47 protein-coding genes (2 of these 47 running past the window's edge) are annotated in these 57,671 nt (G+C 39.5%); 21 read left to right on the top strand and 26 right to left on the bottom strand.

Annotated features, from left to right (window positions below; translation table 11 throughout):
* Positions 1-1,450: the beginning of an efflux RND transporter permease subunit gene (locus QJV27_RS04560; RefSeq protein ID WP_281447790.1), read on the bottom strand. 1,709 nt of this gene lie to the left of the window's left edge; only the first 1,450 of its 3,159 coding nucleotides appear in the window; its start codon is at positions 1,448-1,450; its stop codon lies beyond the left edge, outside the window.
* Between the two features lie 39 nt (positions 1,451-1,489).
* Positions 1,490-2,698 carry an efflux RND transporter periplasmic adaptor subunit gene (locus QJV27_RS04555; RefSeq protein WP_281447789.1) on the bottom strand — a complete coding sequence of 403 codons (1,209 nt, stop codon included), beginning with the start codon at positions 2,696-2,698 and terminating at the stop codon, positions 1,490-1,492.
* A gap of 302 nt (positions 2,699-3,000) precedes the next feature.
* Here QJV27_RS04555 and QJV27_RS04550 point away from each other — a divergent pair, with 302 nt between their 5' ends.
* The 3 genes from QJV27_RS04550 to QJV27_RS04540 all read left to right on the top strand — a co-directional run bounded on the left by QJV27_RS04550 (position 3,001) and on the right by QJV27_RS04540 (position 5,286).
* Positions 3,001-3,399, top strand: coding sequence for a DUF883 family protein (locus QJV27_RS04550; protein ID WP_281449014.1), 399 nt, complete (start codon positions 3,001-3,003; stop codon positions 3,397-3,399).
* 157 nt (positions 3,400-3,556) lie between these two features.
* Positions 3,557-4,189, top strand: a complete 633-nt coding sequence (locus QJV27_RS04545; RefSeq protein ID WP_281447788.1) for a ribonuclease HII — start codon at positions 3,557-3,559, stop codon at positions 4,187-4,189.
* Positions 4,186-5,286, top strand: coding sequence for a site-specific DNA-methyltransferase (locus tag QJV27_RS04540; RefSeq protein WP_281447787.1), 1,101 nt, complete (start codon positions 4,186-4,188; stop codon positions 5,284-5,286). The genes QJV27_RS04545 and QJV27_RS04540 overlap by 4 nt, the downstream gene beginning before the upstream one ends.
* Positions 5,287-5,299: 13 nt before the next feature.
* Here the strand turns inward: QJV27_RS04540 and QJV27_RS04535 are convergent, their stop codons facing one another.
* From QJV27_RS04535 to QJV27_RS04515, 5 genes are all read right to left on the bottom strand, one after another.
* On the bottom strand, positions 5,300-5,896 hold the full coding sequence (locus tag QJV27_RS04535) for an ankyrin repeat domain-containing protein (protein ID WP_281447786.1): 597 nt from the start codon (positions 5,894-5,896) through the stop codon (positions 5,300-5,302).
* Between the two features lie 90 nt (positions 5,897-5,986).
* Positions 5,987-8,095, bottom strand: a complete 2,109-nt coding sequence (locus QJV27_RS04530; RefSeq protein ID WP_281447785.1) for a VWA domain-containing protein — start codon at positions 8,093-8,095, stop codon at positions 5,987-5,989.
* Positions 8,095-10,857, bottom strand: a complete 2,763-nt coding sequence (locus QJV27_RS04525) for a DUF4159 domain-containing protein (RefSeq protein WP_281447784.1) — start codon at positions 10,855-10,857, stop codon at positions 8,095-8,097. The genes QJV27_RS04530 and QJV27_RS04525 overlap by 1 nt, the downstream gene beginning before the upstream one ends.
* A complete protein-coding gene (locus tag QJV27_RS04520; protein ID WP_281447783.1) occupies positions 10,854-11,831 on the bottom strand; it encodes a DUF58 domain-containing protein in 978 nt (325 codons plus the stop codon). Before QJV27_RS04520 ends, QJV27_RS04525 begins: the two co-directional genes overlap by 4 nt.
* A gap of 6 nt (positions 11,832-11,837) precedes the next feature.
* Positions 11,838-12,845: an AAA family ATPase gene (locus tag QJV27_RS04515; protein WP_281447782.1), complete on the bottom strand. Its 1,008-nt coding sequence runs from the start codon at positions 12,843-12,845 to the stop codon at positions 11,838-11,840.
* A gap of 197 nt (positions 12,846-13,042) precedes the next feature.
* On the opposite strand from QJV27_RS04515, the gene QJV27_RS04510 reads away from it, so the two are divergent.
* The 4 genes from QJV27_RS04510 to QJV27_RS04495 all read left to right on the top strand — a co-directional run bounded on the left by QJV27_RS04510 (position 13,043) and on the right by QJV27_RS04495 (position 18,877).
* Positions 13,043-14,236, top strand: coding sequence for a CCA tRNA nucleotidyltransferase (locus QJV27_RS04510; protein WP_281447781.1), 1,194 nt, complete (start codon positions 13,043-13,045; stop codon positions 14,234-14,236).
* Between the two features lie 189 nt (positions 14,237-14,425).
* On the top strand, positions 14,426-16,138 hold the full coding sequence (locus QJV27_RS04505) for an ABC transporter ATP-binding protein (protein WP_281448971.1): 1,713 nt from the start codon (positions 14,426-14,428) through the stop codon (positions 16,136-16,138).
* Between the two features lie 49 nt (positions 16,139-16,187).
* Positions 16,188-17,297 (top strand): HlyD family secretion protein, encoded by a 1,110-nt coding sequence (locus QJV27_RS04500; protein ID WP_281447780.1) that lies wholly within the window; start codon positions 16,188-16,190, stop codon positions 17,295-17,297.
* Positions 17,294-18,877, top strand: coding sequence for a DHA2 family efflux MFS transporter permease subunit (locus QJV27_RS04495; protein ID WP_281447779.1), 1,584 nt, complete (start codon positions 17,294-17,296; stop codon positions 18,875-18,877). The genes QJV27_RS04500 and QJV27_RS04495 overlap by 4 nt, the downstream gene beginning before the upstream one ends.
* A gap of 1 nt (position 18,878) precedes the next feature.
* On the opposite strand, the gene QJV27_RS04490 is transcribed toward QJV27_RS04495, so the two are convergent.
* The 4 genes from QJV27_RS04490 to gpmI all read right to left on the bottom strand — a co-directional run bounded on the left by QJV27_RS04490 (position 18,879) and on the right by gpmI (position 23,904).
* Positions 18,879-19,355 carry an RNA pyrophosphohydrolase gene (locus tag QJV27_RS04490; RefSeq protein WP_281447778.1) on the bottom strand — a complete coding sequence of 159 codons (477 nt, stop codon included), beginning with the start codon at positions 19,353-19,355 and terminating at the stop codon, positions 18,879-18,881.
* Between the two features lie 19 nt (positions 19,356-19,374).
* Positions 19,375-20,901 carry a S41 family peptidase gene (locus QJV27_RS04485; RefSeq protein WP_281447777.1) on the bottom strand — a complete coding sequence of 509 codons (1,527 nt, stop codon included), beginning with the start codon at positions 20,899-20,901 and terminating at the stop codon, positions 19,375-19,377.
* A gap of 126 nt (positions 20,902-21,027) precedes the next feature.
* The gene (locus QJV27_RS04480; RefSeq protein WP_281447776.1) at positions 21,028-22,377 is read right to left on the bottom strand and encodes a murein hydrolase activator EnvC family protein; all 1,350 of its coding nucleotides are present in this window, start codon (positions 22,375-22,377) and stop codon (positions 21,028-21,030) included.
* Positions 22,378-23,904 (bottom strand): 2,3-bisphosphoglycerate-independent phosphoglycerate mutase, encoded by a 1,527-nt coding sequence (gene gpmI / locus QJV27_RS04475; RefSeq protein ID WP_281447775.1) that lies wholly within the window; start codon positions 23,902-23,904, stop codon positions 22,378-22,380.
* Positions 23,905-24,141: 237 nt separating this feature from the next.
* Here gpmI and msrB point away from each other — a divergent pair, with 237 nt between their 5' ends.
* On the top strand, positions 24,142-24,525 hold the full coding sequence (gene msrB, locus QJV27_RS04470) for a peptide-methionine (R)-S-oxide reductase MsrB (protein ID WP_281447774.1): 384 nt from the start codon (positions 24,142-24,144) through the stop codon (positions 24,523-24,525).
* On the opposite strand, the gene QJV27_RS04465 is transcribed toward msrB, so the two are convergent.
* From QJV27_RS04465 to greA, 3 genes are all read right to left on the bottom strand, one after another.
* The gene (locus QJV27_RS04465; protein WP_281447773.1) at positions 24,526-25,701 is read right to left on the bottom strand and encodes an MFS transporter; all 1,176 of its coding nucleotides are present in this window, start codon (positions 25,699-25,701) and stop codon (positions 24,526-24,528) included.
* Between the two features lie 258 nt (positions 25,702-25,959).
* Complete coding sequence (locus tag QJV27_RS04460; protein WP_281447772.1) at positions 25,960-27,159, bottom strand: threonine ammonia-lyase; 1,200 nt, start codon at positions 27,157-27,159, stop codon at positions 25,960-25,962.
* Between the two features lie 15 nt (positions 27,160-27,174).
* Positions 27,175-27,651, bottom strand: a complete 477-nt coding sequence (gene greA / locus QJV27_RS04455) for a transcription elongation factor GreA (RefSeq protein WP_281447771.1) — start codon at positions 27,649-27,651, stop codon at positions 27,175-27,177.
* A gap of 208 nt (positions 27,652-27,859) precedes the next feature.
* On the opposite strand from greA, the gene QJV27_RS04450 reads away from it, so the two are divergent.
* Together QJV27_RS04450 and QJV27_RS04445 are read left to right on the top strand one after the other, a co-directional pair.
* Positions 27,860-28,915 carry a DUF1176 domain-containing protein gene (locus tag QJV27_RS04450; RefSeq protein ID WP_281447770.1) on the top strand — a complete coding sequence of 352 codons (1,056 nt, stop codon included), beginning with the start codon at positions 27,860-27,862 and terminating at the stop codon, positions 28,913-28,915.
* A 10-nt stretch (positions 28,916-28,925) separates the two neighbouring features.
* On the top strand, positions 28,926-29,468 hold the full coding sequence (locus QJV27_RS04445; protein WP_281447769.1) for a chorismate--pyruvate lyase family protein: 543 nt from the start codon (positions 28,926-28,928) through the stop codon (positions 29,466-29,468).
* 36 nt (positions 29,469-29,504) lie between these two features.
* On the opposite strand, the gene QJV27_RS04440 is transcribed toward QJV27_RS04445, so the two are convergent.
* From QJV27_RS04440 to carA, 3 genes are all read right to left on the bottom strand, one after another.
* Positions 29,505-30,020, bottom strand: a complete 516-nt coding sequence (locus tag QJV27_RS04440; RefSeq protein WP_281447768.1) for a phenolic acid decarboxylase — start codon at positions 30,018-30,020, stop codon at positions 29,505-29,507.
* A gap of 324 nt (positions 30,021-30,344) precedes the next feature.
* A complete protein-coding gene (carB, locus tag QJV27_RS04435) occupies positions 30,345-33,593 on the bottom strand; it encodes a carbamoyl-phosphate synthase large subunit (protein WP_281447767.1) in 3,249 nt (1,082 codons plus the stop codon).
* A gap of 9 nt (positions 33,594-33,602) precedes the next feature.
* Positions 33,603-34,973, bottom strand: a complete 1,371-nt coding sequence (gene carA, locus QJV27_RS04430; protein WP_281448970.1) for a glutamine-hydrolyzing carbamoyl-phosphate synthase small subunit — start codon at positions 34,971-34,973, stop codon at positions 33,603-33,605.
* A 164-nt stretch (positions 34,974-35,137) separates the two neighbouring features.
* Here carA and QJV27_RS04425 point away from each other — a divergent pair, with 164 nt between their 5' ends.
* From QJV27_RS04425 to QJV27_RS04390, 8 genes are all read left to right on the top strand, one after another.
* Positions 35,138-35,593 carry a GatB/YqeY domain-containing protein gene (locus tag QJV27_RS04425; protein WP_281447766.1) on the top strand — a complete coding sequence of 152 codons (456 nt, stop codon included), beginning with the start codon at positions 35,138-35,140 and terminating at the stop codon, positions 35,591-35,593.
* Between the two features lie 18 nt (positions 35,594-35,611).
* Positions 35,612-37,432, top strand: coding sequence for a DNA primase (dnaG, locus tag QJV27_RS04420; RefSeq protein WP_281447765.1), 1,821 nt, complete (start codon positions 35,612-35,614; stop codon positions 37,430-37,432).
* Positions 37,433-37,684: 252 nt separating this feature from the next.
* Entirely contained in the window at positions 37,685-39,655 is a 1,971-nt protein-coding gene (gene rpoD, locus QJV27_RS04415) for an RNA polymerase sigma factor RpoD (RefSeq protein WP_281447764.1), read from the top strand.
* A gap of 70 nt (positions 39,656-39,725) precedes the next feature.
* On the top strand, positions 39,726-40,310 hold the full coding sequence (locus QJV27_RS04410; protein WP_281447763.1) for a GNAT family N-acetyltransferase: 585 nt from the start codon (positions 39,726-39,728) through the stop codon (positions 40,308-40,310).
* A gap of 155 nt (positions 40,311-40,465) precedes the next feature.
* Positions 40,466-40,927 (top strand): 30S ribosomal protein S6, encoded by a 462-nt coding sequence (gene rpsF, locus QJV27_RS04405; protein WP_281447762.1) that lies wholly within the window; start codon positions 40,466-40,468, stop codon positions 40,925-40,927.
* A 3-nt stretch (positions 40,928-40,930) separates the two neighbouring features.
* Positions 40,931-41,206: a 30S ribosomal protein S18 gene (rpsR, locus tag QJV27_RS04400; RefSeq protein WP_281447761.1), complete on the top strand. Its 276-nt coding sequence runs from the start codon at positions 40,931-40,933 to the stop codon at positions 41,204-41,206.
* Positions 41,207-41,219: 13 nt separating this feature from the next.
* Positions 41,220-41,807, top strand: coding sequence for a 50S ribosomal protein L9 (gene rplI / locus QJV27_RS04395; protein ID WP_281447760.1), 588 nt, complete (start codon positions 41,220-41,222; stop codon positions 41,805-41,807).
* A 202-nt stretch (positions 41,808-42,009) separates the two neighbouring features.
* The gene (locus QJV27_RS04390; protein WP_281447759.1) at positions 42,010-43,230 is read left to right on the top strand and encodes a class I SAM-dependent methyltransferase; all 1,221 of its coding nucleotides are present in this window, start codon (positions 42,010-42,012) and stop codon (positions 43,228-43,230) included.
* Here the strand turns inward: QJV27_RS04390 and rsmA are convergent.
* The 9 genes from rsmA to cysQ form a co-directional block, all read right to left on the bottom strand.
* Positions 43,225-44,064, bottom strand: coding sequence for a 16S rRNA (adenine(1518)-N(6)/adenine(1519)-N(6))-dimethyltransferase RsmA (rsmA, locus tag QJV27_RS04385; RefSeq protein ID WP_281447758.1), 840 nt, complete (start codon positions 44,062-44,064; stop codon positions 43,225-43,227). The genes QJV27_RS04390 and rsmA overlap by 6 nt on opposite strands.
* Positions 44,015-45,454, bottom strand: coding sequence for a peptidylprolyl isomerase (locus QJV27_RS04380; protein ID WP_281447757.1), 1,440 nt, complete (start codon positions 45,452-45,454; stop codon positions 44,015-44,017). Before QJV27_RS04380 ends, rsmA begins: the two co-directional genes overlap by 50 nt.
* Positions 45,451-47,814, bottom strand: a complete 2,364-nt coding sequence (locus tag QJV27_RS04375) for an LPS-assembly protein LptD (protein ID WP_281447756.1) — start codon at positions 47,812-47,814, stop codon at positions 45,451-45,453. Before QJV27_RS04375 ends, QJV27_RS04380 begins: the two co-directional genes overlap by 4 nt.
* A complete protein-coding gene (gene lptG / locus QJV27_RS04370) occupies positions 47,814-48,932 on the bottom strand; it encodes an LPS export ABC transporter permease LptG (RefSeq protein ID WP_281447755.1) in 1,119 nt (372 codons plus the stop codon). Before lptG ends, QJV27_RS04375 begins: the two co-directional genes overlap by 1 nt.
* A gap of 3 nt (positions 48,933-48,935) precedes the next feature.
* On the bottom strand, positions 48,936-50,093 hold the full coding sequence (gene lptF, locus QJV27_RS04365) for an LPS export ABC transporter permease LptF (RefSeq protein ID WP_281447754.1): 1,158 nt from the start codon (positions 50,091-50,093) through the stop codon (positions 48,936-48,938).
* A gap of 222 nt (positions 50,094-50,315) precedes the next feature.
* A complete protein-coding gene (locus QJV27_RS04360; RefSeq protein ID WP_281447753.1) occupies positions 50,316-51,743 on the bottom strand; it encodes an FAD-binding oxidoreductase in 1,428 nt (475 codons plus the stop codon).
* Positions 51,744-51,755: 12 nt separating this feature from the next.
* Complete coding sequence (locus tag QJV27_RS04355) at positions 51,756-52,289, bottom strand: hypothetical protein (RefSeq protein WP_281447752.1); 534 nt, start codon at positions 52,287-52,289, stop codon at positions 51,756-51,758.
* 6 nt (positions 52,290-52,295) lie between these two features.
* Positions 52,296-53,264 carry an L-threonylcarbamoyladenylate synthase gene (locus QJV27_RS04350; RefSeq protein ID WP_281447751.1) on the bottom strand — a complete coding sequence of 323 codons (969 nt, stop codon included), beginning with the start codon at positions 53,262-53,264 and terminating at the stop codon, positions 52,296-52,298.
* A 4-nt stretch (positions 53,265-53,268) separates the two neighbouring features.
* Positions 53,269-54,069, bottom strand: coding sequence for a 3'(2'),5'-bisphosphate nucleotidase CysQ (cysQ, locus tag QJV27_RS04345; RefSeq protein ID WP_281447750.1), 801 nt, complete (start codon positions 54,067-54,069; stop codon positions 53,269-53,271).
* A gap of 270 nt (positions 54,070-54,339) precedes the next feature.
* Here cysQ and QJV27_RS04340 point away from each other — a divergent pair, with 270 nt between their 5' ends.
* The 3 genes from QJV27_RS04340 to QJV27_RS04330 form a co-directional block, all read left to right on the top strand.
* Positions 54,340-55,818 carry a leucyl aminopeptidase gene (locus tag QJV27_RS04340; RefSeq protein ID WP_281447749.1) on the top strand — a complete coding sequence of 493 codons (1,479 nt, stop codon included), beginning with the start codon at positions 54,340-54,342 and terminating at the stop codon, positions 55,816-55,818.
* Positions 55,819-55,829: 11 nt separating this feature from the next.
* Entirely contained in the window at positions 55,830-56,288 is a 459-nt protein-coding gene (locus QJV27_RS04335) for a DNA polymerase III subunit chi (RefSeq protein ID WP_281447748.1), read from the top strand.
* Between the two features lie 231 nt (positions 56,289-56,519).
* A protein-coding gene (locus QJV27_RS04330; RefSeq protein ID WP_281447747.1) for a hypothetical protein crosses the window boundary here: on the top strand, positions 56,520-57,671 show its 5' portion. 648 nt of this gene lie beyond the right edge of the window; the window shows 1,152 of its 1,800 coding nt (coding positions 1-1,152); the start codon lies at positions 56,520-56,522; its stop codon lies off the right edge, out of view.

Genomic DNA, 57,671 nt, shown 5'->3' with positions numbered 1-57,671 from the left:
TGGGCACCAACGTCAAGGAAACAATGGCTGAAATAATGATAGTTACTGATAAAGTTACAGCAAATTCATAAAATAGGCGTCCAATAACATCCCCCATAAACAAAAGAGGGATCAGAACAGCAATCAAAGAGATTGTTAAGGAAATAATTGTAAAACCAATTTCCTCCGATCCTTTCAATGCTGCGGTCATACGATCTTCGCCCATTTCGATATAACGGCTGATATTTTCAATCATAACAATGGCATCGTCAACAACAAAGCCTGTTGCAATGGTTAAGGCCATTAAAGACAAGTTATCCAGAGAAAACCCAAGTAAATACATAATTGCAGCTGTTCCAACGATTGACAGTGGAACAGAAAGGCTGGGAATAATCGTGGCAGAAATGTTCTTTAAGAAAATGAAGATAACACTGATAACCAGAATAATGGAAAAAAGCAGTTCTAGTTTTACGTCATGAATGGATGCACGAATGGTGGTCGTGCGATCGGTTAAGGGAATAATAGAAATACCAGAAGGTAAAGAATTTTCCAGTTGAGGCAGAATTGCCTTGATATTATCAACAACGGCAATGACATTTGCACTGGGTTGACGCTGAACGTTTAAAATCAAAGCCGGTGTTTTGTTAGCCCAAGCCTGTAATTGGGTATTTTCGGGGCCTTGGACGACTTTGGCAACATCTTTCAGACGAATTGGCCCACCATTATTATAGGCAATGATTTGATTTAATAATTGATCTGTATTTTGAATTTGTCCATTAACCTGCAATGTTACTGAACGTTGTGAGCCATCAAAACTGCCTGTTGGAGAGTTAACATTTACATTACCAATTGTTGTTCTTACGCTATCCAGATCAATACCATAAGAAGTTAGCTTTGGTACATTCATCTGAACACGAAATGCTTTACGTTGTCCCCCTGATAGGGTAACAAGACCAACCCCTGAAATCTGACTGATTTTTGCTGCTAGACGTGTGTTAACATAGTCTTCAACATCGGTAAGTGGTAGGGTTGTAGAAGTAATCCCCAGTGTAAAAATAGGGGTGTCGGCTGGGTTTACCTTGGCATATACGGGGGGGGTTGGCAGATCAGAAGGAAGTAAGCTGTTGGCTTGGTTGATTGCTTCTTGTACTTGTTGGGCTGCGACATCCATTGACATGGTTAGGTTGAAACGAAGGGTAATAACCGATGCACCGCCTGAAGATTTAGATGTCATTTCATCCAAGCCAGGCATTTTTCCCAATTGAGTTTCCAAAGGAGCGGTAACAGAGGTCATCATTACCTCTGGGCTGGCACCTGGATAAAAAGTTGTAACGACTATGGTTGGGTAATCAACATCTGGTAATGCAGACAAGGGTAAAAATCTGTAGCCTAATATCCCGCATATTAAAATAGCAAGCATGAGTAGGGTTGTTGCTACAGGGCGCAGGATAAAAAGGCGTGAAGGATTCATAAGAATATATCCAAAAGCTATGGTCATCAAAAGGAAGTATTAGGGATTATTTTTTTGAGTATTTTTGGGCGATTGTGGCACGACAATTTTTGCCCCGTTACGCAATTGATCGATACCATCTGTTACAACTTTGTCATGCAGTTTTAACCCTGATACAACGACCGTATGTTCGCCATCATTATACCCTGTTTTAATATTTTGCAGTTTAACTGTTGAATCTGGTTGCACAACGTAAACAAAAGATCCGTCTGGTCCTGTTTGGATAGCGTTATTTGGAATGGTTAAAACATCGTGTAATGTATCAACAAGTAAATGGGCATTGACAAATTGATTTGGAAATAATTCCCACTGAGCATTTGGAAAGATAGCCCGTAAACGTACAGTACCTGTTGAAGTATCTATTTGGCTGTCTAAAACACTGGTCGATCCGATAGCTAACTTTTTAGTATTATCGCTGTTCCATGCTTCGACATTTAAACTTTTATATTTCTTTAATCCGTCCAAAACTATACTTAATCTGTTTTCTGGAATGGTTAGTATTACTGAAATTGGGGTCATTTGTGTTAAAGTTGCTAGACCACCACTTTGCCCTTCAGTAACATAGTTTCCCGCATCAACTTGACGAATACCAATACGACCATCTGCAGTGGCGCGAATATAGCAATACATCAAGTTCAGTTCTTGTTGTTTAATCAATGCCTTATCTGTTTTAATTTGAGCTTCAAGCTGGGCTACTTTATACTCTTGATCTTGTGCAGTCATTGGGGCGATACTGTTTTGTTTTAGCAGTTTTTGATATCGCGCATTATCAAGTCTTGCTTGTTTAAGCAGTGCCATATCAGAGTGTAAGGTGCCTTCGTATTGGGCTTTTAGTGCTTCATAAGGGCGGGGATCAATCAATGCCAATAAGTCACCCTTTTTAACCATCTGTCCTTCGGTAAAATAGACGTGTTGTAGATAACCGGAAATCCTTGCTGGAACGGTAATGTTAGCAATAGGAATAACGGTTCCTAGTTCTGTAAAGATAATAGGAACATCAGTATTGGTAATTGACGCAACTGCGACAGGCTTGGCACGATCGTGTGTTTCTTCGCTGGGTTTGGAAATAAAGGAATAAATTGAACGATAAGCAATAATAACGATGACTATAATAGCAAGTAATAAAAAAATTCTTTTAACCCATCGATAATTTTGGGAAGAAGGCTGATCTGAAGGGTTAGAATTAGGAGAAGAGGGGGTCGGCGACATTGTACAGCGATCTTTTCATAATATTTAAGTCAAAGTTATCTATTTACATTTATAAAGCATGTATTATTTGCATATAAATCATGATTATTTTATGACGATATAATAAACATTGCCATTTTAAAATCCAAATAGTTATTACGATCCAGATACAAAAACACTAATTTCAGCAGCATTTAGTAAGGAAAATAAAGTATTATACGTTTGAGTATGGACTTTATAGTGTAGACTTGTCATAATTGTAAATATCGAAAATGAATTAAATTCGAAAATGTATTGAATGTTTTAATGCTGGAGAAAGTTCGATGAATAAAGATATTAAAAATACCGTTAAAGAAGTCAGCGATAAAGTGGATGATGCCGTTGACAAAACCAAGGACGTAGCTAAAGAAGCAGCTGAAAAAACCAAAGATACAGCTGAAAAAGCTAAAGACACAGCAAAAGATACAGCTGAAAAAGCAAAAGATGGTTTGAAAGATTTAAAAGACAAAGCCAAAGATCATCTTGGTGATGCAAAAGACACAGTTGAAGATTTTGCTGGGGTTGCAGAAGATGAATTTAATCGCTTGTATGGCGAAGATGGCAAGTTAGAATCGGTTGTAAATTTTGTTCGCGATCGTCCTATTCTTTCAGTTAGCATTGCAGCCTTTATTGGTTTTATTATGACAAAAATTGTAAAAAGCCGCTGCAAACACTGTAAGTAAGCATTATTCATAAAACTGATCTTATTTTGAAAGCTATTTTTCTTTGTTAAAAGAAAAATAGCTTTTTTTATATAAATTTCATTTTCCCTCTGTTCTTTTGCGACTCGTTGAGTATATTATGGATTCGTTCAATATAACACAGAGTATCTGATATAATATGCAATATGCCATTGACATTGCTGGTGTAGATGAAGTGGGAATGGGATGTATTGCAGGGCCTGTTGTGGCCGCTGCTGTAATGTTTCGATGTCCTGTACCTATTGATTTAGTCTGTCTTTTAGATGATTCAAAAAAAGTCAAGCCCAGTATGCGCAAGCAAATCTTTGATCGTTTGCATACAGTGCCTGAAATAGACATCGGGATTGCTGCTGCGTCTGTTCACGAAATATTTACGTTAAATATTAGAAAGGCAGCAGCTTTAGCAATGCAAAGAGCGGTTCGTAAGCTTGTTATCTTTCCAAGATTGGTTTTGGTAGATGGAACATCAACGCCAGATTTTCAATGTTTTGCGCAGCCTATTGTCAAAGGCGATGGGCTATCATTCTCGATTGCTGCGGCATCTATCGTGGCAAAGGTAATACGGGATCGATTAATGCATCGTTTGGCAAAGCGGTGGGGAATGTATGGATGGGATCGTAATGTTGGATACCCAACACTTGAACATCGCAAGTCGTTGGAAAAATATGGAACTTGCCCCCATCATCGTCAGGGGTTTGTAACGGTGAAGCAATTGTCTTTTAAAATGAATTTTTTGCAGAGTGGGGCGGCATTCGTGTCGAGAAGAGTATGAGTGGTGCAGTTATGTTGGATCTTCCTTTGGATCAGATCTTAAATGGAGAATGCATCCAGGTAATGAAGCAATTGCCATCCGCATCAATCGATTGTATTTTTGCCGATCCTCCTTATAATTTGCAATTACAAGGAGAGTTGCGCAGGCCTGACGATACAATTGTTGATGGCGTGACCGATGAGTGGGATAAGTTTCAAAGTTTTGCTGCCTATGATCAATTTTGTCGGGACTGGTTACGTGAATGTCATCGTTTATTGCGTAAAGATGGTACGATATGGGTGATCGGTTCTTATCACAATATTTTTCGTATTGGTACTATTTTACAGGATCTCGGCTTTTGGATTTTAAATGATATTATTTGGCGAAAATCTAATCCAATGCCTAATTTCAAAGGGCGCCGTTTTACCAATGCGCACGAGACACTGATTTGGGCCGCCAAAGGAGCAGATAGTAAATATCGTTTTAACTATCAAGCAATGAAAACGTTAAATGATGATCTCCAGATGCGTTCGGATTGGTTTTTGCCTTTATGCACTGGAAATGAACGGTTACGAAACGAACACGGATTGAAACTTCATCCAACACAAAAACCAGAAAGTTTATTATATAGGGTTGTTTTGTCATCAACCAATATTGACGATGTTATTTTGGATCCTTTCGCTGGAACTGGTACGACTTTGGCCGTTGCAAAACGTTTGCAACGCCGCTTTATTGGTATTGAACGTCATCCCGATTATATGAAAGCAGCAAAACAACGGGTAGAAACCGAGAGGGCTTTACCTGTCAAGGATATTAAATTATCACCATCTAAGAAGGAAATACCAAAGGTGCCTTTTGGTAATTTAATTGAACAAGGTTTTCTTGCTCCCGGTGTTGTTTTGATGGATCGTCAGCGTCGTGTTTTTGCAACCGTAACATCAGATAGTACTATCGTTAGTGGTAATCAAAGAGGATCAATTCACAAAATTGGTGCATTTGTTACAAATGCACCTTCTTGTAATGGGTGGACTTTTTGGCATTTTGAGAGAGATGGTGTGTTGCTAGCACTGGATGTGTTACGCACCGAATATAATCAGATGGTCCAAAAAGGAAAATAAAAATACAAGAACATTATTTATTCTGAAAGCCTAAGAAGCCAATTTCTGGTTTAGGAACCCCACCGTCTTGGGCTTGGAAAATTGGGCTGTGTTGGGCCGATAAAAATTTTCCTTGTTTATTTTTTCCCTTGACCGACATATGTCCCTTACCATTTTTAACCGTAATTGCAGAAGGCTCAACAGAGACACTAGCATTGGCCAAGGTCTGTGGTGAATTGTTATACCCACGCATTGAGAGTAATAAGAAAGTTATACGATCACGGTTTAAATCAACGGACATTTCCAATGGTGTTTGTCCTAGAACGTTGGTTGCACGTAAATCTGCACCCCGTCCCAAGGCATCTTGGGCTGCATTCAGATTTCCAGTATTAATTGCATCGAAAAGTGCTTGGGTCGGATTTTTGTCATCATTTCCCAGACCATCGTCATCTTGGTCTTGATTATCACTATTAGATTGAGCTGTTGGCTTTTCCTTTCCCCCTTTTTTTTCTTTGTGAGAGGGAGCCGTGGCCGTTTGTGCCATGGCCGTTGTTGCAAGGAGGTTAGTGCCACAAAAAGCTGTAACACATAATAAGGAGAGGAAAGGCAATAAACGAGGCTGAAAGTTCATAGTGCTATTTCTCTTGATAAAAATCAAATGCCAGACAATATCAATGTTATTTATAGTAAATCAAGTCTTAATGCTATGGCTTTCTTTAAATTAAGACTTGCTTTCTCTATACCATGCCATGAATAGACACCCTAATCCAAGGATTAAGGTCATCCATGGTGATAAAATATGATAGATTGATTGGTGTGTTGTTGTATAGGTTACATGTTTGGGAAACTTCATCGAAGTTGCGTTGGCATAGGAAGGATTTTGTTGATCAGTGGTTTCGATCTTAGGAAGAGATATTTGATTAGGGTGATCCCCCAGCCAGAAGACGTAGCCATGATTTTGTAATAATTTAGACAACTGAGTTGCTGTGACTGCTAGTTCATTCATTTCTATCGGATCTGAAAGCTGTGCTGCGGTATAGGTTGTTAGATGTTCATTCGATATTTTCCAAATTCCATCTTCTTTGGCTGGTACAGTTACAGTCGCGCTGCCATTTTCTTGGTCCGGGGTTAGGGTTGCGGATTGTATCTGACCGGATGGGGAGGTAATAGTAAATTCACTTGGACGTTGGTCATGTGTATTTTCCCAATAGATTGTCAGTTTTTTATTTTGAATAGTTGCTTTTAACTGTTCTTCTTCCAGTTCAGGTTCTTTCATCAACCAATGGGACAAACGTCGCAGTAATTCGGCTTGTGGCCCTTCTTTTTGTGCCCCTTTGGACCATAACCATAATTGGTCAGACAACAAAAGTGCAACTCTTCCTTTATCCACATGATTTAAAATCAACAGGGGGGATTGATCTGGGGTTTGCATTAAAACTTGTCCAGCAATATCACCTGTCGCTTTTAAATACCGATACCATGATCCCCAGTTTAGTTGATTTTTACTTAATATCTTAGTGACAGGATGTTTTTTACCCAGTGGGGTTAGTTCTGGTTTAAAAGGGGTATTGATGATGTCACGATCTGAAGCAACATGAGCAGGTAATATAGAACGTAAAGGCGAGTTTTGTAGCGAGAAATTTTGTGCATATTCAGGCCCTGCAATCAGGAATAATCCTCCACCTTTCCGAACATAATTGACTATTTGAGCTAAATAGTAGGGGGGCAGGCTATTCCTATTTTCAAAACCATCTAAGATAATTAGATCAAATAGATTGATTTTTTGCATGAAAAGTTCATTAATTGGAAAAGGGATTAATGCTAATTCATTGGCTGGAATATTTTCATCCTGCTCTGCAGAACGTAAGATGGTAAAGTGAACCAAATCAACGGATGGATCTGATTTTAACAAACTTCTCCATGCGCGTTCTCCTTGATTGGGCGAACTGGATACTAATAATACTTTTAGTTTATCCCGAATGCCATTGATTTGAATAATTTGATGGTTGTTAATATCTGATATTTCACCAAATAATGGGAATACAGAAATACCAATCAGATTTTTACCATTATGCGTTACGGGAACTTGAATTGTTTGCGGGGAACCTACAGGCACGTTCATTGTTAAAGTAGGTTGATTTTCTTGCAAAATTGTCAGAGTCGCCACAGCATCGCGGGGAACAGAGATTCCATTATCATTGACCTGCAATTTAATTTCAGCTTTTTTACCGGTAATCGTATAGGCAGGTGTATGAAGAATTTTTAAAGATCGATCTGTTTGTTCGTGACTGGCGGGTAAAAGTGCATATAAAGGTAATGTTTTATGAGTGGCCAAAGTCATACTTTTAGGAAAATCTTTGGGTACATCATGAATTTGACCATCAGTGATGACAATTACCCCACCTAATTGTGTTGTTGGGATTTGATTAGCTGCTTTCTCGACGGCTTGAAACAGATTAGTGCCCTGATTTTGATCATTACGAAATGAAATAATTTTTGGATGAAGATTGGGGGGGAGGGTTTGTAGCAGGCGTGTCAATGCTGCTTGGGCAATAGTTTGTCGTTCACCAATAGACATGGAATCAGATTTATCCATCAAGATCAACAAGGTTTGTGGTAATTCTTGTTGATGATTTTTAAAAATAATTGGCCCTGATAACCACGCTAACAATATAAAACAGGTCAGAAAACGCCATAGGATGCCTTTATACGAACGGTTAAAAAGGCTTATGCACAAAATAATAGCGCATAAAATAGCTATACATAATAATGCCCAAAAGGGGAGTAAAGGATCAAAATGAAGGTTAAAAGAAGTAAGTTGTTTTAACACTACTCTGATGCTCCTAATTGTCTTAATAGGGCAGAAACATGTACTTGGTCTGCTTTATAACTGCCTGTTAATGCATACATAACCAAATTCATACCAAACCGATAACTTAAATTACGTTGTTTTTCTGTGTTTGGAAAAATAGGATAAGCAAAGCTACCATCTGATGTTACTGCCCAAGCGTGCGCCCAGTCATTTTCCCCCACAATAACAGCACTGACCCCATCGTTAATTAAAGGGTTATTTTGTGAAATCCAGATAGGCATCGCATCGTAACGTCCAGGAAAATCATGTAGAATATAAAAAGTACGGCTCAGTAAATCTTTATCTGATAATTTTGATAATGTGGGAATAGTTAACTCTGAAGTGGCAAGTTTCAAAGCCTCTGCAGCACCTGGTGCTTCTCCTGAAAAAAGATCAGGATGAATGGGTTCCGTAGTTGCGCTTGAATCATGACCTTGCGTGTCAATAAGAATAACGCCACCATGGCTGATATAATGATTTAATGCGCTATTGCGTTTTGCATCTGGCTGAATATTTGGGGTAATGGGCCAGTATAATATCGGATAGAAGGCTAAATCGTCTTTAGCTGGATCAACGCCTTCGGGTTGAGCCAATTTTAAAGTGGTCCGTTCATTAATAAATCCTGATAACCCTTCCAATCCTTGTTTAGAGGCAAGATCAACGCTTGGATCATGAGTAAGAATATAAGCAAGACGGGTTTGTAATGCTGCGGGGGGAGAGATTGCTTGGTCTTTAGATTGTGCATAGGCAGCTTCACCAATGCAAAACAGCATCAAAACAGGTAAAATAGTTTTAACTGCTTTATTTAGGTAACCACGTAAAAACATGCTGAGCAATATATCCAACAGAATCAAAAGAAGACCAATTAGGATACATATACTGCTAAGCGCATAAGATGATGTGGATTTTGGCGATAGAGTTAAGGTTTTGCCAACAGGAGCAGACGGTTTTAACGATTGGATATGATCACCCAAATTTAATGCTGCGTGAAAATCGCTTTCACCATATAACCCTGGGGGATGATGTGGATCAATGATGGTTTTATTAATTGCATTTGTTTGAATTGTTTGCGCATAAGGGGAAGGGGTTTCCAAAGCACCAAAACTATTTAGTAAACTGATAGGGCGTAATAAGCTATCGCCTTGAGGTGTTTCCACGCCAAAGGAAATATGTATTAATTTCTCTAACATAGAAACAAATAATTCTGATAGCGGTAAAGAGGACCAATCTGGAGTACTATTGGTATGAAAAAGGATAATTTGCCCTTTTCCTATTGTCCGGTGGGTTACCAGTGGGGTGCCATCTTCTAACTTTGCCCAAACAAAATGATCAGTATCGGTATTGGGCTCTATTAATAACTGTTTACTGATTGTAACATCTTTTGGAATAGATAATCCGTAAAAAGGAGAATTATTGGAAAACGCTGATAAATGTTGAGGTTTTTCCCATGTCATTGCCCCGCCTAATTCTCTTGCTCCTTGCAGTAATGGAATTGGAACTAACGCTGTTGAACGGGCTGAACTTTGTTGAGAATTAAGTGTACTGCCCGCCAACAGGGGTCCCGAAAATCGAATCAACATACCGCCATTTTTAACCCATGTTTCCAACGTTTGAATAGTTTTCTCATCTGTGATCAATGTATCGGGGATAATTAAGACGGATAGGGGATTTTCTAATAATTGTTGTAACGAACCTTCTTTTATTTCACCTAATGGGGCTAGGGCTTTTTTAAGATAATACAGCGAACCAACAAAAGGTGTGTTGGCACTGTTAGAGGTCACCCATAAGCCAATTACGTGCTTTCTAGAGTTTTCATCTAAAAGATAGGTTCCCCCTGCGCTGGGTGAGTTATTAATTTGTAGATAATCAATTTTATTTTGTGCCTCTGCTGGAATGGTCAATTCAATAGAGGTCTGTGTCGTATTGGCAAATATTGTTTTTTGTGCTGAGGTTAACAACTCGCCTTTTAAGGTATAAGCATGCAGTGTCAGGTTTTGGGGAAATGATTTTGCCAATAATGTAATAGGTTGGGTTATGCCATTTGCAGTCAAAGTTGGCTTTGTTAATAATAAAGTAGATGCCGATATGGGATCTTGTTGTGGTTGGATTTCATAGAGATTATGAACGGCTTTTAAGCTATTATAAAATATATCTTGGTGATGTTGTTTTATACCGTCGGAAAGATAATAAACAGTTTGATATTTTTTTTGATTTTTTTGTATCAACTCTGCTGCTGCTTGACGGTTAACAGGCCAAGCTTGTGGATGGATATCTTCAAGTTGTAATGTCGGACTTATAGTATTTGCTAACGGTTTCAATTTTAAGGGATTATTTTGAACATCAGGAGCCGTCAGTAGTAAATGTATTGGTGTATCTTTTTGCTGGCTTTGGGTAACGATCGCAGAGGCAGCGGAAATAAATTGGGGCCATTGAGGGGCAGAAGCCCAACCATTATCTATTACCAGTAAAATTGGTTTATTAGAATGTTGAACGGATAGAGTACTCGCAGTGAAAACAGGTCTAGCTAACCCTAAAATACATAAAGTAATTGCTAATAAACGTATTAAAATCAACCACCACGGTGCGTGAACAGCCTCTTGCACATTGTTTTGTAATTGATGTAACAGCGTAATTGGTGGGAAAGATTGCGTGCGGGGCCGTGGTGGGGTTGCTTTTAAAAAGAACCAAACAAGAGGCAGTGCTAAAAGCGCAAAAAGAATATAGGGGTTAAGAAAGATCATCGTGACTTTGCATTTCTCTTATTTGATAAGATATTCCAAGCGGATAATAAGGAATAAGCAGCGTTAACATTAGATATATCTTGTATGATTGAAATATTAATATTTTGACATAATGTTTTAAGCTGATTTTGATGTTCAGTCCAAAGGGTTGCGTAATGTTGTGAAGATTGTACATCATTTGACAGGGTAATGGCCTCTTCCCCTTCTAACCCTGAAAATTCTATTCGACCTTTATAAGGGAAGGTTTGTTCTGCGGGGTCAATGGCTTGGATTAGCAAAATATGATTTGGACGTTGAACTAATTTTTTTAAAAAATCAGCCAATTGATCATAAGGATACAGAAAGTCACTGATTAAAACAGTCCAAGCATGTGCTGGCAATTGTTCCACTACTGGAAAATCAGGCGAGGCAGAAACAGAAGGGGCGACTAAACGTTCTGCTAAGGTGTAAAGTTGTTGTACTCCCTGAAAAGCGTTGTTGGAAGTGTGTTTATTGATTAGTCGTACACGTTCACCAGCATTCAGCAATAATGTACTAAGGCTTAACCCTAATAGATAAGCTCTTTCTTGCTTAGTAGGCAGATCTGAAGAGGACCGCCATTGCATTGAACCTGATACATCACACCACAGATTTAAGGTTTGGATATTTTCTTCTTCAGTTTCCCGAACAAAGATTTTGTCACTTTTGGCGGATTGACGCCAATCAATTGTATGAACAGGTTCCCCAGGCATTGCCAATCGGTACTGCCAAAACTGATTACCTTGTCCTGTACGTTTGCATCCATGACTGCCTGTCAAAACTGTATTCGCAACCTTGTTGGAAGCTAATAAAAGATCAGGCAGCGTTTGTGCTGTTTGTTGTGCCTTCGCAATTAATGTGGATCGTGAAAATATTGATCCATCTTTTGTTTTATTAAAAAAGGCAGATTCTTTATGGTGTTTTTTGAAAAGCCGAGACCACCAATGATCAGTCATTATAAATTAAACCGATTTTTGCAATAAGGTTTGGATAATATTATCTAACCGTATGTTTTCTGCCTTAGCTGCAAAGGTCAGAGCAATACGATGTCTTAATACAGCTGGTGCTAATGCAACAAGATCATCTTGACTGGGGGCTAGACGACCATCGATCAGGGCTTTGGCTCGAATCAATAGCATCAAGGCTTGTGCGGCTCTGGGACCTGGCCCCCAAGCAATATTTTGTTGGATAAATGGGTCGGTCGATGTCTCGGGCCTGGCGTTACGAATCAAGCGAATAACACTATCGATTAAATCGTTACCAATTGGCAAACGTCTAACCAACGACTGGGCTTGAATTAACATTTCAGGGGAAAGAATGTTTCTGGGCGTAATTTCTTCTGCACAGGTTGTGGCAAGCAACATTGCTTTTTCTGTATCATGATCAGGATATGTTAGATCAATTTGCACCATAAAGCGATCGAGTTGTGCTTCGGGCAGGGGATAGGTTCCTTCTTGCTCGATAGGGTTTTGAGTCGCCAAAACGTGAAATGGTGCAGGCAGCGGATAATCTTTGCCTGCAATGGAAATGCATTTTTCCTGCATGGCTTGCAACAAGGCAGATTGGGTACGCGGGCTGGCGCGGTTAATTTCATCTGCCATAACCAGTTGGCAAAAAGCAGGCCCTGGAATAAATCGAAAGTGACGCTTTCCATGTTGGTCTTCGTCTAATATCTCACTACCTGTAATGTCAGCTGGCATTAAATCTGGGGTAAATTGAATGCGTTTGGCTGAAAGTCCCATCACAGTTGATAATGTTGTGACCAGCTTAGTTTTTCCAAGACCAGGTGCACCAACCAACAATGCATGACCGCCACTTAGCAAGCTTGCCAAAATTTGCTTAATTGCGTTTTGTTGACCATAAATCACACGACCAGTTTCAATTAACACATCGGTTAAATGTTGGCTATATGTATCTGCAAGTTGTGTGTCGTCACGAGAATCAGAAATAGTTTTATTTAAAGAGGTCATATATTTAGAATCAATGTTGGTTAATAAGGGGCCAGTAGCAATGTAATTGCATTATAGAATAAGGTAGACAGATACAGCAAGTCTTGTAAAAATTTTCGAATAAATTATAGAGTAAAATAAAGCTAATATAAATCATAGTAAATATTATATTCTCTTAATTCATATCCCTTAAAAGTAACAAAGAAAAGAGTATCTTTATGAGTATTTTAGAGCGTTTACCTTGTAAAGAAGATCTTGATCATCTTTGGCAAATTTTACCTAATGCCCGTTTGGTTGGAGGTGTTGTACGGGATTTATTAATTAACAAGCCCGTTACCGATGTTGATATGGCAATTCCTGATCCACCAGAAATTGTAATAAAAACATTACAGGCGGCAGGAATAAAAGTAATTCCAACAGGATTGTCCCACGGAACGATAACGGCGTTGTTAAATGATCGTGCCTATGAAATTACAACTTTACGTAAAGATGTTCAAACAAATGGTCGCCATGCCGAGGTCGTTTGGACAAGAGACTGGCAAGAAGATGCCGCAAGACGTGATTTTACCGTAAATGCCATGTTTTGTGATCAGCAAGGCCATATTTGGGATTATTACGGTGGGCAAGGGGATTTAAAACAAGGCAAAATTCGTTTTGTTGGGCAAGCTTGCCAACGTATCCACGAAGATGTTCTGCGCGTTCTAAGATTTTTTCGCTTTTATGCACGGTTTGGCACAGGTCAACCCGATCCAGAAGCAATTCAAGCTATTGGTCAATCAACACAGTTGTTAAAAAAACTGTCCGCTGAACGTGTATGGGCAGAGCTACAAAAAATTTTAATTGGGCCTGGCGCTGGTCGGATTATTGGGATGATGGATCAATATGGTGTGCTGTCTGTACTAATGCCATTTGGATATGATGTGCCTTTTTTTCAGAAGATGATCCATCTAAATCCTCCTGAGCATGCAATTTTAAGGTTAGCAGTCTTGGTAAAAGGGAACAGTAGTGTTATAGGAAAACATTTACGACTTTCACGTAAACAAGAGAAAGAACTGCGTGATTTGCATCAAATGCTCCCTTTGTCTATTGATATGTCTGAAATTGAATTAATTAAATTAAAAGCACAATATGATTTGGACTTGTTACTTGGAAGGAGCTGGATACAACAAACCTTGGATCATGTTGAACGTCAATCATTGTGGCAGAATTGGCGAAATCGTTTGATAAAGCTACCTCAACCCATCTTCCCTTTAACGGGCAAAGACTTGATTCAAATAGGTGTAAAATCTGGTCCTGATATGGGAAATGTCTTACAAGAGGTAAGAAATTGGTGGCTGTCTGAAGGATGTAAACCAGATAAAACCTGTTGTTTAGAGTGGTTAAAAAGCAACATGAGCGAAAGAATTACTTAAAAGATTTAATTCTTGCCTGTAAATAGTTTAAATAAAATATACAGCCCTGATCATTATTCAGGTTTTTATCGATTTGATTGATATATATTTAAAGAAAATATAGTGACCATTATTCAAGAAACAACAGTAAATAAAAAGAAAAAAAACCTTTTAACACTCTTACTAGGGGATGATCATAGTTGGCCATTTATGAAACGCTTGTGGCAAGAGGAAATAAAATTTCATCCCAAGCGCATTTTCTTGATTGTTTTTTTCACAATATTAATGGCTGGATTAACAGCTTTATATCCTTTGGTTATCCGACGCGCTTTGGATATGTTTAAGGATAATGATCCACGAATTTTATATCAAGTACCGTTACTCGTCGTTATCGTAACTGCCGCCAAAGCTGCCTCTCAATATGGGCAAACCCTAGCTGTGCAAGAATTGGTATTAGTGGTTATTCGTGGTTTACAAAACAAAATGTTTTTACATCTTGTCTATACCGATATTGCCAAGGTCGAACGTGAAGCTCCTGCACAGTTGGCATCACGTTTTACAACGGACGCATTATCGATCCGTGAAGCCATGATCAGGGTGGTTAATGCGTTTGGGGATACAATTACAGTGGTTGGTTTGATTGTGTCCATGTTTTATATGGATTGGGAACTTAGTCTTATTGCAGCATTATTATATCCAATTGCAGCAGTGCCAATTCAAAAACTTGGGAAAAAAGTACGTCGTGCCTCTGGTAACATGCAAGAGCAAATTGGAAAAACCGCTGCTTTATTAAATGAAACCTTTGCCCAAGCTAGAACCGTTCGTGTTTATGGTATGGAACAAAGAGAGGTCGAGCGTGCGCATCGATCTTTTGATGAATTATATAATGCAACGTTGAAAATTATTAGTGGTCGGGCTAGGGTCGATCCTATTATGGAGGTCTTGGGGGGCAGTGCTGTTGCTGCTGTTTTGGGATTTGCTGGATGGCGTGCCGCAATGGGGGGGGCAACCCTTGGGGATTTTTCTGGATTTGTTGCAGCTTTATTACTTGCTGCTCGTCCATTAAGAGCGCTTGGTTCTTTAAATGCTGCAATGCAAGAGGGAATATCTGGTCTTGATCGAATATTTAAGATTATTGACGAGCCCACACAAATTTGTGACAAAGCAACAACCACAGCTTTACCCGACGGCCAAGGACGAGTAAGGTTTGAAAATGTTCATTTTATATATCCAGGGCGACACCTTGGATTGCAGGGTCTGGATTTCGATGTAAAACCAGGATTAACAGTGGCTTTGGTCGGTCCATCGGGGGCTGGGAAATCGACTGCATTAACATTGATTCCCCGATTACACGATGTTCAAAAAGGCCGTATTTTGTTAGATGGTATTGACTTGCGGGATATGAGAATGAGTGATTTGCGTTCAGCAATTGCTTATGTTCCACAAGATCCATTATTATTTGATATTTCGATTTTGGAAAATATCCGTATTGGCAAGCCTGATGCCTCGGATGAAGATATTCGTAAAGTCGTGGAAGGTGCCGCAATCAGCCAATTTGTTGATTCTTTGCCAAATGGTCTAAATACTAGGGTTGGTCACGGTGGTCAGTTGTTGTCCGGCGGTCAAAGACAGCGTGTGGCATTGGCAAGGGCTTTGTTGCGGAATCCTCGGTTGTTATTGCTTGATGAAGCAACCAGTGCATTGGATACAGAAAGTGAATATATGGTTCAACAAGCTTTGTCAAAGTTACGAAAAGATCGAACCACTTTGATTGTTGCCCATCGTCTATCAACAGTAAGGTCGGCAGATTTGATTGTTGTTATGTGTGATGGTCGGGCGGTTGAATATGGTAATCATGAGACATTGATGAATCTAAATGGACTTTATGCACGTTTAGTACAAACACAAGACTTAAATCGTTAACTGACAATTCAATGATTATTTTGATCGGTATCAGTAAAGAGGAATATATATGGTAGGTAACGTACAAAATACAGATCATGATAATCATGAAACTGTAGAAGATGATCAAAACAAGAACGAACATAAATCAGGCTCTTTAAAAAAAGTTATTGCATTGGTTATTTGCTCGTTATTAATTGTTGTTGCTGGTGTTTATTGGTGGTTAACCCGCAACGATATTAGTACAGACGATGCTTATACATCGGGTCGCGTCATTTCAATTGCTCCTCACGTTAATGGATATGTTACTGAATTATTGGTCAATGATAATCAGTTTGTACACAAAGGTGATGTTTTATTTCGAATTGATCCTAGAGATTACGATGCCGCACGTGAGCAGGCCGAAGGGGATCTTGAAAAAGCCAGAGGGCAATATATTGCATCGCAATATATGCTAGAAGTGGCTAAAAAAAATTATCCGGGGCAATTAAAAGTAGCCCAAGCTCAGTTAGATGTTGCCAAGGCACAAGCGTTTAAGGCGAAAACAGATTATAACCGACAGCACAGCATTGCACGTGCAGCAACTACTCAACAAGATGTTGACTATTCTACCGCTGCTTACAATCAGGCAAGGGCGGAAATTGCAAAGGCCGAAGGCAATTTATTAATTGCTACCCCAGTTCAGGCCAATATAGGTAACAGCAGCAGTCAAGTCACCCAACAACAGGGGATGCTTGAAACTGCAGAGGGAAAATTAAAACAGGCAAATTTGAATTTAGATTGGACTGTTGTACGTGCTCCTCATGATGGGTGGATTTCCAAACGAAATATTGAGCAAGGAAATTACGTGACAACAGGTCAATCCGTACTAGCCATCGTCGAACCTGAGGTCTGGGTCGTTGCCAATTACAAGGAAACACAAATCACAGATATTCGTCCAGGTCAAAAGGTTGATATTGAAGTGGATGCCTATCCTTCCTTGAAACTTCAAGGACATGTTGATTCATTACAAGCTGGAACAGGGGCTGTGTTTAGTGCATTTCCTCCTGAAAATGCAACAGGGAATTTTGTTAAAATCGTTCAACGTGTTCCAGTAAAGATTATTATTGATAAAGGATTGGATCCAAAGCGACCTCTGGCTCTTGGTTTATCAGTTGTGCCAACGGTTTATACAAAATGAGTACAGTAGCTACAACACAATCCATCGATCGAAGCCAGTGGAAGCCCGGTCATAATCCGTGGGTGGTCGCTGTTGTTGTGACCCTTGCTGCGTTTATGGAGGTTTTGGATACCACGATTGTAAACGTGTCATTACCACACATTGCTGGCAGTTTATCAACGACTTATGATAATGCCACTTGGTCTTTGACGTCTTATTTGGCAGCCAATGGAATTGTTTTAACGATTTCGGGCTGGTTGGGGCGTGTTTTGGGAAGAAAACGATATTTTTTAATTTGTATTGCGATGTTTACGTTTTCCTCCTTTTTATGCGGTATGGCCAGTAGTTTAGGTGAATTGGTTATTTTTCGATTGATGCAGGGCTTTTTTGGGGGTGGCTTACAACCCAATCAACAATCCATTATTTTGGATACGTTTCCCCCTGAGAAACGGGGGGCTGCTTTTGGCTTAACTGCAATGGCAACTGTGGTTGCCCCTATTTTAGGGCCTTCGCTGGGGGGGTGGATTACCGATAATTATTCTTGGCGTTGGGTTTTCTTTTTAAACATTCCAGTGGGTATTATCACAGTCATTTTGGTTATCATGCTGGTTGAAGATCCCCCTTGGGCAAAAAAACGTAAAGAGCGGGTCGATGTTATAGGATTAAGTTTGATCACTTTAGGGCTTGCCTGTCTTGAGGTGATGGTCGATCGAGGTGAGGACGCAGATTGGTTTGGTTCAACTTTTATTTGTTGGCTGGGCGTGTTTGCTGTTATTGGGATCGTCGGTGCAATTATTTGGTTATTAAAAGCGGAAAATCCAGTCGTTGATTTGCGTGTTTTCAAAGATCGCAATTTTGCAGTGAGCTCGGTTTTAATGGCAGGTCTTGGGGGTTGTTTATATGCCTCTGCTATTATTGTACCTCAATTTTCACAAGAGGTGGTAGGGTATACTGCCTTTTTATCAGGATTGGTTCTAACGCCAGGGGGGATTGTTATTGTCTTTTTAATTCCGTTGGTTGGGAGAATGATTAATTATGTGCAAATTCGATATGTGATTGCCCTTGGTTTTTTGATTATGGGGGCGGCAATGTTTTATTCGGCGCATTTAACACCGACATTGGATTTTCGACATTTGGTCTATTATCGTATCACTCAAACTGCGTCTTTGGCATTTTTGTTCGTGCCTTTGTCAACGATCGCCTTTATGACCATACCAGTGAAATATAACAGCGATGCCTCTGCTTTGTTTAGCATGATACGAAATGTATTAGGTGCACTCTGCATTTCGGGTGCGACGGCATTGGTAACGGAAACAAAACAGATCAATCAGGCCCACACAGTGCATTGGATGACACCATTTCATCAACCTTATAATGAATATTTGGCTCAAATGAAGGCGACAGCCCAACAGATGGGTTATGCCACTCAAGAGCAAGCAACCGTAGCATTAAATTATTTATACAAGGATTTTGAGAAGCAAGTGTCTATTCTAGCGTATAACGACGTATTTATGGTAGTGGGGATTTGTGCATTTGCTTTGGTCCCCATTTGCTTTTTACTAGATGGTTATACTGCCAGAAAGAAAAAAAATAAAAACTGATTTAAGGTTGAGTATATTTTTCAAAATATTTGGCTACCTGCATATACATATTGTGTTTATACCCTGTTTTTATGGTAGCCAATTCAGAAATATCAATCCATTTCCAAGTATCGAATTCTTTTTCAATTCCTTTATCTAAATTAATATCGCTATCTTTACCGACAAAACGAATGGCAAACCATTTTTGGGTCTGACCTCTATATTGCCCTTTAAAAGAGTTATTGATGATATGCGTTGGAAAATCATAAGAAAGCCATTGTGGATATTCATCAATGATTTCTATTTGATCTGTTCCAATTTCTTCCAATAACTCTCTTTTTATTGCTGTTTCTGGAGTTTCACCATGATCCACCCCTCCTTGGGGGAAAGACCAAATATCCTCGTGCGCCAAATCATGTCGAAGGGCAATAAAGATTTTTCCTTGAGGGTTAAAAATTACTGCAGCAACATTACGGCGATATGGAAGATGTTCATTCATAGTGAATTTCCTGAAAAGATTAGTGATTATTTTGATTTGTAGATTTTTCTGCAGGGGCTACAGGTTTATTTTCATTTGCAGGTTTGGGCGGAGTTACCTCTTTTTTATTTTCTTTGACAGGGTCGGCTTTAACCGCTGGGATTGGCGTATCTTTGGACACTGTCAATCCTGCCATAGAACGCACAACCTTTAGAGCCTGCTGTAATTGAAAATCCGTAGCAGGGTTTTTATAGTCGTACTTTGGCCAGTTTTTGGGTGGCTGAGCTGGAATAGAAGATGCAATTGCGGGCAAATCATTACGAACAGGGGGTTTTTCTTTGTTCCCACCTTCATTTTTAATAATATGATTTAAATCAGCCTCGCGGATGCTAAATTCTGGTTCTTCGTAACTGTCTTGTACTTTGATATCTGGTGTTATTCCCAATCCTTGGATTGAACGTCCTGATGGTGTGTAGTAACGAGCGATCGTTAATCGAACAGCACCATTACCGGGAATGGGCATAACTGACTGAACCGATCCTTTACCAAATGTTTTTTCGCCGACAATGACAGCTCTGCGGTGGTCTTGTAATGCACCAGAAACAATTTCACTGGCTGAGGCAGAACCACCATTGGTTAAAACAACAATCGGCAAGCCATTGGTTATGTCTGTGCCTTTTGCATTCCAACGTTGGTTATCTTTTGGATTACGTGCTTTTGTAGAAACAATGGCACCTTCTTTAATAAAGTCACGACTGACGGCAATTGCTTGATCTAACAATCCACCTGGATCGTTGCGTAGATCAATAATTAATCCCGCCAATTTTCCACCAGCCTCTTTTTGTAGCTTCTCATAAGCTTTTTTCATATTTTTTTCGGTTTCTTCGTTGAATTGGGAAATCCGAATATACCCAATTTTACCGTACAGGGCCGATTTTATAACCTGAATATGAATAATTTCACGGGTTAATGTTACTTTAAGGGGTTTAGTCGCTTTTAGCCGTAATAAAGTTAACGTAATTTGGGTATTAGGTTTTCCCCGCATTTTATCAACAGCAGCATTTAAAGGGGTACCATCGATATTTTTACCATCAATGGCAATGATATAATCTCCAGCCTTAATACCTGCTTTGGCAGCGGGGGTCCCATCAATAGGGGAAACAACTTTAATGTGACCGTCTTCTTCTTGAACTTCTAGTCCTAATCCACCAAATTCCCCTTTGGTTTGGATTTCCATATTATGATATTGTTTTTCTGTCATATAGGAACTGTGTGGATCGAGACCCGTCAACATTCCATTTAAAGCATTTGTGATTAAATCACGATCGGAAACGGGTTCAACATAATTAGCGCGTACACGTTCAAAAACGTCCCCAAATAGGGTTAACAAGCGATAGGTCTCTGCACTTTTGTTGGGGTTAGAGGGGTCTTTTTTGACCTCTTCAGCCAATGCTTGGACGGTTAAACTATGACCAGAGAACGGATTCCACCCTTGGATTTGTGGGTTTAGGCCGATGCCTGCGATTAAAAGTGTTGTTCCTAATAGCAACCCAGTACGGAACTTCATGCTGCTTTTCTCCTAACAATCTATCCCCTATCGGGAGCATTAAAGTTGATGAGATTTAAAAAAGAAAGTAAATGATTCATTTTTACTGTTCTTTTTCTTTTAGTATAAAAAAAGAAAAAAATCGACTTATAAAAATGGGGATGGATTAATTACTCTTTCCCCACGGCGAAGTTGTACAAATAATGTCGGTCGTCCAGTATTACCGCCAGACCATGATGGCATACGTCCAATCATAATTCCCTTGCTGACACTTTGTCCCACACCGACATTTAATGCACCCATTCCAGCCAAAACAAATCGATAATTTTTACCACAATTTAAAATAACCATCTGACCATATCCTCGAAAGGCACCAGCAAATTCAATCTGCCCACCACAAGGGGCGCGAACACTGGCTTGGGATTGGGGAGCATAGGTAATTCCTTGTGCTGGACCAGCGTCAGTATGGCTGCCCCATAAAGTTATAACGGATCCTGCAACGGGTGCACCACTACCACCTTTTCCAGGAACAGCCTGTAAACCTGGGCCACTCTCTTTGGTTGCTAAAGTTTTAATTTCTTTCCTTGCAGCTTCGGCTTTTGCATGGTTTTTAGCTTGTTCAGCTGCACGTATTTCTGCTTGTAATCGTTTTTCAGCCGCCATTCTAGATGCTGTAATTTTGCGAATAGCATCATTTAAATTATTGGCTTTTTCAGCTGCTTGCGCTGCTTCTTGAGAGACTTTGAAGGCGGTTGCAGAAGATCGCTGTTGAATAAGTCTTGCTTGTTTCGTTGCTTTGGCCAATACATCACGTTGGGTTTCTTGTTGCTTATACAGGTTATCAAGTTCTTTGGTTTTGTCTTGTAACTGGGTTTGTAACGTATCTAATTCGGTTTTGTGTTGATGAATTAATTTTGCTTTTTTTTCCAATTCCCCTGAAATCCCACGAATAACGGATAGACCAATAGTGGAACGTGACGAATTAATGGGGGCTGCCAATAATGTATCGGTTGGATACAAAGACAAGCGTTCGATTAAAGGAAGAAATTTAGAAAATTGCTTTGATTCTTCTTGCAACTTTTTATTTAGTGCTTTGATTTGTAATTTTAAAGTTTCAATTTTTTCACTTAACTGCGCTGATTTTTGTTCCGTTTCTTGCAAAGCTTGGGTTGCTTTTAACATATCGTTGTTTAATTTTTCAGCTTTTGCTTTATCTTTCGTAGCTTTTTTAATAGCTTCGTCTTTTTGCTTTTTTAAGGTTTGTAAACGGCCAGCAGCTTGTTGCTTTTGTTTTAGTAATGCTTGCTGTGCTTCTTTAGCTTTTTGTACAGCCTCTTTGGCTGAGAGCGTTTTTTCTGTTTTTGATGACTGCGCAGATGAGAAAGAATTGAATGAGGTTGTCAGTAAAAAGATACACCCCCCCCTTAAAGCAAATGTTAAAACTTGCTTTGATAAGGGAAGAGTATCTTGTATTGGATAATTGAAAAAAAACCTCATTTAATCTTTGATTAAAGTTTTGCCTGTCATTTCAGCAGGTTGAGGTAAATTCATCAATTGTAACAGGGTGGGGGCGATATCAGCCAAACATCCATCTCTTAATTCTACCCCAGGAACCCCTTCCAAGATTACGGGTACCCTGTCCAGCGTATGTTGGGTGTGGGGTTCGCCGGTTTTAGGATCAACCATGATTTCACAATTACCATGATCTGCTGTAACGATCAAAGCCCCGTTTTGTGCCTTAATAGCTTCGACGATTTTACCTAACCCTTTGTCCACAGCTTCGACGGCTTTAATTGCAGCATCCAGTTTCCCTGTATGACCTACCATATCTGGATTGGCAAAATTGATAACAATTAGGTCATATTTTTGACTGTTAATTGCATCTACTACTTTGGACGTCAACTCTGGTGCAGACATTTCAGGTTGCAGATCGTAAGTCGCCACCTTTGGAGAGTTGATCAGAATCCTATCTTCACCAGGGAAGGGTTCTTCACGTCCACCGTTTAAGAAATAGGTAACATGTGGGTATTTTTCAGTTTCTGCAGAACGTAGCTGTTTCAATCCTGCATTAGCGACGACTTCACCAATAACGTTTTTGTAGCTTTCAGGTGGGAATAAAACCCCCATATATTTCGTTAAAACATCACTGTACTGTGTCATACCCAGTATTTTGGAAAAATGAACAATCTTAGAACGGGTAAAACCATTGAAATCTGGGAACAAAAACGCATCCATTAATTGGCGAATACGATCAGCCCTAAAGTTAAAGGATAAAATACCATCTTGGTCTTTCATACCTTGATAGTTACCTACAACGGTTGGAACAATAAATTCATCTGTAATATTTTCTTTGTAAGAGTCGGTAATGACAGAAAGGGCATCGTCTTTATGGGGGCCAGAAGCAGAAACCAGCGCATCATAGGCTTTTTGAACACGATCCCAGCGATTATCACGATCCATCGCATAGTAACGTCCTGATACGGTGGCAATTTGTACTTCTTTGGGAAGTTCTTTAAGTGCTTGCTCTACAATTGATTTAGCGGATTCAGGTGGGGTATCTCGCCCATCGGTAAAGATGTGTAAAGCAACTTTAATTCCAGCTTGATGCAAGGACTTTGCCAATCCGATGGCATGATCTTGATGCGAATGCACGCCACCAGGCGAGAATAAACCCAATAAATGACATGTTCCGCCATTTTTCTTTAGGGTTTCAATAAATTCGTTCATTAATGGTTTTTTTAAAATACTACCATCTTTGACGGCATGGGTAATTTTAGGAAGTTCTTGCATAATAATACGGCCAGCACCAATATTCATGTGCCCAACTTCCGAATTTCCCATTTGCCCATCGGGTAAACCAACGTGTTCGCCACTGGCATCGATCAAAGCATTGGGACAATTTTTTAACAAGGCGTCCAAGGTGGGTGTATTGGCATTTGCAACCGCGTTATTCTTTTTTTCGGGGTTATACCCAAAACCATCCATGATGGTTAACATGACGGGGCGATATTTCTTTTGTGTCATTTGTTATTTATCCTATCTACGAATAATAATAGTTAAAATGATGGGTTATAATGAATGTTATACAAAATAGAACTATATAAATATGATGGATATGACTGTAACATCATAACAAAGATATCCTGTTATTAGTTTTATACCACAAAAAACAGATTATTTACATCTTTGTTAAAAATATCATAAAATTATCTTTTTTCCAAAAAAGGTAATAAAAATCGTCATTAAGTTAGGGCAGATAAAATGAAAAATGAATTTTTATGGATGTCAGATTTAACCCCAGAACAATTACGGGTAATGCGTGATCATGGTACCGAACCCCCAGGCAGCAGCCCATTAAATTATGAAAAACGATCAGGGACTTATTTGTGTGCGGGTTGCCTTACGCCTTTGTTTTATGCAGAAATGAAATATGATAGTGGTTGCGGGTGGCCATCTTTTTACAAAGTTATTGATGGTGCTGTTGAAACACAAATTGATCACAGTCACCATATGGTAAGAACAGAGGTGCATTGCACACGTTGCAAAGCTCATTTAGGGCATGTTTTTCCCGATGGTCCACAACCCACTGGGGAAAGATTTTGTATAAATGGTGTGGCTTTAAAATTTAAAACGGAAAAATCATAATTATGCTTTGTTTAATGATGGCATGATGGTTATCCAAATTAGCAAAGCAATAGCTGCAATGAAAGACAAGAATAAGAATGCCATATGATATTGATAGTGTTTGGCGATAATACCAGCAATATAAGGGCTAAGTGCAGCACCAATACCTTGGGCAGTCATTACGATACCTAGACCAGTATTAATTCGTCCAGAGCCATTCAAAATACGTACAACTAATCCAGGTACAGCGACCCCCATTAATCCTGCACCAACTCCATCCAATACTTGAACGGGAAGGACGACGTACGGATGCTGAATCAGTCCTGCTAATAACCCACGAATGGGTAAAGCCATCAATGCAAAGATAAATACAAGCTTATAACCTTTGGTCTGTGCTAATCGGGCGGCTAATAAAGCCATTGGGATCATCGTAAGTTGGGCGATAATAATCGTTAATGCTGTGTATGCCCCGGCATTTCCCGCAGTACCTCTGGCAATCATTGCCTGACTAAGTAAAGGCAGCATTGCAGCGTTGGCTAAATGAAATAGTGTTACGGTTAGGATAAGGATAAAGAGCGTTTTATTGTTAAAGAGGAATACAAGAGGTTGCGGAATTTCGTTATTTTTATTCAATCCTCTGGCCTGTTGGTAATTAATTTGTTTTGCTGGAATAAACAAAATCGAAATCAAGGAAAAAAATGTCCAGATGACCATTAAAATAAATACTGCTTTTAGGCCAAAATAAAAGCTGAAAATACCAGAAACCATTGCTGAAAACGCATTCCCACCATGATTATAGGATTCGTTTTGACCTAATTGATAGTCAAATTGTTTTTGTCCGACCAATCCCAAGGTTATTGCATTCACTGTTGGGGGAATAGCTGCACCTGCAATCGCAGTTAGGATCTGGGCTGAAATGGTAGTATAAAAAACTGGATAAAAATAATTTAAACTGCAAGCAAATATAATAATCATAGCAGAAATAACGATGATCGTTCGCTTGGAACGAATGATGTCTGCCAGGGTGCTGATCGGTGTTGTAGCCACCATTCCTGTCAAACTACTGATGGTCATAACCAGACCTATCTGATCGACCTCCCACTGATGTTGTTGTAAAAAGACCGCTAAAAAAGGACCTAATCCATCACGAACATCAGCGATAAAAAAATTTAGTATGTTTAAAGAAATGAGGTTCATGACATGTTAAGTAAATATTCATTCGAAGATGATTAATAATATATTGATAATATTATGGTAAGTACAAAAGACTGGGACAAAACCCGTCAGATTTTATTACAATCAATTATAAAGAGAACTGGCAATCAGCTTGTTTAATCTAACGCTAATCGGTTTTTATTCAAGTGAACGCTTGCTAAAATCTATAATACGAAATTTTATAAGAAACCTTGTGTAACCTAGGATTTCAATTATAAAGCCCTAGGTCACACGAATAAATTATATACGTTCTACAGTATATTTTTCTTTTAAATGTGTAACAATTTCTTTGGCATGTTCTGCGCTGCGGGCTTCGACCATGATGTCTAAGACAGCTGATTGTACGCTTAACGTGGTGAAAAGGCGTTGATGTGATACTTCGATAATATTTCCACCCATCTTGGTACCGATAATGTGCGAAATATCAGCCAACAAACCTGGACGATCTGGAATTGAAAAACGCAATCTTAATAAACGCCCTTCACGTAACAAGGTTCGTAGCAGGGTGTTCGCTAAAATGCGAGTATCAATATTTGCGCCACTGATCGGAAAGGCTATATTTTTATTTTTAAATTTTTCCGGATAAGTTAAAATCGCTGCCAATGCGTTGGCTCCAGAACCTTCTGTAACTTGTTTGGCGTGTTCTGCGGTTAACGTAATTGCATCTTCAATGGCGTGTTCTGGAACAGAGATAATGTCATGAACATATTTTTTTATCACTTCAAAGGGGTGATTGCCCAATTTGCGAACCGCGGTGCCTTCGGCAATGGTGGGGCCCCCCAACACATTTAAATCTTTGTTTTGGGCAAAAGAATATGAAAAGAATTGCTCGCTTTGAACACCAATGATTTTTGTACGTGGGCGCAAAGCTGCGGCTGCAACGGCAAACCCTGCAATTAGTCCGCCCCCACCAACAGGTACAAGTAAATAGTCCAGATCACCAGTATCCTCGAAAATCTCAAGTGCAGCAGTACCTTGTCCAGCCATAACAGCAGGATCGTCGTAAGGATGAACAAAAATACGACCCTCTTTTGCAGCCAGTTCGTTGGCAAATAGGGTGGCTTGTGCGAAATCTTCGCCTTCAAGAACGATTTTGACCCCCCAAGCTGCTGTTCGATTAACTTTGGTTACTGGGGTAAATTTGGGCATAACAATGATGGCATCGATACCCAATAACTGGGAATGACGTGCAACCCCTTGGGCATGATTGCCCGCAGAAACGGTAATTACCCCCCGTTTTTTTTCATCTTCTGTCAATAACGCCAAGCGATTTGCAGCACCACGTTCTTTAAAGGAACCAACAGACTGAAGATTTTCTAATTTTAAGGTAATGTTCGTATTTACACGTTTTGATAAAGAATGACAAAACAAAGTAGGGGTTCGAACAACACGTCCACTGATTCTGTCTGCAGCGGCATAGATATCATCGATAGAGATCATTGTTTATAACCAGACTTATGCACCATAGATAATATCAAGGATTTCGTAGGAGCGGTCTCCGCCTGGTGCAGGTACGGAAACAGTGGATCCTTTTTCTTTACCGATCAGTGCCTTGGCAAGGGGTGAAGAAATAGACAAAAGCCCAGATTTAATATCGGCCTCGTGAACACCAACAATTTGATACGTCATTTCTTTGTCTGTTTCTTCGTCAACCAAAATAACCTTGGCACCAAATTTTACGGTGTTACCAGACAAAGATGCGGGATCAATGACCTGTGCAGAGGAGATAATTTGTTCAAGTTCTAAAATACGTCCTTCGGTAAAAGATTGACGCTCACGCGCAGCTTCGTATTCTGCGTTTTCAGATAGGTCACCGTGGCTACGTGCTTCAGCAATGGCACGAATAATATCAGGGCGTTCCTTATCTTTCAGTCTGCGTAGTTCTTCTTCCAGACGCTGCAGCCCTTGAGCCGTCATTGGAAATTTTTGCAAAGTTGATTATCCTTCAAAAAACGAATAAGTGCGCATTATAGCGAATACTATAGTGATAATAAATAGATTTTATTGAGAAACAATCAAGATAAAAATTAATATTTAGTTTTGAAAAATTGCTTAAGTGTATAATTCTAAAGATTATAAGTTACTATCGCCAGTTTTTATCGGAGTTTGAAATATGATATGTCAATTAAAGATAACTGTCATGACACTGGGCTTTGGGTTGGTTATGCCTTGGGCTACCTATGGAAATGGTGTAACGTTCGAACATAATGATTGGCAAGTTGCCTGTGATAATACGCGCACCTGTCGTGCGGCGGGATATTCGCCAGAGGATGCAAAAAATCGAGTAACTGTTTTATTAACACGCAAGGCCGGTGTTGGGCAGGGGGTAACTGCGCGTGTGCAATTTGCTGATATTCAAGATGACACAGATAAGATGGTCAGTATACCTGATGATATTATATTACAAATTGATAACAAATCTTATGGCAACATTGGCTCCGCCCAAGGAAAAGATATTAATGATGATTCACTTTCGATACCATTAACAGCGTCTCAGACGCAGGCATTGCTGCAAGCATTAAAAGGGACCTCTACTATTGCTTTTGTCGGAAGAGGGCAACAGTGGATTTTGCCAAATAACGGTGCGACCGCTGTTTTGTTAAAAATGGACGATGTGCAAGGACGGGTTGGAACCCCTTCTGCTTTAATTAAAAAGGGCAACAAGTCTGATGACAATGTTTTACCAGCACTTCCAATGCCAGTTGTATATCAAAAATCCTTGCTTAAAGATGATCCCAAGCCGTGGCAATCTAAACTAAATTGGGGTTTATTAAAAAAAGATTTGAAAAAAACGAAAATGGTTGGTTTAGATAGTTGTGATATTTTAGAGCAGGGGGATGACAATAATGAACAATTTTCACCCGAAGTCATTGCTGTACTAAATCATAAACGCTTATTGATCAGCGGAATATGCGCGCGCGGGGCTTATAATGTGGCATATGGTTATTGGATAATTAACCAACAATATCCTTATCAACCTCGGTTAATAACGACTGTGGCTAACAGTGGAATAGAAGGCAACGAAATTGTATCTAGTATGAAAAATAGAGGTATTGGGGATTGCTGGTCTCGTACTGTTTGGGTATGGAATGGCGACGATTTTATTAAAACTTATGACGGTGATAGTGGTATGTGTCGTATGATTACGGCGGGCGGGGCTTGGGATTTACCAACTTATATAGCAAAGGTTAAATAATTACGTACTCATGCAGACTGATCAAATAGTTTGGCGAAATCAGGCCGATGTTCAGAAAAATCTTTCCGCAATGGAAATAGATTGGTTATTTGATAGGGGGTCCTTGACACAGCGGTTGACGCTTTTAAGTAGTCAACGATTTTCATTGGAGGTTTTATCAGAAGGGTACGCGTCCTTACGGCTGGACGAATGTCTGAAATTACAACTCTTATTCCCGCAAAAACAATGGGTGAGAGAGGTTATTTTAAAAGGAGATAATCAATCGTGGGTTTATGCTCGCAGTATCATTATAAAATCAGATCTGGGACAAGATGATAAACAATTGACAAGGTTGGGTTGTCACCCCCTTGGTTCCGTATTGTTTACGGATGAGCAATTTCAACGATCCTTGATAGAAGTGGCCAATTATCCTGTGACGATTATCCCCGTTTTTGAAGGTTCTTTGGGTTTATGGGGTAGAAGATCAACATTTTCTGGTCAAAATTCTGTCGTTCTTGTACAAGAAATTTTCTTACCAAAATTCTGGCAATATATAAAGAACGACAAAGAATAATGTTATTATCAATAGTATTTAATATATTGTAATCATTTACAAAGATTTTTTTAGATTTTCAAGGAAGTCAGCAGGTAGTTCATCGGCAGAGCATTCAATAACAGATTCATCGTCCTGACTACAATCTTGAACAAAAGTAATAGCTGCAAATTCATCCAATATTTCAATGGGATATGTCGGGCCGATTTCGCGGTAAAATTCCATCAAAGGTATACGGTCGTCTTGAATTCTTGAAGCTTTTTCAGGGTCGTTAATGATCCAGCGTGGAAAGAAAATTGTACCTTGATAAAGCATATTTTCTAAATTTATGATGATGCTTACATTTGTACCTGTTGGTTCTGTCCATGATAATTTGCATATCTTTTTTGCAATACGTGCAATGTAAACATCTTGATTTTTTACCCAACGATTTCCGATGATCCCGCTATGAACACGAAAGTCAACTTTTTTAGCATTTTTTATGTAAAGTTCATAATTCCAGCCATTATCATAAGTAAATACTAAATGTTTACCTAGAAAATCTGAAAGATCCTTTTTATCAAACGTTGGCATAAACATTTCCTTTATATTATTGGCTTGTTTATATTTTATATATTCAAAGATAAATAAAATATGATTTAATCACAGTTAACCTCTTGAAAGTTAATTACAGTATATCGTGACTAAGATTAATGTAACCCATTATATTTATTTAGAACTAAATAAATTTATTACGGATGATTATTAATATTTAGTAGAATTATGACAAAACGTAAATCGTTTTATGTAATTTTTAATTTTAATTCAAAAATAAAAATATTAGGTAGTTATTTGAAGGATTTGTTTTGCAAATATTCTAAAAGAAAGATTATTTTCTTTCTTTTAGAATAACGTTTTTTAATGTTTTAAGTATGACTGCAAGGGGGCAACGTCTAATTGTCCCTCACGTAAGGCTGAAATTGCGTGTACTGCGGCAATGGCGCCTGCCATGGTTGTGTAATGGGGAATACCATGGGTCAAGGCGGAATGACGAATGTCAAAACTATCTGCGGTCGCTTGTGCCCCTTGAACGGTATTAATGATCAATTGAACCTCACCCGACAAAATAGCATCCACACAATGGGGGCGACCTTCAAGAACTTTGTTTACGATTTTTGCTTCAATACCTGCTTGTTTTAACGTTTCAGCCGAACCTCTGGTTGCGTAAATCGTAAAGCCCATTTCCGCCAATTTACGACCTATGGATAATAAAGCTGTGCGATCGCTATGCCGAACAGACAGAAATACTGTACCCGTTAAAGGTAAATTAACCCCAGCCCCTAATTGCGATTTGGCAAAGGCACGTTCAAAGGAAACATCAACGCCCATAACTTCACCTGTAGAGCGCATTTCAGGGCCCAAAATAATATCAACATTGGGAAAACGTGCGAACGGAAAAACTGCTTCTTTTACGGCAACATGACTTGAAATAGCACGATCTTTTAATGCGAAAGATTTTAATTTTTCCCCAGCCATAACACGCGCACCAATTTTTGCCACGGGAACCCCCGTTGCTTTGGCTACGAACGGTACGGTTCTTGAGGCGCGGGGATTGACCTCTAAAATAAAGATTTCATTATTTTTAATCGCATATTGCACATTCATTAGCCCGACAATTCCCAATGCTTTGGCCAAAGTGGTGGTTTGGGCTTTTAATTCAGTAACAACAGCAGGGGATAGGGTATATGGGGGAATGGAACAGGCACTGTCACCAGAGTGAATACCAGCTTGCTCGATATGTTCCATAACCCCGGCGACATATACATCCTCGCCATCAGCAAGACAATCAACATCTGTTTCAATGGCATCGCTAAGATATTGGTCAATCAGTAATGGGCCAGAGGTCACATCCGCGCCTGCATATTGTAGTACTTCACGTAAATAACGATGCAAACTGTTTTTGTCATAAACAATTTCCATAGCCCGTCCACCCAAAACATAAGAAGGACGAATAACCACAGGATATCCAATTTGTTCTGCAATCGCTTCTGCTTCGTCTCCATTATGCGCGATCCCGTTTAAAGGTTGGCGCAGACCAAGTTTTTGTAACAGAACTTGGAAACGTTCACGATCTTCGGCTAAATCAATGGCATCGGCGGGGGTTCCTAGTAAGGGAATACCAGCATCTTCCAAAGCTTTGGATAATTTTAACGGTGTTTGCCCACCATATTGAACAATACAGCCCTTCAGTTTGCCATTTTGTTGTTCACAACGGATTAAGGAAATGACGTCTTCACTTGTCAAAGGTTCAAAGTATAGTCGATCAGAGGTATCATAATCTGTTGAAACGGTTTCAGGATTACAATTCACCATAATGGTTTCGTACCCTGCTTCTCTAAGGGCGTAAGAGGCATGAACACAACAATAATCAAATTCGATGCCTTGCCCAATTCTGTTCGGCCCCCCCCCTAAAATAATGATTTTTTCACGATCGGTTGGATTGCTTTCACAAATTGGGGCGTTAAAGCTGCCTTCATAGGTTGAATACATATAAGAAGTAGAAGATGCAAATTCACCCGCACAGGTATCAATGCGCTTGTAAACAGCATATACATTCAACTGTTCACGTAGCTGTAATACCTCTGCTTCGCTGGTATTGGTTAAAGTTGCAAGTTGTTTATCAGAAAAACCTAGCGCTTTAACGGCTCTTAATGAGTAGGTATCTTTGGGTAAACCGTTTGTTTGCAATTCCTGTTCAGCGCGAATAATATTCTCTAATTCGCGTAAAAACCATGGATCGAAACGACAAGCTTCATGAATGCGTTCTAAAGAAAGTCCTGCACGGATTGCTTGGGCTGCCATTAAAATACGATTGGGACGAGGTTGAGAGAGAACCGCACGAAAGGCATCATCATCACCGTCACCAGGGACCTCTATAGGGTCTAATCCAGAAAGTCCAATTTCCATTGAACGCAACCCTTTTTGCAAAGCCTCAGGGAAGCTGCGACCAATAGCCATGGCTTCACCAACAGATTTCATGCTGGTGCTTAGCAAAGCAGGGGTGCCTGGAAATTTTTCAAAGGTAAAACGAGGGATTTTAATAACTACATAGTCAATTGTTGGTTCGAAGGAGGCTGGGGTTGTTTTTGTTATGTCATTTTTTAATTCATCCAACGTATATCCAACAGCCAACTTCGCTGCGATTTTAGCAATCGGGAAACCTGTTGCCTTGGATGCCAGTGCTGAAGAGCGAGAGACACGAGGATTCATCTCGATGACGACCATGCGGCCATCGACTGGATTAAGCCCAAATTGGACGTTTGATCCCCCTGTATCAACACCAATCGCACGTAAACAGGCAATAGACGCATCGCGCATCCGTTGATATTCTTTGTCGGTTAATGTCAAAGCTGGGGCTACAGTGATTGAATCCCCAGTATGAATTCCCATTGGATCAATATTTTCGATGGAACAGATAATGATACAGTTATCCGCTTTGTCGCGAACAACTTCCATTTCATATTCTTTCCATCCTAAAATACTCTCTTCGATCAATACTTCAGTTGTTGGAGAAGCATCTAAACCCGAAGAAACAATAGCTTCAAATTCATCTTTGTTATAGGCAATTCCACCCCCAGAACCACCCAAAGTAAAAGATGGGCGAATAACTGCAGGTAACCCAGTATATTTTAATGCTTCTCGGGCTTCTTCAATAGTGTGTGCGATTGTACTGCGAGGGCTTTCAATACCGATCTTTTCCATAGTCTCACGGAATTTTAGACGATCCTCAGCACGATCAATAACGTCTGCTTTGGCACCAATGAGTTCAACATTATGTTGCTGTAAAAAACCAGATTTGTCCAATGCCATTGCTGTATTCAGAGCTGTCTGTCCACCCATGGTTGGTAAAATGGCATCAGGTTTTTCTTTTAAAATAATGCGTTCCACCGTTTCAGGGGTGATAGGCTCGATATAAGTTGCATCAGCCATATCAGGATCGGTCATAATGGTGGCGGGGTTAGAATTTACTAAAATTACCCGATAGCCTTCTTCCTTAAGTGCTTTACACGCTTGGGCCCCTGAATAGTCGAATTCACATGCCTGACCGATAACAATCGGGCCAGCACCAATAATCATAATAGAAGATATATCTGTCCGTTTAGGCATAAGAGCACCTTATTGTTTTTTATTTGGGGAATGATTATCCATTAGCTCTGCAAAGCGTTGGAATAGATAATGGCTATCGGTTGGTCCAGGGCTTGCCTCTGGGTGGTATTGTACAGAAAACACAGGATAGGTATCAGAAGCAATGCCTTCGTTTGAACCATCAAAAAGATTGATGTGGGTTGCATGCGCATCGGCGGGTAAGCTATCAGGATCAACGGCAAACCCATGGTTTTGACTGGTGATTTCAACTTTACCTGTTTTTAAATCTTGGACGGGTTGGTTTGCTCCACGATGTCCTTGGTCTAATTTATAGGTTTTTCCACCCAAAGCATGGGCCAGTAATTGATGTCCCAAGCAAATACCAAAAATAGGAATTCTTTTTTCAAGTAATGATTTTAAAACAGGAACAGTATAATGTGCTGTGGCAGCAGGATCTGCAGGGCCGTTTGATAAGAACACACCATCTGGATGATGGCTTAAAATTTCTTCTGCCGAAGCTGTTGCGGGAACGATTGTTAATTGACATCCAACTTCGACCAGATTACGGAAAATATTTTGTTTAGCGCCATAGTCAACGGCGACAACATTATAGGTTTTGTTAGTTTTGGTTGCGGTTTTATTATCCCAATGCCAAACACCCTCTTTCCAAGTGTAAGGTTTTTCACAGGTGACTTCTTTGGCTAGATCCATACCTTGTAATCCAGGCCATGATTTTACCTGTTCTTGTAAAAAATCAAGGTCAAATTGACCATCTTCTGGCCAGAACAATAAAGCACTCTGTGGACCGTGATCACGGATACGTAATGTCAGGGTTCGGGTATCAATACCATAAATACCTGTGACGTGATGGTCGCATAACCATGCTTCAAGGGTTTTCTCTGAACGCCAGTTTGAAGGAGCAGTAATTTTTTGTTTTACGACCAATCCTTTGGCGGCAATCTGATTGGCTTCATTATCATCGCTGTTGGTACCGATATTTCCGATATGAGGAAAGGTAAAGGTAATAATTTGACCTGCGAAAGAGGGATCTGTTAAAGTTTCCTGATACCCCGTCATGCTAGTGGAAAAGCATATTTCCCCAATTGCAAGGTTATCCTTTGATGAATATGCCCCAAAACCAATTCCCCACAAGATAGTACCGTCTTCTAATAACAGTACGGCATTTGCCCCAGTTGGGCAAGTGGTAGGCAAAGAATCGGTTTGGTTTTTTGGTTGTAAATCAGACAATTCTAACCCCGTTTCTTGAATAATGGTCGTCCAATGTTTTGAAGGGATAGCACGCGCCTGTTTCCATTTACGAATGGCCTCTGTGCTGACTTTTGTAATGCGTGCGGCTTGTTCTATTCCCCCAAGGCGCGCGATTATTGTATCGATATTCATCATGTCCTTGTGTCCTTTGCTGGACGAATGTCATATACTATATAGTAATATAAGTGATTGGGAAAAAAATTCCCATAGGGAATAGTAAAAATTTTCAACAGGAAAATTTTTCCTGATTTAAGTAATGTTATATACATATTTTTACAAGTATATGGAGATAGACAATGGATTTGCGCGAGCGTTTCAAAGAAGAATTAAAAGTGGCGATGAAAGCAAAAGAAGCTGAAAAAGTTTCAATATTGCGGATGATTGGGGCAAAATTAAAAGATCTGGACATCAATGCCCGCCCCAAAGGTATTGATGCCGTTGCAGAGGACGAGATCATCACAATGTTAAAAGGTATGATCAAATCTCGTCGCGAATCTATAGAAATGTACAAGCAAGCCGGTCGTAACGAGTTAGTTGAAAAAGAAGAGGCAGAAATTGCCGTAATCGAAACATTTTTACCTGCCCAACTTGATGATGCAGGTATTCAAAAAGCAGTGGACGAAGCTGTTGCAAAGACTGATGCCAGCTCTATAAAGGATATGGGAAAGGTCATGGCTTATTTAAAAGAACATTATGGGGCTGTACTTGATTTTTCCAAAGTTAATCCTTTGGTCAAAGCAAAACTTTCTTAATTTAAATTTAGGTGACTTGTGGCGTTCGATCAGCAATTTCTTGAAGAATTACGACAACGTGTTCCTTTGCACAGTATCATTGCAAGAAAGGTAAAGGTTGCCAGATCTGGACGTCATTGGAAGGCCTGTTGTCCGTTTCACGGGGAAAAAACACCTTCTTTTTATATTTATGATGATCATTTTCATTGTTATGGCTGTGGGGCGCATGGTGATGTCATTTCTTTTGTTATGCAAAATGAAGGGAAGAGCTTTAGCGAGGCATTGTATGAGCTCGCAGCTTTGGCAGGACTTGAGGTGCCACAGCAATCCCCTCAGCAAAAGGAACGTCAAGAGCAACAGCACAATCTTTATGAATTAATGGCTGCCGCCCATCAATATTATTTAGATCAATTTAAATCTCCCCGTGCCAAAGTGGGGCGCGATTATTTGATGCGTCGAGGCATTTCAGAGCACAGTATAAACCAATTTGGATTATGTTGGTCTGGTGACGGACGGGGTGGATTGATCGATTATTTAAAGGGGATGGGATATAGCATACATCATATTGGTGAGGCGGGCCTATTACGTAAGCAGTCAGACGATCAATGGGGGGGGGAGCTTTTTTTTAATCGTGTGATGTTTCCAATCTTTGATCGAAGAAATCGTGTGATTGCATTCGGCGGTCGAATTTTGGGGGATGGACAGCCTAAGTATTTAAACAGTCCTGAGACACCTTTATTTGCCAAGCGACGTGTGTTGTATGGATTAAATAATCTTGGCTCAATCCATAGCCGTAAAGATATCGATCCCTTATATAATACAGTCTTGGTCGTTGAAGGGTATATGGATGTTATTGCTTTGTATCAAGCGGGTTTTCACGGTGCCGTGGCCCCTTTGGGAACAGCCTTGACCCAAGATCAGATGAGGTTATTGTGGCGGGCAACACCAAAACCTGTTTTATGTTTTGACGGAGATAGTGCTGGGCACAGGGCAATGCTGCATGCCGCAGAAGAAGCATTACCTATTTTAACATCACAACAAACCTTGAATTTTATAACACTGCCAGAAAAAGAAGACCCTGACAGCTTTATTCAAAATCAAGGGGAAAAGGCTTTTTTAGAGTTGATTCGTAATAAACGTAATCTCAGTGATACTTTATATGAAATTTCTGTTGAATTAATGGTGGATACGTCTCCAGAACAACGAGCTGCGTTGCGTGATCGACTATCTTCCATAGCCAATCAAATAAAAGAGCCTAATCTTTCTAAAGAATATCGCAAGGTGTTATTTGATCGTTTTTATGCGCAGTTTTATTCCAAGGATCGTCGGTTTAGGACCAGTCGAAAAGATAAAACTTTTGAGACTTTGCGAATTATTCGCCCAGTTATCCAAGAAAATAGGGCTGATTATGAACGCATGTGTATTTTGGTGGCGTTACTGGTGTATTGCCCGTCTATTTTACCTAGTGTTGAAGAGGCTTTTTGTAGGTTGGGTTTGCCTAAAAATCTTGCTGATATCAGAGAAGTTATCATGGAAAATGCAGAAAGCTGCGAAAATATTAAGACGACATTGCAGGCAAGGGGGATGGATAGTTTTATAGAAAAGACTTTAAATTCTTCAAATTTTTCTTTATACTATTCTGATTCTGATATAAATACAAACGAACAGTCCATAGAAAGAAAGTGGTGGCATTTTTATGGTTTGTTGAATATTCAAGAGTTAAAAGATCAAGTCGATCAAGCGCAAAAAGCTTGGGTTGCCAGTCCTGATGAGCAACGTCAACGTACATTTATTGCAAGGTTAAAGGCTTTGGAAATGGTCAAACGTGGGGAAGAGAATGCACAGGATGAAGAAGTGTAATGAAATAATATATAATATTTTTGTGATTTGTCTTGATTTCCATTGATTAAAATATCATCTCTAATTTTGTTTAGTTGTTTTGCTTTTAGGCTGTAAAAGTTGTTCCGCTAGCTCCTAAAATATAAGAATAAGGAGCTATTTTATAAAAGAGTCAATGCAAAATAAATAAACATTTATTTTAACTAAGTATTCAAGACCCATATAGATTTAAAAAAATCAATTAGGTAGTAATTATTCTTTGAAGGCGGAAAAATGGTTGTAAAAGCAGCATCTAAAAGTAATGAGGACAATTCAAACGATCGTGATAACGATCCAAACGTCTTAGATACGCGTTCTGCTGATGTGAAACGATTAATAAGTAAGGGCAAAGAACGAGGCTATGTTACTTTCGATGAGTTAAATGCTATTCTTCCACAAGACCAAATGTCTTCTGAACAAATCGAAGATGTAATGGCTGCTTTTTCTGAAATGAGTATTCAGATTATCGAAAATGAAGAAAATGAAGACGATAATAGTGAAGAAGTAGGTTCTGAAGAGGATAATGAAACAGAGAATGACGGGGACGAGCCTGCTGCCGTTGCTGAGACTTCTGTTGGAAGAACAGATGATCCTGTAAGGATGTATTTGCGTGAAATGGGGGCGGTAGAGCTTTTATCACGTGAAGGCGAGATTGCAATTGCTAAACGAATTGAAGCAGGTCGTAACCAAATGATTGGTGGGCTGTGTGAAAGCCCCTTGACTTTTAGGGCTATTATTGGTTGGCACGAGCAATTAAAAGCTGGTGACGTATTATTAAGAGATATTGTCGATTTAGAAGCCACACAGACAGAGTACGATCAAACAGATATTTCTGACATCTCCGATTCTATTAATAATGAAGATGAGATAGAAGATGACAGCGAAGATGCAGAGGGTGAAAGTGAAGAAGGTGACGATACTAATGAGGAAAATAATCTTTCTCTGTCAGCTTTAGAAGAAAAATATAAAGACGAAATCCTTCAACATTTTGGTGAAATTGAAAAAATTTATAGAGAACTTTACCAGCTGCAAGTTCAACGTTTGGATATTATTCAGTCCGGTGAAAAAGTTACCGAAGATTTTGAAACTAAATATGAAGATCTTCGTAATAAGTTAATTATTGAAGTCCAACAAGTTCACTTGCAAAGTAACAAAATTGAATTTCTTGTTGAACAGTTAAAAACGGTCTCTAAAAAACTTGCTTCATTAGAAGGCAGTATGTTGCGAATGGCTGAGAGATGTAAAATCTCTCGTGATGATTTTTTATCTAAATACCATGGATATGAATTGAATCCTGACTGGTTGGATGCGGTTGCTAATTTACCAGGGAAATACTGGAAACTGTTTGTGGAAAAATATGGCAATGAAATCAGCAAGTATCGTGATCAAATTGCTGAATTATCACAAAAGGTAGGGTTGCCTATTTCTGAATTTCGTCGTGTGTTCTCAACCGTCTCTTATGGTGAGCGTGATGCAACACGTGCCAAAAAAGAAATGATCGAAGCCAACTTACGCTTGGTTATTTCGATTGCCAAGAAATACACAAATTGTGGTTTGCAATTCTTGGATCTAATCCAAGAGGGTAATATTGGATTAATGAAGGCGGTCGATAAATTCGAATATCGTCGCGGTTATAAGTTTTCAACTTATGCGACATGGTGGATTAGGCAGGCTATAACTCGATCCATTGCAGATCAGGCCAGAACGATCCGTATTCCTGTGCATATGATTGAAACCATTAATAAATTGGTTCGTACTTCGCGTCAAATGCTTCATGAAATTGGCAGAGAGCCAACCCCAGAAGAGTTGGCTGAAAAATTGGGAATGCCTTTAGAGAAGGTTCGGAAGGTTTTAAAAATTGCTAAAGAACCTATTTCTTTAGAAATCCCCATCGGTGATGAGGAAGATAGCCATCTTGGCGATTTCATTGAAGATAAAAGTGCGGTAATTCCTCTTGATGCTGCTATTCAGACCAATTTGCGTGAAGCAACCACACGAGTTTTAGCATCTTTGACCCCAAGAGAAGAAAGAGTGTTAAGAATGCGCTTTGGTATTGGGATGAATACCGATCATACTTTGGAAGAAGTTGGTCAGCAATTTAATGTAACCCGTGAACGTATACGTCAGATTGAAGCAAAGGCTTTACGCAAATTAAAACATCCCAGTCGTAGTCGTAAATTACGTTCGTTTTTAGACGACAATTGATTTGATTACAGACAATCGGTCATTAAACAAGGAGGAGGATGCTGTCCTCCTTCTTTTGATTTGGTAGTTTATGAATTCTATTAATAATATTCGTCCTGCAACGCCAGTAACTGTTAGCATCACGTTTTTGCGTATGGATCACCCCCCTATGGTAAAAGGCGATCCGTTGCCAGATCAGTATTCCTTGGAAAAACTATCTTTCGTTCCTATACCTTTATATCGATATATATATAATAATGTTGGCAGACAATGTTGCTGGTGGATGCGTCGCGTACTATCAGATCAGTATTTACAACAATTATTTTCTGATCCTTTGGTTGAAGTTCATGTCTTAAAGGATCGTCAAAACGTTGTTTCTGGTTTTTTTGAATTGGATTGTCGTAACCCCTTAAGTATTAATATTGCTTATTTTGGATTAATGCCACATTTGGTGGGGCAGGGATTGGGAAAAGCATTTTTCAATCAAGTTGTTACTTATGCTTGGCAAAAGCAACCTGCTTGTTTACGGATCAATACTTGTAATCTTGATAATCCCAATGCTTTAAAAATATATCAAAATGCTGGATTTGAACCTATTAAAACTGAGACAGAATTGTGGAATATTCCTGATGTTTTGCAACTGCCAATACCCAAGCAATTTTTAAATCAAAAGTAATATAATATCTTGCAAAATTTATAGTTTTGTGGTTTTAAGAAGGTTCTTCCCTGCCAAGGTTTTACGGCTATACCTTGGCTATACCCAAAAGTTGGAAGAGTTAGCCAATAATTTTATTGGTTTCATTGGGTTGAAGTCAGCCGAAGGGAGATAATATGCCATTATATGAGTGCGTGTTTATTGCACGTAATGATATTACTCAACAACAAGTTGAAGATATCACGAATGGAGTAGCTTCTTTAATTGAAAGTGAAGAAGGTTCCATTCAAAAACGCGAATATTGGGGTTTACGTACCTTAGCGTATAGAGTTAAGAAAAATCGTAAAGGCCACTATGTATTATTAGGCGTTGACGCAAAGTCAACAACGATTAAAGAAGTAGAACGTCAATTAAATCTGAACGAAGATGTGCTTCGTTTTATGACACTACGTATCGATGCGATTGATGAGGCACCTTCTCCAATCCTGTCACGTAAAGGCGATGATAAAGATCGTTCAAGCAGCAATCGTGGTCCTAAATCATCTGGTCGTTATGACAGCGGTCGTAAGCATTCTGAAGAAGATGGTGCAGATGATAATGGTTTTGCTAACAGCCATTCTGAAGAAGAGGAGGCATAATTCATGTCAGACACACTTCAAGTTAATCCAGCTGCCCGTCGTGTTGCTGTAGGGGCACGTCGCCCTTTTCACCGCAGACGTAAAACCTGTCCTTTTTCATCTGCAAATGCGCCAAAAATCGATTACAAGGATATTCGTTTATTGTCTCGTTTTCTTTCAGAACGTGGCAAAATCGTTCCAAGTCGTATCACTGCAGTTTCTGCAAAGAAACAACGTGAATTGGCACAGGCAATTAAACGTGCTCGCTTTTTAGCACTTTTGCCTTACGTTCAAGACTGAGAAGGAGCATAGTATGTCTGCAACAGAAGTTATTCTACTTCAAAGAGTAGAAAAACTGGGGCAAATGGGTGATGTGGTTAAGGTAAAACCTGGTTTTGCACGTAACTATTTGCTTCCTCAAGGTAAAGCTATTCGTTCGACTGCTGCTAATCGTGAACGTTTTGAAAGAGAACGTAGCCAGTTAGAAGCACAAAATATTAAACGTCGTGAAGAGGCAGAACGTCTCTTGGAACGTTTACAAGGCTTAACGGTTGTCATTATTCGCCAAGCTGGCGAAAGTGGAAGCTTGTACGGCTCTGTGACTGCACGTGATATTCGTGAAGCAGCAGAAAAAGAAGGACTAACCATTCGCCGTCAGCAAGTTGAAATTGCTCATCCAATTAAAGCTTTGGGTCTGTACCAAGTTAAGGTACAGTTACATCCAGAGGTTCATTTAGACGTTAATGTCAATGTTGCACGTTCTGTTGAAGAAGCTGAACGTCAAGCCAAAGGTGAAGCAACACAAATTGAAGTCATTGAAGAAGTTGTTGCTGTTGAAGAAGTGAACGCTGAGCTATTGGAAGATGCACCAGCTGAAACTGAACAAACAACGGTTGAATAATTATTTAAGCGCCTAAATGCGGTTGTTTAGAAAAGCGGGGGATTTATCCCCCGTTTTTTTTATATCTTGTAGGGATTTTATACACAGAATTTTAAATTTTATGAGAATAAATCATAACCTATTTGTTTTTTTTTCAAAAAAGTAAGAAAGTTATAGTAAAGATAATTATTATCAGGTGATCTTCGTTTATGGAGGCTAATATATGTTTGGCATGTTGGATGCTATTCTTAAAAAACTGATTAAAAAAGGGCGCTTAGAAGTTATTTTCCCAAATAAAACCCGTAGAGTATATGGGGACATTAATGCTCAAGATTTTGCAACGGTTGAATTTGCAACAGTAGAAATTTATATGCGTCTGCTTACTAATCCAGGCCTAGCATTTGGTGAAGGATATATGGATGAAAGTATACGCCCAATTGATTGCTCGATTTATCAAGTTTTAAAAGTGATTTTGCAAAATGATCTGCAACAGGATCATGTTGGTGAAAAGATTGCTTTTGTCCTAAGGTTTGCCAAACGGTCTTGGTCTCAATTAAATGTTATGCAACGGTCTCGTAAAAATGTTGCCCATCATTATGATTTAAACAGCGCTTTGTATGATTTGTTTCTAGACAAAGATCGTCAGTATTCATGTGCGTATTTCAATAATGGAAATGAAGATTTAGACGAGGCTCAAGAAGCTAAAAAGCACCATATTGCTTCAAAGTTGTTACTGAATAAACCTGGATTATCTGTTTTAGACATTGGCTGTGGTTGGGGGGGGATGGCTCTATTTCTTGCTAAACGATATGGGGCCAATGTAACGGGTATTACACTTTCTCAGGAACAATTACAGATTGCAAAAACCAGAGCAAAAGAAGAAGGCTTAGAGGATAAAGTCCAGTTTAAGCTAATGGATTATCGATTGGTTAAGACTCAATACGATCGCATTGTTTCAGTGGGAATGTTCGAACATGTAGGTGTTCATTTTTATGCCGATTTTTTCAAAGAAATTAAGAAAATTCTGAAATCAGATGGGGTCATGTTGTTGCATTCAATTGGCCGTTCAGATGGCCCGGGTTCAACGAATGCGTGGATTAATAAATATATTTTTCCAGGGGGATATTCCCCTTCATTAAGTGAAACATTCGGTGCTATTGAAAAAAGTGGATTATGGGTTACAGATTGTGAAATCCTACGATTACACTATGCTAAAACACTTCGATTATGGCGCGAGCGTGTAGAACAGAAAAAAGATGAAATTATCAAGATGTATGATGCACGCTTTTACAGAATGTTTGAATTTTATCTTTCATCTTGTGAATTGTCATTTTATTATCATAACCACATGAATTTCCAGCTACAAATAAGCCCCAGCTTAAATGCCTTACCAATTACACGGGATTATATGATGCAAGCTGAGATCGAAGCCAAGACATTATAAGTTGTTATTTTGTGCGTATAGGCGGGCAAGCTGATCGAATTCAGAAATGTTGAGAGTTTCTGCCCGTCTAGTTCCATCGATGTTTGCTTTGGCTAGCAAATTGACCCCATCAATTGTTTTTAATGCACCTTTCAGCATTTTTCGACGTTGACCAAATGCCGCAGCGGTAACGGTCTCCATTGCTTTAAACAATATGGGGGAAGGTTGCTCAGATTTTGGAACGACATTAACAACAGCTGAGTATACCTTTGGAGGGGGTGAAAAGGCACCGGGAGGAATGCGCTTTACAATTGCGCAGTTTGCCACCCACTGCGCAATTACAGACAAGCGTCCATAGAATTCCGTATTCGGGGCAGCACAAATTCGTTCTGCCACTTCTTGTTGGAACATTAACGTCATGCGATCCCATGCCGCTCCTTGTTTTAGCCATCCTAAAAATAAAGTGGTTCCAATATTATAAGGTAAGTTAGAGATTATTTGACGAGGGGAATCGCATAATGTTGTCAGATCAAGTTTCAACGCATCATGTTCAACAATCTTAAAACGCTCAGGATAATATTCTTTTAGTTCGTTTAACAATAACAATGCACGCTGATCAACTTCAACACCGATAACGCAACGGGCAGGGCTGTCTAGTAAGGCCCTGGTCAATCCACCAGGACCAGGGCCTACTTCAACAAGCGTTTTATTTTTAATATCCCCAGCCAGTGCGATAATTTGCTGATTGATCATTGGGTCCAACAGAAAATGCTGTCCCAATGATTTTTTTGCATGCAGGTTATATTTATTTATGCTGGTCTTTAGTGGGGGAAGATGTCTTTTTACTGGATCCATTATCGGGCTTTTGTATTTCAATAATCGCTTGACGATGTAGGTCGCGGTCTAGTTGTTGAGAAATTTGCTCAACACGTTGATTAAGTAGTTGGTTTGCAATTTCGCTGGCAGAGATGTCAGCAATATTTTTCTTTTCGCGAGAACATACCATTAACAGAGCAATACCATCAACAGATACTAATGGTTTACTGACTTGCCCAGGTTGTAAATCTTGTAAAATATTAGCCATCTCTGGATTTAAACGTTCCAACTGTACTTCACCAGGATCAGAAGGACGGACATTTCCTGCTTTTTGATTTGCTTCCTCTGCTTGTTGGCAGGAATGCATAGAAGTTCTTAGTTTATTAACTTGATTTAAAACGCTTACTTGTTGTGGAGTTGGATGTTGTGGATTTAATTTTGATGAAAATGGAATAAAGACTTGTTTAATCTTCATTAACGTACCCATTTCATTACCAATGGTTCTGCGTCCCCCCAATGTTGCAATAATATATCCCCCTGCGACTTGGATAGGGTTTGAAATAGCACCAATTGGCATTTTACGTGCAATAGCGGCAACTTCTGGATCAAGATTATCTTCTTGGACCCATCCTAATGCACCGCCTTGTAGGGCGCTTTGTGCTTGTGAAAATTGGGCAGCAACGATGGGGAATGGGGCGCCGTTTCTTAATTGTTGGATAATTGTTTTTGTAAATTGCAATTCTTGCTCTGGATGGCGTGCGTTTTCAACGGGAACAAAAATTTCGCTGATTAAATATTCAGGTCGTCCAACTTCGTGTTTTAAAGCTTTTTGACGTTGTTCAACTTCCTGTGCGGTGATACGGCTTTGGCTGCCTAAATCTTGTTGGATGACTTTTCCCCATCCTAGTTGCAGGCGGATTTGATCAATCAAGGTAGTTAAAGATACACCGTCCTGTGACAGCCGGTCCCTTAATGCATTAGGGGGCATGTTGTTACGTTTTTCGATATCTGCAATTGCTTGGGCAATTTGTTCAGGAGATATATTGATATTCCTTCGCAACATTTCTTGGGTGTGCAGGCGTTCCGTTATTAATTGTTTGATTAACTGTGGCCTCATGCGCTGTAACACATCTGGTGTCAAGCGGATGCCTGCTGTTAATTGGAATAATTTTTCACGGTTGTTGATATCGCGTTGGGTCAGCAGTTGCCCATTAATAATTGCAACGATTTTACTTTCCGTGCTTGCTTGGTTGGAATCACTTGAATATCCGTCACTAACAATCTGAGAATCTGATTGAGGGGTAGATGCGTGGTGTCCTTTATGACTTGTGGCAAAGGTTGTAGCAGGGGCAAAGGCTAAAAATATCCCCATCAGAGCTAAACAAGACGTTGATCGATATTGAGAAAACTTATGTTTTGTATATATCATCCGTTGATCCCGAAGGCTCCTAGAGTTTTAAAGGTTAACATAAATAAAACGGTGTCGCTGTTTGATTCGCCATTAATCATAGTATACTGTTTAAAATAAATTGTATCCAAGCTAAAGCAATCATTTCTGTAGCCAACAGTGCCACCAATAGCGACATTTTGTTTTCTAGATAAGCTTCTTCTTCCAAAGGCTGAGGCATGCCAATGATCCCAGTCAGTTGAAGCGCCTAAGGTAAGTTCGCTTGTCTTTTCTTTATACAGATAAGAAGGGCCGTTGCTGGTAAAAGGATTACCAAAATAATAGTAGTAGGGGGTAACAGGTTCATAAATATAGCCACCGTTAATACCAAAATGACGAAATCCTGCGTTAAATATTCCTTCGGCAAAACTAATATCCCCGCTATAAGGGTCAATTCTGGCCCTGCCTGTCCCACTAAACCATTGTACAGGGGATATACGGATACGAGTGACAATATCAGACATATGTCGATTAACCCCAGAATAAGCTGGAATATCTCGTTGCACATTGGTTTGGTAGCTTTGACCTACCAAAGTATCAATGCTGTGGCCGTCCCAAGTCCAGTTGCCGTGAATACCGACGTTGGCTCTGGCACCGCCATCTAATCTATCTGTTCCTTGAAATCGATTTAATGCAAATAAGGTTGAATCGGTAAATTCATATGCCAAACTATCCTCGTTTGGCATATTCCACGACCGCCCTCCTTGCGCATTAGGGGCTGCAATTAATTGAACAATAGGTTCAATAATTTGTGTTCCAGTTGAATGACCGACATGGAAATTTCTAAGAAACGGCCAGTTCATTTTTAATGCAATAGTAGGTAAAGCCTGACCTGAGATTTGAGTGCCACGTTGATTTAAATATAATGGTTGTTGATATAGGTGGCTGGCACGATAAATATTAGAATCAACATGCAAGGTCAGTAGCCACTTTTGTCCCAAGTTGTTGCTAAAGGGACGATCCCAATTTAATGCCAGCTGGGCTCTTTGATCAGATACTCCAGTTGGGCGGTATAAAATGAAGTTGGTAGTATTTAAAGAGAAGCGTCCACCCAATGCATCTGGTTGGCCAAAATAGCTGTATGTATATCGAGGAAGAACAAAAGGTAGATCGGAATCGTTGATAACCCCTCGATTTAATCCTTGAAATGCTTGCATTGTAACTTTAGAATAGGCACCTTCACCAAATCCTTCTAAATATAGATTTGATTGCAAGGTATCTTGCCCATACCCGTTAATACGATAGTCTCGCATGTAGTCTGCAGAGGTTGCTAGATTGACATTTGCACCATAACGCCAGTTTTCGTTTAAAGCCCATTCTGTTTTTAAGAACAAATATCCTTGTGCGCCGTTACCGTTACTGTGAATAGTATCTCCAATGGCGTTTCTCCAAGGACGTTTAGATACAGTATCATCAGCAACACCGCCTTCAACCCTTAACATTCCTTGGTTAAAGCGTGCGCGATAAATGGCACTAAGTTGGGGGCCAGTTTTGGTTGCAAATAACGGGCTTAGGGTTAAATCAGACCACTGATTGATTGCCCAATAATAGGGAATAGTTGTGTATGCACCAATATATTTACTATTAAAATTGATACTAGGAATTAAAAAACCACTTTGTCGCTTAACTGAAGGATCAACGATCGAGAAAAAGGGCATATAGAAAACAGGAACACCAAAGAAATCTAGGAATGTATCAGAGAAATCAATACGTTGGTTTTCCATGTCGCGGGTGGCTTGATAAGATCGCAATTGCCAAAAAGGTGCTTTTTTTGGTTTTTTTTCACAAATAGGGCAGGCTGTGTATACAGATCTGCTAAAGTCGTGAACCCTTCCCCCAGTTCTGCGTGCACCATTGGCAGCAAGCTTGCCGTTATCGGCCAAGATGGCATAAACTTGGTCCATGACACCTTCACGCATATTTTCCCCAAGTTGGATATGTTGGGTGAAAAGGATCTCACCATCGGGTTCAACCATCGATACGTTCCCGCTGGCAGTTGCAATATTTGTCGTGCGATTAAAAACGATTTTGTCAGCACGCAGAACATGGTCGTTTTGCCAAATATGCACATCGCCAAGCCAAGTTACTTCACCAGTCTTAGAATCGTAAGAGACTTTATCTGCTTGAAAGGTAATAGCATCCTTTCCAGTAAAGGGTGCTCCATTTGATTTACCAATATTTGAATGAGCAATTTGTATATTTTGCTGGGAAAATGCAGGATCGTGCCAAGTCAGTCCGATCAAAGTCATTGACCCACCTACAATACCCAGCATCAACCAGGATTTGTTATTACATTTTCGTTTCATTTTTTTGGTAAATTGTTTTAGTGTATAAGTGCGCATTAGCCATCTTCCAAATGGATAAGAAGAGATATTGCTAAACAAAGTCCAGCTGCTGTAGGTGCCCACGCTGCCATAAAGGTAGGTAAAGCACCAGATTCTCCGAATTGTTCAGCAACTTTGGAAATTGTGAACAAAGCAAATCCAGCTGCGACCCCTGAACCAATCATTCTTGTAACACCACCCCGACGTGTTGAACGTGTAGCAAATCCAGCTGCCACTAAAGCCATTGTAGCTGCTAGTAAGGGTTGTGCTAACAAAGCTTGAAAACGTAAGCGATGACTGATTGAGGAAAATCCAGATTCGTCAAGCAATTTAATAAACCCAGGTAAAGCCCAAAACGATAACGTGTCTGGCGAAGAAAAGCTTTCTTGAATATTGGATAAGGACAGATTTGTTGGCAATTTAATTGTTCCTAAAGAAACAGGTAATTTGTCAGGTTTGATAGATTGTGCATCTTTTAATACCCAAAAATGATCATGATCCAAATATCCAGAAGATGATTCAATACGAACCAGTAAATGATCTGAATCGTCAAGTCTGAAAATGCTGATTCCCTTTAAGTGTAGGACTTTATTCTCTACTTTCACTGACTGTGCATGTAAAATTGCAACACCTTTACGGCCAAGCTCTTTGTCCGATTGTCTAATCCATAAAGCACCTTCTGAAAGGTTGGTAAGTTTTCCCCCATTGGAACGAAGATAAGTTTGATCGAGAATTTCTGCTTGGCGATAGAAATTTGATGAGATAGGGGAGATAATCATTATTGATAATAAACCAATACTGAACGCACAAACGACGGGTGCCATCAGAAATTGCCATGCAGATATTCCAGCTGCTCGTGTTACGATTAATTCCGAGGAACGTGTAAGGCGCCAAAAACAGATAATTCCCCCAAGTAAAACACCAAAGGGCAAGATTTGCATACAGAAATTGGGAATGTGATATAATGCAATCGAGGTTGCAACCCCTGTAGAGACATGTGGCCTGGTTGCAACGCGACGTAGTAGATCGATAAAATCAAATAATGACACGATGCCCGTTAAAGCCAAAATCATAGAAATAGAAGCAAAAGTAAACTGCTTGGCGATATATACGGAAATTGTTTTTGCTATCAGCATGGTTTACCCTCCTTTTCTTGGTGGTGAGGAAAGAAGAGTGGGTTTTAAATTTTTAGTTCTTAATTCTGGTCCAAATAAAATAGTTGTTGCGATAATGCCTGGAACGATGGCCATAACCCATATCAGAGGGATTAAGTCAACATTGCGACTAGCCAAATTTTGAATAATCAAAGTTGCGGCCATAATGCCAACAACAGTAAATATAGCACCTAGTGGGCGTAAAACATTGCCAAATCTAGCAAATCCACCCCTTAGTACACTGACCAACGCAATCATAGTGAATGAAAAAACAGTCAAAGGGGATGTCAGGCGTCGGTGGGCCTCAACAGCTAATTTTCCAAAATCACGATTAAAAACTTCTTCTGGATTGGGGTGTAATAGTTCGTACAGCGACATCTCCGTTGCATCACGTGATCGTGTTGAATCTCCCTTATTGGAAGAAAGATCTATTGTGTTTCGATTGAAATTAAGGACATTTAAACGTCCTGTTTTTTTATCAATGACCTCGCGAGAGCCGTTAAATAACACAACTTGAGGTTTATCATTTAGAATAACGATATTCCCGCTTTCTGCTAAAATGGTGGCTTTATTATCTGGTTGGCGGTCATCTTCAACCAATATTCCTTTCAGCACCCCATTATGATCTTTTGATTTAATATAAACTGTTAAATTATCTGAGACGTTGGTAAATACGCCTTCTTGTAACATAAAGGCAGCCATTTTATTTCTGATTTTAAATTCATACTTACGAAAAGAGTGATAAGCAGACGGCACAATCCATAAATTTAATAAAAAGCAGGCCAATGTTGAAATGACTGCACAAATAATACCTGGTCTTGCTAGGAAGAAAGACGAAACCCCAGCCGCACGCATAACAATAATTTCTCTATCCCCAGACAAGCGGTTATAGATAAATTGTACAACGACAAAGGTCGTAATCGGTAAAATAATAGCAACAAAGGACGGGATTAATAATCCGGTTAATTGCAAGAAGACTTGTAAAGATAATCCTCGATCTACAACCAAAGAAACAAAGCGTAAAGATTGAGTTAGCCAAATTAATGCTGCTAAACCCCCAGTTGTTGCCACTAATGCGATCAATAATTGATGTAAAATATAGCGGTCAAACATAGGCAGGCGTAGGGAAGAAAATAAACGCATTTAAAATGATCCCGCTTTGTTACCTAGAATGTTTTGTTTAGTTTTTAATATAGTTAAAAACTAAACAAAAGTGAAAGAAGGTTGAATAAGTAATTACACAGATATTTAACGGCTACGTATCATTATATCAACAGTAAAATATCTTTGGCCATAAGCATCGATTAGAATGCTAGTAAAATTGAGGTTTTTTATAAGTTTTAATTTGTATTCAGATGGAATTATTTAGTGGGCATCTTGTGGAAAAATTTTACCAGGATTTAGAATATTACAAGGATCTAAGCTTTCTTTAATTTTTTTCATAAGTTCTAATTCAACCCCACCACGCCAAGAAGGCATCATGTAATTTTTTAGTTGCCCAATTCCATGTTCGGCTGAGAAAGAACCTTCTAGCTCATAAACAACTTGGGAGACAGCATCCATGATATCATGACTTTTACTCATGAAAAGCTTGCCATCTTCATGCTGAGGTTGAACCAAATTAAAGTGGATATTCCCATCCCCCAAATGGCCAAAGGGAGTGACTTGGATACCTGGATAAAAGGATTCGCAAGCACGTGTAGCACGTTCAACAAAGTCGGGGATGGAAGAGATAGGAACGGAAACATCATTTTTAATATTTGCCCCAGCGCGTTTTTGTGATTCAGCTTGTTCTTCTCGAAAACGCCACAGATTTTGACGTTGTGTTTCACTCTCTGCTAAAACGGCATCCAGAACAACTTCTTCTTCAAAGGCTTCGCCTAAAACGGTTTCAAAAAGTGTTCTTAATCCGTCCCCTTGTTCGGGCAAGGCAAGTTCAACAATAATATAGACAGGGGCGGTGGTTTCTAAAGGGAAATGTAATTCTGGGAATTGAGAACAAACAAGCTCCATCCCTTTTTGAGAGATATATTCAAAAGCTTGCAAAGCCGCAGGGTTATGACTATTGAAAAGATGCAATAGACGTAATGCTTTTTGCAGATCAGGAATGGCGCATAATGCTACTTCTGTTGAACGAGGATAAGGATGCAAATGTAAAACCGCAGCAGTGATAATACCAAGTGTCCCCTCAGATCCAATAAAGATCTGTTTTAAAGCGTATCCTGTATTATCCTTTCTTAATCGGCGTAAATTATGTAAAATTTGACCGTCTGCAGTGACGACTTCTAACCCCAACACGAATTCACGGGCATTCCCGTATCTTAAGGTATTATTCCCCCCAGCATTTGTTGCAATGATCCCCCCAATTTGCGCAGACCCTTGGGAGGAAATAACAATTGGCAGATATAATCCTGCCTCTTTGGCAGCATTTTGTGCATCTTCCAAAATAACACCAGCTTCAAGTGTTATTGTAGAATCAAGGGTATCGATATTACGGATCTTATTCATTCTGCTTAGGCTAAGAACCACTTGTACATCATTTGTCGAAGGGATTGCCCCCCCAACCAGACTGGTATTACCGCCTTGGGGTACAATTGCCACTTTATAACGGGCACAGATCTTAACGGCATCTGCAACCTGTTGGGTTGTTTGAGGTCTTAAAACAGCAATACTGGTTCCTGTAAAAATTTGACGCCAATCGGTATTATAAGTTTCAGTGTCTTTTGCATCGGTTAAGATCCCTTGTGGGCCAAGAATTTCGGTTAATTCTTTGATAAAATTGGCGATGTCCATAACATAAATCCATTATTGAAGATAAATTGTATTATCAGGAAGAGGCGGTTTTGCTGTCAAAGAATGCACAACGGCAGTCCCTGCAATACCACAAAATAAACCACATAAAAGAGAAACAATAATAACCGTTGCTTTAAATGGTGATTTTGCCTCAGAAGCATGTAGGGCAGATTGTATTTCAGCCCTAGATTCTTGGGTAAGTCGTAATTCAGAACGTAAAGATTCGTTATTACGTCTTAGACTTTTTATCGTTGCATCTAAACGATTAATACTGTGGGTTAGTTCAGTAATTCGCGAGCGTGCTTTTCTTAATTCAGCCGAATCATTTCCTGGGTTAGAGTAAAAATTTGTTGTATTATTTTTCGGCGGTGAATTAGCAATAGAGGTAAATAAATTCTTTAGAGCACCCCCTGTAACTGTATTTCTTTTTGCACGTTTTTTTATTGTTTCTAATGCATTCAAAGATTGCCCAGGTTGGTCTTCTAAAACCAAGGCAAGAATATCAGCAAGGACTTTCAGTTCTTTTGGATCTATTTTTTCGTTCATCTCGATTTATATTGATCGTGGTGCCGCAGCACGTTGAAGTCGGTCACAAATTGCTAATCCCAATCCTATTTGCGGTATAGGCATAACTGCAATCCCTTTTACCCCAATTCGTTGTCCTTCACTATCAAGAAAACGCAAACAAGCAAATAAATTTTGTGCAGCCTCCTCTAAGTTACCAGAAACGCTTAAATTACAATAGAGACCATGATGGGAAATAGGGGGACCAAAAGCTAATAAAGCTTCGTTAGGTAATAAATGTTGGCAATTTAACCTTACGGGTAAAGAAGGCGCATAATGTGAGCTGAGCTGCCCAGGGGCAATAATCTTTGTTTCAATAGGGGTATCTATGGTGATAGGCCCACAAATAGGGGTTAGTGCTTCGACTGGAATGCCGCCAGGACGCAATAGGGTAGGGATGGGTTGACTTAAATCTAAAATTGTACTCTCTACGCCAACATGGCAAGGCCCAGAATCAATAATCGCATCTATTTTTTTGTCCAACCCTTCTATAACATGTTGAGCAGTAGAGGGACTGATTTTTCCTGATGGATTGGCAGAGGGGGCAGCAATTGGTTTTTTGCTGTAGTGGATAAGACGTTGGGCTACGAAGGTGTTTGGAATCCTTACTGCCATTGTAGGTAAATTTGCAGTTGCAACAGGGCTGATAGGACAGGGTTGGTGTTGAGGCAATACCAATGTTAAAGGACCTGGCCAAAATTTTATAGCTAATTCATAGGCAAGCTCTGTTTTTTTAACAAATTGGAAAACGTGATCAATATCAGCAAAATGAACGATTAACGGATTGAAATTGGGCCGTCCTTTTGCCTGATAAATTTTTAGTACGGCCGTGGTATTGGTTGCATCTGCACCCAATCCGTAAACTGTTTCCGTACCGAATGCGACCACCCCACCTTGGGTAATAATTTGTGCTGCTTTTTGAATATCTGGGATAGAGTTGGAAAACAAAATGGTCATAGGTCTAGTCATTAAAATTATTCAAAAAGCTGTCAATCGTAGTCCCAGAACAAAAAAAAGCAGGATTACGCCAATTTTTTTTACCATATTGCAAAGGTTGGTTGTCAAATGTTCGTAAATATCCCCCAGCGGCCTCCAAAACCGCTTGGGGTGCGGCGGTATCCCATTCCATAATGGAATTGAAACGAAAATGTAAATCGGCTTTGCCCTCGGCTATTCGAATAATTTTGCTGGCCGATCCCATGGTATCAACAGAATGAATTGGAAAACCTTGCAGCACTTTTTTTAATTTGGGATCATTGGCATAATGGTGTGAGGTAATAATACGAAATCCGTCTTTAGGCAAAGTACTGACATGAATGGGGGTTTGACCTGTCGCATCAATGCGCCAAGCACCCTTACCCACGATGCCACAGAAAATCTCATCATAGGCGGGCAGGGCAACAACCCCTAAAACTGGTTTGTGGTTGCGAATAAGACCGATATTTATCGTAAAATTTTTGCTGCCTCTTATAAATCCTTTGGTACCGTCAAGTGGATCTATTAACCAAAATTCTGATTCAACTTGAGTTTTTATTCCTTCGGCCATTTCCTCTTCGGCGATGATGGGGATGGATGGTGCATATGCGCGTAACCCAGCTAAAATCAATGCTTCAGAAGCTTTGTCGGCTTGGGTAACAGGGCTAAGATCCGATTTCGTACAAACTTTAATACCTGTTGCGCGAACGTCGTTTATTAATCTTGCCGCTTGTTGGGCAAGATCTACGGCTAAGGACATTAAGTTTTGATCGGAGGCATGATGCATTGTAAAATTTGGCCTAAATATTTGCAATAAGCTTAAAGATAGTAATATTTATAACTAAAGCAAATTTTGTTTTTAACATTTCGAATTTTGTTTTTAAACTGTGTCTAAATTATAATTTTTATTCAAGATGTTCATGGTTGTTATCTCAAAGAGAACATTGGAGAAGAAAATAAATTTAGTAATATTGCGTATTCACAGGTTGGATATTTTAAAGAGTAGTACATAATAGAGCATATTTTATTATAAAATTAAGAATAAACAGAGGAAAAAATGATACCAACAGTACAGTTTGCAGGTTTAAAAAAGCCAGAAGGTGGAGATATTGTTCTTTTTACTTTCGAAGATGGTGAACAAGGGGATTCTGTGCGGGTAATGGATAAGGCACTGGACGGTGCGTTAACCCGTGCAATGAAAGTAGAGAATTTTACAGGAAAATTGGGCGAAATTTGTAAATTAGTTTCCCCTAATGATGTATACAGTCATGTTGTGTTGGTTGGTCTTGGTAAACAAGATCAGTTTTCAAAAGCGTACGCTCGTCAAGTTGGGGGGAATGCCGCTCAAAGTTTAAAAGGTAAGACCACTTCATTAGTAATGATGGCTGACTGGCAGTTCACAGAATATGCTGCATATATTGCACTGGGTGCGACTTTAAGTGTTTACGAATTTAACGTGTACTGTATGCAAAAAAACAAAAAAGAAGACCAAAAACAGTTGAGGGATATTTTGTTTTTAACCTCTGACTATGAAGCAGGTCAAAAAGATTGGGTGAGCTTATCCGCCGTTGTTAGTGGTGCTTATTTGACCAGAAATTTGGTTAATGAACCTGCAAATCGGTTAACCCCTCCAGAATTTGCAAAACGCATCAAAGAATTAGAGGCGTTGGGCGTCTCTGTTGAAATTTTAAACAAGGCTGAAATGGAAAAACTAGGCTTTGGCGCGTTATTAGGCGTGGCCCAAGGTAGTGATGCCGAACCGCAAACTGTCATTATGCAGTGGAAAGGTAATCCTGAAAATAAAGAGCCCCCATTAGCATTTTTAGGAAAAGGGGTAACCTTTGATTCTGGAGGGATTTCCATTAAGCCCGCAGGCGGTATGGAAGACATGAAAATGGACATGGCGGGGGCTGCTACGGTTGTTGGGTTAATGAAAACCTTGGCAACACGCAAAGCCAAAGCCAACATTATCGGCGTTGTTGGATTAGTTGAAAATATGTTGTCTGGCAATGCACAACGTCCAGGTGATATCGTTACCAGTGCCTCAGGTCAAACCATTGAAGTTTTGAACACGGATGCAGAGGGACGTTTAGTATTAGCAGATATCTTGTGGTATACTCAGGATCGTTTTAAACCTCGGTTTATGATCAATCTTGCAACGCTTACTGGGGCCATCGTTGTGGCTTTGGGATATGAATATGCAGGTCTATTTTCCAATAATGATGAATTATCTAAACGTTTATCAGATATTGGTAATAATGTTGGCGAAAAAGTCTGGCGCATGCCCATGGGCCCTGCTTATGACAAGGCTTTGGATGCACAATTTGCTGATATGAAAAATATTGGGGGTCGCGATGGTGGATCAATTACAGCGGCGCAATTTTTACAGCGCTTTGTCAATGACACCCCTTGGGTACATTTAGATATCGCTGGAACGGCTTATACTGGTAAGGGAACACACGGTGGGCCCAAAGGGGCAACCTCGTTTGGGGTTTGCTTATTAAATCAGTTGGTTCAAGAGCATTACGAAGGTTAAGGATTAATTTTATGGCCTCTGTTGGCTTTTATCACTTAACGAAAACAGATTTGCAACAGGCTTTACCGCTTTTATTAATTCGAACGATGCAGGCTAATGAGCGGGGCTTGGTTCTGTGCAAAGATGATCAACAAGTGCAAGGTTTAACAGAGGCTTTATGGCGTGTATCCCAACCGATATGGTTGCCCCATGGATGCCATACTTCTGACAATCAAGATGACTTTCCACAATGGCAACCCATTTGGTTGACCGTATTTGAAGAGAATCTGAATCAAGCAGCATTTTTATTTCTGGTTGGAGGACAATCCGAGGTCAATTTGACAGCGTTTAAACGTGTGTTTGATTTATTTGATGGTAATGATCCCGACGCTGTGCAACAAGCACGCCAACGATGGCGTTTATTAAAACAAAATGGCCACGATTTAACCTATTGGAAGCAGACCGATAAGGGATGGGGAAAAGGCGTATAACGGATTTATTTCGTACTTTGTAATGAATTATTTTCTTATAAAATCTATATATTTTTTTAAGATTTTAGGATAGTGAATAAAAACTATCTGTAGTTTTATTTCGATATAATAATGTAGTAAAGGGCTAAGACACTGTCGACGTTTATTGTATGGTCATTATTACTTTTAATTTTTGTCATGGCAATTGACGGGGTAATAATGGGAAGGAAAGGATCCGACAAAGGATCATCCTTGACCTATTTAATAAATGTTCCTTTAGTCGGATCAATATTGGGATGTGTGCTTACTTTTATTTTGTTAATTTTCCAACTGAAATCAGCCTCGGCCTTTATCCCCTTGCTAGGTTCTGTTTTTGGGGTTGAATTTTATCTAGATCCCTTAAATGCTTTTAGTCTTTTTTGTTTATTTCTATCAGGGGCATTATTCCTCTCTTTTAAAGCAGAGTTAAGTTTCTCCCAATACTTTGCATTCCCTTATATTTTAACGCAGTTATTACTATTATCCAGTAATTTATATTTTCTGGTTATCCTTTTATCCTTATTAATTATGATGATATATGGTGTTTTTTCAAAAAAGACATCTTCACCATTAATAGGTTTGGCTGGGTTATTTATTTCCGTCTTGCTATTTCCAAGTACAGTTAATCTTCAAAATAATTTTTCCTATTTATCGTTTGATGCTTTGCGTCAACTCAGTTTTTCGCCGTATATTTTATTTTTTATTGAAATTTGCAGCGTAACATTGTTGGGTTTTTTCCCGTTTGGGAAATGGCGACTGATGATTGCAAAAAGCAGCCAAGGCACATTGTTATACAGTTTTTTTCATATAGTATTGTCGATTGCAGGGATCTATTTATTGCTGCGTTTTTGGTTGGATTTAGGCAGAAACAGTGATCGGGTTGTATTATCTACTTTCTTAGAACTCATTGGTTTGATTGGGGCAATTGCTGCAGGATGGAACAGTTTGGTTGTAAAGACCGTTTACGAGCGAATTAATTGTCTATTTATTCTTAGTAATGGGATTTTGGTTCAAACCATAGGTATCCTTTCAGCATTTACAATTAATGTAAATCCCCCATGGATTATTTTTGCCAATGACATTTTGTATTTTGGTTTTTTCATTCAATTTATCGGATTTTCATTGGCATTTATATTGGTGGCAAGAGTGTGCCTTGACCAACAATCAAGAGGTATAGGTCTGGCTTTCTCTCCCTATATTTTGATTTCTTTATTGTTTTTAAGTTTTATCATATCTGGTTTTCCTCCATTTGCAGGTTTTTCCCTTCTTTGGGGTAATTTGCAGTTATTATTGGCTTTACCGTTAGGTAATCAGTTCATTGGCACATTAATCACAACCCTAGCTATAGGCTTGAACGCAGGCGTA

Source organism: Commensalibacter oyaizuii, from assembly GCF_029953265.1.
Lineage (GTDB): Bacteria > Pseudomonadota > Alphaproteobacteria > Acetobacterales > Acetobacteraceae > Commensalibacter > Commensalibacter oyaizuii.
Note: the sequence above shows the minus strand (reverse complement) of the source record. Positions and strands in the feature narration are given on the sequence as shown.

Bases quoted from the DNA above. Each gene is read 5' to 3' on its own strand.
- carB (WP_281447767.1), bottom strand. From the start codon at position 33,593: ATGCCTAAACGGACAGATATATCTTCTATTATGATTATTGGTGCTGGC.
- rpsR (WP_281447761.1), top strand. From the start codon at position 40,931: ATGTCAGACACACTTCAAGTTAATCCAGCTGCCCGTCGTGTTGCTGTA.
- QJV27_RS04525 (WP_281447784.1), bottom strand. From the start codon at position 10,857: ATGATCTTTCTTAACCCCTATATTCTTTTTGCGCTTTTAGCACTGCCT.
- QJV27_RS04520 (WP_281447783.1), bottom strand. From the start codon at position 11,831: ATGACTGATCATTGGTGGTCTCGGCTTTTCAAAAAACACCATAAAGAA.
- carA (WP_281448970.1), bottom strand. From the start codon at position 34,973: ATGAATATCGATACAATAATCGCGCGCCTTGGGGGAATAGAACAAGCC.
- QJV27_RS04425 (WP_281447766.1), top strand. From the start codon at position 35,138: ATGGATTTGCGCGAGCGTTTCAAAGAAGAATTAAAAGTGGCGATGAAA.
- QJV27_RS04355 (WP_281447752.1), bottom strand. From the start codon at position 52,289: ATGAACGAAAAAATAGATCCAAAAGAACTGAAAGTCCTTGCTGATATT.
- msrB (WP_281447774.1), top strand. From the start codon at position 24,142: ATGAAAAATGAATTTTTATGGATGTCAGATTTAACCCCAGAACAATTA.
- QJV27_RS04360 (WP_281447753.1), bottom strand. From the start codon at position 51,743: ATGGACATCGCCAATTTTATCAAAGAATTAACCGAAATTCTTGGCCCA.
- QJV27_RS04480 (WP_281447776.1), bottom strand. From the start codon at position 22,377: ATGAGGTTTTTTTTCAATTATCCAATACAAGATACTCTTCCCTTATCA.
- QJV27_RS04490 (WP_281447778.1), bottom strand. From the start codon at position 19,355: ATGAATGAACATCTTCCATATCGCCGTAATGTTGCTGCAGTAATTTTT.
- QJV27_RS04465 (WP_281447773.1), bottom strand. From the start codon at position 25,701: ATGAACCTCATTTCTTTAAACATACTAAATTTTTTTATCGCTGATGTT.
- QJV27_RS04535 (WP_281447786.1), bottom strand. From the start codon at position 5,896: ATGAACTTTCAGCCTCGTTTATTGCCTTTCCTCTCCTTATTATGTGTT.
- QJV27_RS04485 (WP_281447777.1), bottom strand. From the start codon at position 20,901: ATGAAGTTCCGTACTGGGTTGCTATTAGGAACAACACTTTTAATCGCA.
- QJV27_RS04515 (WP_281447782.1), bottom strand. From the start codon at position 12,845: ATGACCTCTTTAAATAAAACTATTTCTGATTCTCGTGACGACACACAA.
- QJV27_RS04505 (WP_281448971.1), top strand. From the start codon at position 14,426: ATGAAACGCTTGTGGCAAGAGGAAATAAAATTTCATCCCAAGCGCATT.
- rsmA (WP_281447758.1), bottom strand. From the start codon at position 44,064: ATGGATCCAGTAAAAAGACATCTTCCCCCACTAAAGACCAGCATAAAT.
- QJV27_RS04495 (WP_281447779.1), top strand. From the start codon at position 17,294: ATGAGTACAGTAGCTACAACACAATCCATCGATCGAAGCCAGTGGAAG.
- gpmI (WP_281447775.1), bottom strand. From the start codon at position 23,904: ATGACACAAAAGAAATATCGCCCCGTCATGTTAACCATCATGGATGGT.
- QJV27_RS04440 (WP_281447768.1), bottom strand. From the start codon at position 30,020: ATGCCAACGTTTGATAAAAAGGATCTTTCAGATTTTCTAGGTAAACAT.
- rplI (WP_281447760.1), top strand. From the start codon at position 41,220: ATGTCTGCAACAGAAGTTATTCTACTTCAAAGAGTAGAAAAACTGGGG.
- QJV27_RS04540 (WP_281447787.1), top strand. From the start codon at position 4,186: ATGAGTGGTGCAGTTATGTTGGATCTTCCTTTGGATCAGATCTTAAAT.
- cysQ (WP_281447750.1), bottom strand. From the start codon at position 54,069: ATGCATCATGCCTCCGATCAAAACTTAATGTCCTTAGCCGTAGATCTT.
- lptG (WP_281447755.1), bottom strand. From the start codon at position 48,932: ATGCTGATAGCAAAAACAATTTCCGTATATATCGCCAAGCAGTTTACT.
- rpoD (WP_281447764.1), top strand. From the start codon at position 37,685: ATGGTTGTAAAAGCAGCATCTAAAAGTAATGAGGACAATTCAAACGAT.
- QJV27_RS04445 (WP_281447769.1), top strand. From the start codon at position 28,926: ATGCAGACTGATCAAATAGTTTGGCGAAATCAGGCCGATGTTCAGAAA.
- QJV27_RS04335 (WP_281447748.1), top strand. From the start codon at position 55,830: ATGGCCTCTGTTGGCTTTTATCACTTAACGAAAACAGATTTGCAACAG.
- QJV27_RS04500 (WP_281447780.1), top strand. From the start codon at position 16,188: ATGGTAGGTAACGTACAAAATACAGATCATGATAATCATGAAACTGTA.
- QJV27_RS04555 (WP_281447789.1), bottom strand. From the start codon at position 2,698: ATGTCGCCGACCCCCTCTTCTCCTAATTCTAACCCTTCAGATCAGCCT.
- QJV27_RS04350 (WP_281447751.1), bottom strand. From the start codon at position 53,264: ATGACCATTTTGTTTTCCAACTCTATCCCAGATATTCAAAAAGCAGCA.
- QJV27_RS04340 (WP_281447749.1), top strand. From the start codon at position 54,340: ATGATACCAACAGTACAGTTTGCAGGTTTAAAAAAGCCAGAAGGTGGA.
- lptF (WP_281447754.1), bottom strand. From the start codon at position 50,093: ATGCGTTTATTTTCTTCCCTACGCCTGCCTATGTTTGACCGCTATATT.
- rpsF (WP_281447762.1), top strand. From the start codon at position 40,466: ATGCCATTATATGAGTGCGTGTTTATTGCACGTAATGATATTACTCAA.
- QJV27_RS04380 (WP_281447757.1), bottom strand. From the start codon at position 45,454: ATGATATATACAAAACATAAGTTTTCTCAATATCGATCAACGTCTTGT.
- QJV27_RS04450 (WP_281447770.1), top strand. From the start codon at position 27,860: ATGACACTGGGCTTTGGGTTGGTTATGCCTTGGGCTACCTATGGAAAT.
- QJV27_RS04545 (WP_281447788.1), top strand. From the start codon at position 3,557: ATGCAATATGCCATTGACATTGCTGGTGTAGATGAAGTGGGAATGGGA.
- QJV27_RS04410 (WP_281447763.1), top strand. From the start codon at position 39,726: ATGAATTCTATTAATAATATTCGTCCTGCAACGCCAGTAACTGTTAGC.
- QJV27_RS04375 (WP_281447756.1), bottom strand. From the start codon at position 47,814: ATGCGCACTTATACACTAAAACAATTTACCAAAAAAATGAAACGAAAA.
- QJV27_RS04460 (WP_281447772.1), bottom strand. From the start codon at position 27,159: ATGATCTCTATCGATGATATCTATGCCGCTGCAGACAGAATCAGTGGA.
- QJV27_RS04390 (WP_281447759.1), top strand. From the start codon at position 42,010: ATGTTTGGCATGTTGGATGCTATTCTTAAAAAACTGATTAAAAAAGGG.
- QJV27_RS04510 (WP_281447781.1), top strand. From the start codon at position 13,043: ATGAGTATTTTAGAGCGTTTACCTTGTAAAGAAGATCTTGATCATCTT.
- QJV27_RS04550 (WP_281449014.1), top strand. From the start codon at position 3,001: ATGAATAAAGATATTAAAAATACCGTTAAAGAAGTCAGCGATAAAGTG.